This window comes from Streptomyces curacoi (assembly GCF_001513975.1).
Classification (GTDB): domain Bacteria; phylum Actinomycetota; class Actinomycetes; order Streptomycetales; family Streptomycetaceae; genus Streptomyces; species Streptomyces curacoi.
Genome location: NZ_KQ947994.1, coordinates 1 through 56,600, shown reverse-complemented (window position 1 = coordinate 56,600; position 56,600 = coordinate 1). Strand labels below are relative to the sequence as shown.

Genomic DNA, 56,600 nt, shown 5'->3' with positions numbered 1-56,600 from the left:
CGCCATCGCCGCCTCGGGGTCGGATATGCCGGGCCCCGCGTCCGAGACGAGCACGATCACCGCGTCCTCGCCGTTGTGCACGTCGACCGCGAAGGCCGTGCCCTCGGGGGTGTGCCGGAAGACGTTGCCGAGCAGGGCGTCCAGCGCGGCCGCCAGATCCGCCCGGGCCACGGGTATCCGCACCGGCCGGTCGACACCGGCCACCCGCACCTTGCGGCCCTCGTCCTCCGCCAGCGCCGACCAGAACGCCATGCGCTCGCGCACCACCTCGGCCGCGTCGCACCCGGCGCCCGGACCGGCCGCCACCGTCTGCGGCTTGGCCTCCCGTGCCGTACGGATGATCGTGTCGACCTCGCGCTCCAGCTGGGCGACGGCGGCCCGGGTCTGCTCGGCGGCCGGACCGTCCCCGAGCGAGGCCGCGTTCAGCCGCAGCACGGTCAGCGGGGTGCGCAGACGGTGGGACAGATCGGCCGCCAACTCCCGCTCATTCGCCAGGAGTTGTACGACCTGATCGGCCATCGAGTTGAACGCGACCGCCGCCAGCCGCAGTTCGCTGGGCCCCTCCTCGGGCACCCGGGCGCCCAGCTTGCCCTCCCCCAGCTCGTGCGCACCCTCGACCAGGCGCTGCGCGGGCCGCACCATCCGTACGCCCAGCCGGTCGGCGACCGCGACCGACCCGACGACCAGCGCGATGCCGACCCCCGCGAGCACCGCCCACGCCGTGGCGAGGCCGTTGGTGACCTCGGATTCGGGGACGTACACCTCGACGACGGCGATCTCGCCGGAGCTCAGCGCGACCGGCTGGAGCAGCGTGGATCCGCCGGGCACCTCGGTGGTCGAGGCACGGCCCAGCCGTCGCACCGTCGCGATGTCACCGTCGGCGGCGCGCTGCCGGCCGAGGTCGACGGCGGGCACGGCGCCGGACGCCGGTATGTGCACGGCCATACCCGCGTCCGACCCGGCCGAGGCGACGACCCGCTCCAGCTGGTCCCGGTCGGTGGTGATGGACAGCGCCGGGGCGACGGCCGCGGCCTCCCGCTCGGCGTTGGAGAACGCGCGGTCGCGGGCCATCTCCCTGATGACGAGTCCGAGCGGGACCGCGAAGGCGACCACGACCATGGTGGTGACCGCCAGACAGACCTTGACCAGGGCCCACCTCATCGCGGTGGCTCCGGTCCCGGGTCCGCACCGGCGTCCACACCGGCGTCCGTACCGGAGGACAGCGCGGCCGGCGGCTCCAGCTTCACGCCGACACCCCGCAGGGTGTGCAGATAGCGCGGGCTGGCGGCCGTCTCGCCCAACTTGCGGCGCAGCCAGGACAGATGGACGTCGATGGTCTGGTCGTCGCCGTACGACTGCTGCCACACCTCGGCGAGCAGTTCCTTGCGCGGTACGACGACCCCGGGCCGCCCGGCCAGGAAGGCGAGCAGGTCGAACTCGCGGCGGGTGAGGTCCAGGCGGACACCGTCCAGTTCGGCCTGGCGGCGCAGCGGGTCGACGGTCAGGCCGCCGACGCGGAGCACGCTCGACGGGGCGGCCTCCCCGCTGCCCGACCGGGCCCGGCGCAGGACGGCGGCCATCCGGGCCGACAGGTGCTCGACCGAGAACGGCTTGGTCAGATAGTCGTCCGCCCCGGCGTTCAGCAGCCGGACGATCTCCGCCTCGTCGTCCCGGGCGGTGGCGATGATCACGGGCACGTCCGTGATGCCGCGCAGCATCTTCAGGGCCTCGGAGCCGTCCAGGTCGGGCAGTCCGAGGTCCAGGATCACCACGTCGAAGCGGAAATGGGCGACCTCGCGCAGCGCCTCCAGTGCCGTACCGACGCTGCGCACCGTGTGGGCGGCGTCGGTCAGGTGCCGGATGAGCGCCGAGCGTACGAACTGGTCGTCCTCGACCACGAGCACACTTGCCATGCGCCGCACCGTACGCCATGTGAGCGAGCCGGGTCCGGGCCTGTGGACAACTCGTCCGCTGTGGACAATCGCATCAACTGCGGGCAACTCCACCCCTGTGGACAACCGCGCGACACGTCCGGGACGCGTGCGGCAGTATGGCCCGCGATGCGCAGAGGACTCGTACACGTACTGGCCTGGTCGCTCGCCACCGGCGCGGCGGTCACGCTGTCGTGGTGGGGTGTCCACACGGTGATGACGGGCACCGCCTACGACCCGCCGCGCGCCCTGCCCATCACGGCGGCGGACGCGACGACGCAGGAGTCGAAGCCGCTGGCGTCGTCGACGAATCGGCCGACCTCGTCGAAGAGCCCGTCACCCACGCCGAGCCGGACACCGCCGGCCACCGCGCCCCCCGCGAAGACGCCGCCGAAGACCACCAGCCCCTCCCCCACCGCCTCCGGCCGGGTCAAGGGCTACGACACCGACGGCGGCCGGGTGGTCTTCGACATCGGTGAGACGTCCGCCACCCTCGTCTCGGCCACCCCGGGTGCGGGCTGGTCGATGCAGGTGTGGAAGACCGAGACGTGGATCCGGGTGGAGTTCGGCTCGGGCGCAGACCGGGTGTCGGTGTTCTGCACCTGGCACGACGGGCCGCCGCGGGTGGAGATCGGGAACTACTGAGTCGGGGATCCGCGGTACCGGCGCGCGGTCACCGGAACACCGACGGGGGCGGTGCCGGGGAGGCCACCGCCGCGAGGTCCGTCACGGGTACGGCACCACCGGTGAAGTCGGTCAGCGCCTTGCCGTGCTCGACGCGGGCCGGGTGCGGGTCGGAGGCGGCACGGCGGGTCAGTTCGGCGACCGGGAGCGGGTGGTCGGAGGCGACGAGGACGGCGTTGCCGAAGCGTTTGCCGCGCAGCACGGCCGGGTCGGCGACCAGGGCGAGTTCCGCGAAGCGGTCGGCGGCGGTGGCGATCTGGCCGCGCAGATGCGCCAGCGGCGGCCCGTCGGCGAGGTTGGCGGCGTAGACGCCGCCGGGCCCGAGGGTCCTGCGTACGTCGTCGAGGAACTCCGTCGAGGTCAGGTGGGCGGGTGTACGGGCCCCGCTGAACACGTCGGCGATGACGAGGTCGGCCCATGCGTCGGGCACCTTGGCGAGTCCGTCCCGGGCGTCCGCCGACCGCACCCGGATCCGGGCGTTCGGTTCGACCGGAAGTTCCCGCCTGACCAGTTGGACGAGGGCGGCGTCCCGCTCGACGACCTGCTGGGTGGACCGGGGGCGGGTGGCGGCGACGTACCGGGCGAGCGTGAGCGCGCCACCGCCGAGGTGCACGGCGTGGACGGGCCGGCCCGGCGGGGCGACGAGGTCGATGACGTGCCCGAGGCGGCGCTGGTACTCGAAGGAGAGGTGGGCCGGGTCGTCCAGATCGACGTGTGACTGAGGGGCCCCGTCGATGAGGAGCGTCCAGGCCCGGGCGCGGTCCCGGTCGGGTATCAGCTCGGCGAGCCCGCCGTCGACGCGTTCGACGACGGCTTCGACGGCGGCCGGCCGTCGCCGGGCGTTCCTGGACCTTCCCATTGGGTCATTGTCGCAAGCAGGAGGTGGTGCCGCCCGGGCAGCCTCGTCAGCGGCAGTTGTCCGCCGCCTCGATCAACCGCGCCGCCTCCCCCAGCGCCGCCCGCAGCACCGCGGGATCGGTCGCCAGGTCCGCCTCCCCGGGTGGCAGGAGCCAGTCCGAGCCCTCGACGGGCGGCTCGGGGTTCAGGTTCAGGCGCAGCCCCCGGCCGTCGGTCTCGGTGCAGGTGCTGCCCGGCACGTCCCAGGCCGCCGCCGTGCCCGGCGGGACCACGAAGCCCAGCGTGTCGCAGCCGTCGTCGTGCAGTACGGGCCCCACCGACTCCCCGGCCCCCCGCCGCAGGATGTCGACCGCCTCCAGGCCCTGTCGCGCCGGGACCGTGACCACGTCGCAGCCCGCCGGCGGGCCGCCGCACTCTGCTGCCGGCGCGTGCCCGGCCGTTGTCGACGGCGTACGAGGAACGACGCTCTGGCTGGTCTCCATCCCGACCTCCACCACGGAACCCCTTTTGCAGTCCGAAGAGTTCAACGCCTCGCGACGTCAACGGCTACGGCGGAAGTCAGCCGCAAAGGATGGCAGTTCATGGCAGATCCCGTATGAGATATCCGGTTTGTAGCCAAACCCTGCATGACGGCTCCGATACAGCAGGTACGTTCTTGCCCGCCGGAGACAAGGGCATCACACGGACATTCGGTTCAACTCGTCCTCGTTCCGGCATGGTTCGACGGTTCGCACGAGAGGACCCGGCCATGGCGTCGTCAGAGCTGACCTCGTCCCAGCCCCCCAGGCCACCGCGGCCGAATCTCGCGTTCCGGCAGCTGCGCGGACAGCGCTCGCCGGCCGAGTTCGCCGCGGCGGTACGACGGGCCGCCCGCGAGATCGGCGAGCGGGTCAGCTGTGACGCGCGTTACGTCGGGCGGGTCGAGGCCGGTGAGATCCGCTGCCCCAACTACGCGTACGAACGGGTGTTCCTGCATATGTTCCCCGGCCGCACGCTCACCGACCTCGGCTTCGCGCCCCGCTCGTCCGTACGCGGACGCCGGGCGCACACCGACGAGGACGCGCCCCCCGTACACACCACCAGCCCGGCGCACGCCACCCATGAGACGCGGGGGGCGCACGAGCCGTATGACCCGCACAAACCGCAGAACTCGCAGAACCAGCAGGACCAACAGGACCAACAGGACCAACAGGACCAACAGGACCAGCAGAACCAGCAGGACCCGTACGACCTGTACGGCACACAGCAGAATCACGAGATCCACGAGGAGAGCGACGTGCTGCGTCGCGCATTCATGACCGGCGGGGGCGCCACGGTGGCCGCCGCCTCGCTGAGCCCGCTGGGGCTCGCCTTTGACGCCGCGGCCGCGGAGCGTCCCGTCCGACGTGTCGGGGGCCGCGAGGCGGACGCGCTCGAGGAAGCCGTACGCCGCATCCGGCTGCTCGACGACCGGCACGGCGCCGACGGCCTCTACCGGCGCGCCGCCGCCCCGCTGCGCGCCGCCTACGCCCTGCTCGACGCCGGCACCACGCGGCAGACGACCGGCGACCGGATCCACTCGGGCGCGGGGGAACTGGCCATCTCCGTGGGGTGGCTGGCGCACGACTCGGGGCGGTTCGACGACGCGCGCTCGCACTACGCGGAGGCGTTGGCGACGGCCCGGATGGCCGGGGATCCCGCCCTTGAGGCGCACGCCTTCTGCAACACGTCCTTCCTCGCGCGGGACGCGGGCCGGCCGCGTGAGGCGGTGCGGGCGGCGCAGGCCGCGCAACGCGTCGCGCGCCCCCTGGGCTCCGCCCGTCTGATGTCGCTGCTGGCACTGCGCGAGGCGGGCGGCTGGGCGGGGCTCGCCGACCGCACCGGATGCGAGCAGGCCCTCGTCCGCGCCCAGGCCCTCTTCGAGCGGGGCCGCTCGGACGCCGACCCCGAGTGGATGACCTTCTACGGCGAGGCCGAACTGGAGGTCCTGGAGGCACAGTGCTGGTCGACGCTGGGCAACTGGCAGCGGGCGGCGCGGCATGCCGGGCGGGCGGCCGAGCTCCAGGATCCGCACTTCACGCGCAACATCGCGTTGTACACGGCGGAACTGGCGGACGACCTGGCCCGGGGCGGGCGTCCGGACGAGGCGGCGGCTGCGGGGATGCGGGTGCTGGACCTGTTGGACCAGGTGCAGTCGTCGCGGGTGCAGACGATGCTGGCGGGGACGGCGCGGGTGCTGTTGCCGCACCGGCGGGCGAGTGGCGTGTCGGCGTTCCTGGAGCGGCATGCCTCGGCGCCGCGCACCGCGTGAACGGTACGGCGTGAACGAGGTGCCCGGATTCCAGGGGCAGGTCGCGCGGCCCGGCGCGCGCGGGGTGCCCCCCGCGCGCTACCCGGCCAGGTGCCCCAAGTCGTTCCAGCTCTCGATCGCCGGCTCCCCGTAAGCCCACCCCAGCACCGACAGCGACGTCGGGTTCAGCCGGATCCGGGCCGCGAAGTCGAGCGGCAGGCCCAGCCACCGCGCGCCTATGGACCGCAGTATGTGCCCATGCGCGAACACCAGCACATCACGGTCCGCCTCGCGCGCCCACGCCACCACCTCGTCGGCCCGGGCCGTCACCTCGGACAGGGTCTCGCCCTCGGGCACGCCGTCGCGCCAGATGAGCCAGCCGGGACGGACGGCCTGGATGTCGGCCGGTGTCATGCCCTCGTACGCGCCGTAGTCCCACTCCATGAGCGTGTCCCAGGCACGCGCGCGTTCCCCGAAGCCGGCGAGTTCGCACGTCTCACGCGCGCGTGAGAGGGGGCTGGTGCGCACCTCGACGCCGGCCAGCCCGTCGTACGGCGGCCGGTTCAGGCGCTCGCCCAGCAGCTTCGCGCCCCGGCGGCCCTCCTCAAGGAGCGGCACATCGGTCCTGCCCGTGTGCTTGCCGGACAGCGACCACTGCGTCTGTCCGTGCCGGGCCAGCAGGATGCGCGGTGCCATGGAGGGGCCTTTCCGGGAGAAACGAGAGGCGGAACCCGTCCATCATCCCGCACGCTGTTCGGGGGCAACCCGGTGGGCGATCTCTGCGTCTAGAGGGCCGGGGCGCCCGAAGGGGGCGCGCGCATACACCGTAAAGTGGCACGACCGGTCAACCGGGCGCCGTGAACGAGAAGGGGGAGGCGATCGGATGCCGCACGCCGAGACAGCTGGCGTGGAGGCGACGCCCCGGACCCGCCTGCGCTGGTGGACCGAGCTGCCGCTGATCCTGCTGGTCTACGCCTGCTACTCGGCGGGCCGGCTCCTCGCCCGCGGCGATGTCGGCACCGCCGTCGACCACGGCGTGGCGATCCTGGACATCGAGAAGGCGCTGTATCTCAACGCGGAGCACCCTCTCAACCGCCTCTTCACCCGCGAGCCCCTGATCGGCGTCCCGGCCGACTTCTGGTACGCGTCGCTGCACTACCTCGTCACGCCCGCGCTGCTGGTCTGGATCTTCCGGTCCCGCACGGTGCGCTACCGCGCGGCCCGCACCTGGCTGATGACGTCGACCTTCATCGGGCTGATCGGCTTCACCCTGCTGCCCACCTGCCCGCCCCGGCTGCTGGCCGCGGGCTACGGCTTCGTGGACACGATGGCGCACTACAGCTCCTACGGCTGGTGGGGCGGCGAGGCGAGCGCGCCCCGGGGCCTGGGCGGGATGACGAACCAGTACGCGGCCATGCCGAGCCTGCACGTCGGCTGGGCGCTGTGGTGCGGAGTGATGCTGTGGCGGTACGGCGGGACGCGGCTCGCGAAGACCGCGGCCGTCGCCTACCCCCTGATCACCACGATCGTGGTGATGGGCACCGCCAACCACTACTTCCTCGACGCCGTCGCGGGCGCCGCCGTGATGGGTGTCGGGCTGCTGCTGACGCCGTACGTCCTGCGGACCGCGGACCGGGTCCGGGCCAGGTTCGGGGCGGAGGTCGCGCCGGTGGCGACGGCCACCGGCGGCACGGGCACGGCCGCCTCGGGCGGGGCCGTCACCGCGGTCTCCGGCGCCCCCGTCCCGGTGGGCTCCGCCGACGCTTCTTCCTCAATTGTCAGTGGCGGATGCCAGACTTCCGCGGGTGAGCGAATTCCACGGCAGCGCGAATCCCGGTTCGGATCCGGAGCCGAGCCGAGTGCCGCACCCCAGGACGCGGGGGACGGCGCTCCGGCACCGGCTCGCTGAGCTGCGCGGGCCCGACGTACCGGCCAAGGCGCTGGACGCGCGCGCCCTGGCCGCCCTCGCCGCCAACCCGGGCTGCAAGCGGCGCGCGATCCTGGACGGCGCCGGGGTGAACAAGGCGGCGCTGGCGAGCGCGCTGGGCGCGCCTTCGGCCTTCGGGCAGTCGCAGTTCGCCCTCACCCGCGGTAACGCCTTCGAGGCCAAGGTCAAGGCCGACGGTGGCGCGGAGCTGCTGCGCCTGGTGCACGAGAGACTGGACCGCGCCGCCGAACCCCCCGCCCACGCGCGCGTGCCCGAGCTCACCGCGACCGGCCCCGAGGGCCGCACGGCCCGTACGGCGCTGGCGCTGCGCGAGGCCACCGACGCCCGCGGCGAGTGGACGCTGCTCGACCACCCGATGCTCGCGCTGGACGTCGCCGGCTCGCCCGCCTTCCTGGAGCCGGACGCGGTCGTCGTGCACCCGGACGGCAGCTGGACGGTCGTGGAGATCAAGTCCTTCCCGATGCTGGACGGCTCGGCGGACCCGGCGAAGGTCGGCGCGGCCGCCCGGCAGGCGGCGGTGTACGTGCTGGCGCTGGAGCAGGTCGCCGCGCGGCTCGATCCCGCCCCGCGCGTCCGCCACCGGGTCCTGTTGGTGTGCCCCAAGGACTTCTCCAACCTCCCCACCGCCTCGGCCGTCGACGTCCGCAAGCAGCGCGCGGTGACCGCCCGCCAGCTGGCCCGCCTCACCCGCATCGAGGACATCGCCGACACGCTCCCCGCCGGCACCTGCTTCTCGCCCGACCTGCCCGCCGCCGACCTGACGGCCGCCGTCGAGTCCGTCCCGGCGGCCTACGCGCCCGAGTGCCTGTCCGCCTGCGAGCTGGCCTTCCACTGCCGCGCCCGCTCCCGCGCGTCCGGCGCCGTGACGTCGCTGGGCCGCTCGGTGCGGGCCGAGCTGGGCGGGCTGAGCACGGTCGAGGACGTCCTGTCGGCGGCCCGCGGCGAGTCCGGCGACCCGGACGACCCGGCGGTGGCGGCCCTGCGCAGGGCGGCGCGGCTGCGCGCGGAGGCCCTCGGCCAGGACTCCCCGGCCCGCGGCGAAGAGGCGGTGGCGGTCCCGTGTCACTGATCTCCACCCTGGCCCGTCTCGAAGCCGTCAGCACCGGCCGCGCCCAGCCCACCGCGACCGTCCGCCACCGGCACCTGTCCGACCGCCCCCTGGTCTTCGTGCCCCTGACCACCGCCGGTGAGGCGGGCGCCCCGCTCGGCGCGCTGGTCGGCACGGACCGGGACGCCCCGCACCTGCTGGTGGTCCCCCAACCACGCGACCGCGACCTCAGGTTCGCGTTCCTGGCCGAGCTGGCGGACCTCGTCCTGCCGTACGTCGACACCTACGCCGCCGACGTCGAGGCGGCCGAGCGCAACGAGACCGACCCGGAGACCGGCAAGCGGGTCAAGGTCGAGGTGGAGCTGTGCGCAAACGCCCCGCAGGTGATCGTGCCGAGCCGGGCGGGCATCGACTTCGTACGGCTGCTGGGCCGGTCCATGCGCTTCAGGCGTACGGCGGAACAGGACCCGGAGGCGCCCTACCCCGCGCCCCCGCGCGTGCCGCTGCTCGGCCGGTGGCTGACCCACTTCGGCGAGCGGGCCCGGGTGCCCGGCTCCTCGCTGCTGCTGGCCATGACGGACGTACTGGCCCGGCACTGGGCGACCGGCCAGTCCACCCTGGAGGACCAGCACCTGGGCGCGCTGCTCGCCTGGATCGACCCGCCGGACGGTGCGACCGGCGCCGAGGCGGCACTGAGAGCGGAGCTCGCGCGGGACGCGCAGGGCCAGTTGCTCTGCCCCGCGGCCGGTCCCGCCACCGACCCGGCGTTCGACAACAAGCTGCTCGCCCCCGCCATCGAGCGCTACGACCGCGCCCGTACCGCCCTCGCCGCCGCCGAGGACGGCCTGGAGGCCGACGACCGGCTCGGTGACCTCACCGCCGCCGAGCGGGAGATCCGCGCCCTCGTCGAGAGCCGGACCCGGCCGACCTGGGACGCGGTCTGGCGCGGCCTGGACCTGCTGCGGGCGCTGCCCGAGGCCGCGCGGGCCGAGGAGCGCTGGACCCGCGACCGCTGGTCCTTCACCGGCCACCGCGACCGCGTCCTCGCCGGCGAGCCCCCGCAGCCGCGCCGCGACGACGCGGTCACCGCCGCGAACAAGCTCGCCGCACGCGAGCGCGAGCAGGCCCGGCTGGAGGCCCAGGAGGCGCTCGACGACCCGCTGGTGATGGCGGGGCGGCGGCTGGCCGGGGAGGCGTTCGCCGGTGAGGTCACCGAGGTCGTCATGGCGTACAGCGAGGGCAAGCGGCCGAGTCCGCGCCCGCTGGTCACCGTCCGCACGGACGACCGTCCGCAGCTGGGTGAGAGGACCAAGGTGTTCCGGTCGCTGGGCGAGAAGCCCCAGTCGGCGGAGTTCGTGGGGTACGGCGAGGCTCCCGGTGAAGACGGCGCCCTGATCGTGCTGCGGGTGCTCGACAAGATGGGGCGCGGCAAGGAACCGGAGGAAGGGTCGGTGCCCGAGAAGGGCGACCTGGTCTGCTTCACCCTGTTCGAGCACGAGCAGCGGGGCGGGGCGAAGCTGCCCGACCCGGAGCAGACACCCTGGACGCACGGCGGGCCGCCCGGGGAGCAGGTGTCCGAGGCCGCCGACCCGATGACCGAGGAGGACGTGCTGTGACCGCCGCCCTAGACCCCGGTGCGGCGGCCCTAGACCCCGGTGCGGCGGCGGCGCGGGCCACCGACGCGATCCTCGCCGACACCCTGCACGGCACGCGCCGCGGTGTCGTCGTCGACTCCCCGCCCGGCGCCGGCAAGTCCACGCTCGTCGTCCGCGCGGCGCTGGAACTCGCCGAGGCCGGACGGCCGTTGATGGTCGTCGCGCAGACCAACGCCCAGGTCGACGACCTGGTGCTGAGGCTCGCCGAGAAGAGCCCCGAGCTGCCGGTGGGCCGGCTGCACAGCAGCGACGCCGACCCGTACGACAAGGCGCTGGACGACCTGCCGAACGTACGCAAGTCGGCGAAGGCGGCGGAGCTGACCGGTCTCTCGGTGGTCATCTCCACGGCGGCCAAGTGGGCGCACGTCAAGGTCGACGAGCCGTGGCGGCACGCGATCGTCGACGAGGCGTACCAGATGCGCTCGGACTCGCTGCTCGCGGTGGCCGGACTCTTCGAGCGGGCACTGTTCGTCGGCGACCCGGGCCAGCTGGATCCCTTCTCCATCGTCGGCAGCGAGCAGTGGGCGGGCCTGTCGTACGACCCCTCGGCCTCGGCCGTCAGCACCCTCCTCGCCCACAACCCCGATCTGCCCCAGCACCGCCTGCCGGTCTCCTGGCGCCTCCCGGCGTCCGCCGCACCCCTCGTCTCCGCCGCCTTCTACCCGTACACGCCGTTCCGCAGCGGCACGGACCACGGCGACCGTCGCCTCTCCTTCGCGGTCCCGTCGGACGGCTCGGGCCCCGACCGGGTGATCGACGAGGCGGCGGAGTCGGGCTGGGGCCTGCTGGAGCTGCCCGCGCGGCACACCCCGCGCACCGACCCCGAGGCAGTACGGGCGGTGGCGACGGTCGTACGGCGCCTCCTGGACCGGGGCGGCGCGGCGACATCGGAACGCTCACCCGATCCCGCGCCCCTCACCGCCGACCGGATCGCGGTCGGCACGGCCCACCGGGACCAGGCGGCGGCGGTCCGGGCGGCGCTGGCCGAGCTGGGGGTGACAGACGTCACCGTCGACACGGCGAACCGCCTGCAGGGCCGCGAGTACGACGTGACGGTGGTCCTCCACCCCCTCTCCGGCCGCCCCGACGCCACCGCCTTCCACCTGGAGACGGGCCGCCTGTGCGTCCTCGCCTCCCGCCACCGCCACGCGTGCATCGTGGTGTGCCGGGCAGGGGTGAGCGAACTGCTGGACGACTATCCGTCGACAGAGCCGGTGCAGCTGGGGACGGTCGTGAAGTTCCCGGATGGCTGGGAGGCGAACCACGCGGTGCTGGCACGGCTGGCGGAGCACCGGGTGGGATGGCGGCCGTGAGCGGAGCAGCACGCCACGAAATCAGCGGCCCCCCTCACACCCTCATCCACCGGACGGAGTCCGGCCGGCCGCCGGAGGCGGCCAATGAACACAGCCCGGATGGCTGGGAGGCAAATCACGCGGTGCTGGCACGACTCGCCGAGCACCGGGTGGGATGGCGGCCGTGAGCGGAGCAGCACGCCACGAAATCAGCGGCCCCCCTCACACCCTCATCCACCGGACGGAGTCCGGCCGGCCGCCGGAGGCGGCCAATGAACACAGCCCGGATGGCTGGGAGGCAAATCACGCGGTGCTGGCACGGCTGGCGGAGCACCGGGTGGGGTGGCGGCCGTGAGCGGAGCAGCACACCCCAAGGAACACAGCCCCGATGGCCTGCGCCGCACGCCCACTTGCGCGGGCGCGGGACAATGGACGGTGGATCGGTCCACAGGCGGTCGCCGGTGGCCTATGACATCGGTGACGTACGAGGAGGAGAAGACATGGCGGAGCCCACGCCGCGTCGGCACGAACCGCGGCTACGCCCCGCGCCCCTGCTCTTCGAGCCCGCGCAGGTGGCCTCCGACCCTGAGCACTTCTTCGATCTGGAGTCGATCGACGACCCGCGGGCGCTGCTGGCGCGGGCGACCGAGCTGACGCAGGCGTTCCGGGCGGCGACGGACCGTGCCGTGGAGTTCCAGGCCATCGCGGCGGCCCAGCTGGCGGACCCCCGGCGGTTCGACCGGCTGACGCCCGCCGACATCGCCGCGCGGGCCGAGTGGACCGAGGACTACGCCAAGAAGATGGTGGAGTTCGGCAGGGATCTCATGCGGGGCGTCGAGGGGCCGGGGCACGTCGACCCGGTCTGAGCACCCATATGGCATATGCCAGGCGGGCAAGATACCCGCTCCCGCCCTCCCCTGTCCCGACATTCGGCAACTCTGCGAGACCGCTCACTCACACCCGGTAGATCTGTGAGACATGAGCAGCACACGGGACGAACTCATCTCCGGCCCCTTCGACGCGGCCGAGGCCACCACCGCCGTCTCCGGCGTCACCGCCGAGGGAGCCGCGTGGCTCGCCTCGGCAGGAACGTATCCGCGCAGCATGCTCGCCCTCTGGGCGGAACGCCCGCTCGCCCCGGTGGTCCTGCCCTGCGGCTCCGTGTTCGACATCGTCAGCGCCCCCGCGCTCTTCGGCCGCCGGATGCTGGACCGACTGTGGGACGAGGGCCCGGGCTCGGGACCCGTGGCCGTCTTTCGCGGGCGGATGCTGATGTTCGCCGCACCGGGCACCGCCCAGCGACTGCCCTCCCTCCTGCGCTGGGAGGAGGTCGGCCGCACCGACGGCATCCCGCCGCTCCTGTGCCACGGCACCGGCGACGCGGTGACCGTCCCCGCCCCGACGCCCTCGGCGGACCGGACATCTTCAGCCGGCCCCGACGGGACGCGGGCCACCCCCGGCGGGGCCCGCTGGGTGGTCGCCCCGGACACCCGTAATCCCTGGTTGCCGGGCCCGCAGGTGCTGCTCTGGGCGGCCGTGCGGGCGGCTCGCGCGGCCGTTCGGATATCGATTTTTCCCCACGCCGATCAGGGTGCTAAGGTCTACGACGTCAGCAGGCGCCGCTAGCTCAGTTGGTTAGAGCAGCTGACTCTTAATCAGCGGGTCCGGGGTTCGAGTCCCTGGCGGCGCACAGACAGTGAAAGCCCCTCGTGGTAGCGAGGGGCTTTTCGCATGCGCCCCGGCGTAATGCTGCCCACCGGCGCACCGCTCCTCCCTCCCGCGCCCCTCCATCCGGCGCGGGCGCTATCCCATGGCCGCGATCTTCACGGTCCACGCCCCCGCAGGCGTGCGCCCCTCCACCTCCACCCGCACGCCCTCCCCCGGCACCGTGAAGCTCTCCCCCAACCCGACCGGGGCGTCCGCGAGCGGCGGATACACCGACTCCTCCCAGCAGGCCTCGGTGCGCGGGTGGGCGTCGATCACCTCGACCGGCCCGCCCCCGGACTCGGTCCGGCTGCGCACCCGGTACACCAGCACGCCCTGCCGGCAGATCTGCGCGTCGTTGCCCACCGGACCGCGCACCTCGAAGGCGAGGGCGCTCTCGGGGCCGGTGCGGACGACGGCGAGCTTGATGCCGTTGCCCAGCCCGAAGCCCGGTACGGCGCCGAGCGCCCCGAGCGCGCCGGGCGCCCCCGCCGCACCCGTCTCCACCGGGTTGCCCGGCCCCGCCGACAGCGGCTCCAGCGTCAGCCGCGCGGGCCGTGCCCCCTTCCCCTGCACGCACACCACCTGCCGCGACTCCAGCCATCCCAGCTTCCACTTGTGCCAGCCGAACAGATCGGGGGCCATCCCGAACTGGCTGCCCATCAGGTCCCAGTCGCCGACATAGGTGTCCCAGTCGCCCTTGCCGTCCACCGGACGGTGGTACAGGTCCGGCAGGTCGAAGACATGGCCGGTCTCGTGCGCGAGCACCAGCCGGTCCGGCGGATGGTTCTCGAACACCGTGACGACGCGCCGGATCTCCGTGCCGTCGGCCCGCAGCGGGGCGTCCAGGTTGACGACCTTCGTGGCGTCCGAGTCGACGCCGGGCGCGTCCGGGTCGGCGACGAAGTAGACGATGTCGTAGCGCGAGAAGTCGACGTCCCGGTCCGCCACGGCGAGCGCGTCACGCAGATAGGTCGCCCGGTCGGCGGCGCGCCAGTCGCGCTGTATGGCGTACGCCGTCGACGGCCGCGGCATCCGGAGCCAGTGCCGCAGCGGATGCGGGCGCAGGGTGAATCTGCCGTAGGAGGCGCGTTCGAAGAAGCGGGTGGTCGCCGGGAAGTGGTCGGCCGTCAGTTCGGCGGGCGTCGTCTGGGGGGCCGAGTCCGGGAAGGACAGGAACACCATCACCGCGTCGAGTTCACGGGTCGGGCGCGGATAGGCGGCGTTCCAGGTGTCCAGCCCCTCGGAGTGGTGCGCCTCGGTGCGCTCCAGGGCGCAGGCGGCGGCGTCGAACGGCTCGGCGACCGAGGGGCCGGCGATCAGGGAGGTCGCGGCGAGTGCCGACATCGTGGTGAACACCGCGGCGGTGCTGCGCAGTCGGGGCCGGTCCCGCAGCCAACCCATCCCGGGGAGCAGGGGGAACTGACGCGGCACGTGGACCTCCGGGAGCGGTTCGCGGGACACCGCACCCAGCCTCGGTCATATTGTCGTACTACGCCCTGTTTGCCTGGGCCGGACGAGTGAGCGGCCCGAGGGACCGTCAGAACCGACACCCCCGAATCGCTCACGGAACGTCACAACTGGTCGGGGGTTCGAAGAAGCCGTCCACGTGCGGGCAGAAACGATCTGTCGCAAGAGCGGGCCGCGCGGGAACACTGAACAGTAGGTGGAAGGGCCTCGGGCCAGCCTCTATGATCGGCACACTTTCCTGACACTTTCCTGCACGGACACGGCCCGGCGGCCGACCGCCTCCCGGCCGGCCATTCCGATGAGACCCATCCGAAGATCGAGTGCACTGCGGGAGCGAGCGGTGAGCGGAACGTCCGAAGGGCCGACGCCCGCGGCAGACCTCATCGGGCCAGCCGTCACAGAGAGTAACAGTCAGTCATCCCATCGCACCGGGCCGCCGCCCTACTCCTCCGCCTTCTCCGCCGCGCCCCTGGCGATGGCGGTGGTCGACCGTGAGGGCCTCGTCACCGGCGCCAACCCCGCCCTCGCCGAGCTGCTCGGTACGGCCCCCGAGGAGCTGGCCGGGTCCCTCGCCGCCGATCTGGTGGACCTCGCCTCCGACGCCCGTACCTGGCACGCGTATCGCGAGGTGCTGCGCGGCCGTCAGGCGCGGCTGCGCTGCACACGCCGCCTCAAACACCCGGACGGACACTCCCTTTGGGCGCAGGTCACGGTCGCGCCCCTGCCCGGCGAGGAGCGCGGCGGCGTGCTGCTCTCCATCGTCGACATCAGCGCCCACCGCGAACTCCAGGCCCGGCTGTGGCACTTGCAGATGCACGACCCGGTGACCCGGCTGCCCAACCGCACGCTGTTCTTCGAGCGTCTGTCGGCGGCACTGGAGGCGGAGTCGTACGAGGAGAGCGGCACCACCGGCCGAATCGGCCTGTGCTACCTGGACCTTGACGGCTTCAAGGCGATCAACGACACCCTCGGCCACCGGGTCGGCGACGAACTGCTGGCCGCCGTGGCCGAACGGCTCACCTGTTGCGCGGAGGAGGCGGGGTACGGCCGGTCCAGCCCGCCCCTGGTGGCCCGGCTCGGCGGTGACGAGTTCGCCCTGCTGGTCGAGGACTCGACGGGCACCGAGCAACTGGCCGAGCTCGCCGAGTCGGTGCTCGGGGCACTGCGGGCCCCCTTCGACCTCTCCGGCCGGCGCCTGTCGCTGTCGGCGTCGATCGGCGTCGTGGAACGCCATGCGGCCGGCACCACCCCCACCGCCCTGATGCAGGCCGCCGACACCACGCTGTACTGGGCGAAGTCCGACGGCAAGGACCGCTGGACGCTCTTCGACCCCGAGCGTAACGCCCACCTCATGACCCGCCAGGCCCTAGCCTCCACGCTCCGCCCCGCCATCGAGCGCGGTGAGTTCGCCCTGGAGTACCAGCCGCTGGTGAGCATGGAGGACGGCCGGCTGCGTGGCGTCGAGGCGCTCATCCGCTGGAATCATCCTCAGTTCGGCGTACTGGCGCCGAATCGGTTCATCGGACTGGCGGAGGAGGACGGCTCGATCGTGCCGCTGGGCCGCTGGATCCTGGCGACCGCCTGCCGACAGGCACGCGACTGGCAGGCCGCGCACCCCGACGAGCCGCCGATCTTCGTGAGCGTGAACGTGGCCGTGCGCCAGATCTGGGACTCCGACCTGGTGGCGGACGTGGCACGCGTCCTCGACGAGACGGGACTCGCCCCGCATCTGCTCCAGTTGGAGCTGACGGAATCGGCGGTGATGGGCTCGGCGGGAAGACCGCTCCAGGTCCTGCAGGCGCTGAGCGACATGGGCGTCCGCATCGCGATCGACGACTTCGGCACCGGCTACTCGAACCTGGCGTATCTGAGCCGCCTGCCGGTCTCGGTCCTGAAACTGGACGGCTCCTTCGTACGGGGCTTCCAGTACGAGAGCGAGGACAGCGCCTCCATGCCGCCGAACCCGGCCGACGAGGTCGTGGTCGAGGCGATGATCCAACTGGCCCACCGGCTCGGTCTGACGGTCACCGCGGAGTGCGTGGAGACACTGTCGCAGGCCTCGCGGCTGCGGCGGATCGGCTGTGACACCGGCCAGGGGTGGCTGTACTCGCGGCCGGTGCCGCCGGATCGTATCTCCGAGTTGCTGGGGGTGCGGGTGTGAGGACCTTTCAGGCGGTGGGCAACCCGTAGGCGTCCGCGATGAGTTCGTACGAGCGCAGGCGTATGTCCATGCCGGGCGCGTTGCTCGTGATCATCAACTCGTCGGCGCCGGTGCGCTTGTGGAGGTCGTCGAGGCCGGCGCGGACCTCGTCGGGGGTGCCGTGGATGACGTTGGCGTTCCAGGAGTCGGCGAACTCGCGCTCCAGCGGGGTGAATTCGTAGGCCTCGGCCTCTTCGGGGGTGGGGATGAGGCCGGGGCGGCCGGTGCGCAGGCGGATCATGCTGAGGGCGGCGGCCCGGACCTGGCGGCGGGCCTCCTTCTCCTCGTCGGTGGCGAGGGCGGAGACGCCGATCAGGGCGTACGGCCGGTCGAGGACGGCGGACGGCTGGAAGGACTCCCGGTACAGGTCCAGGGCCGGGATGGTGTTCCGCGCCGAGAAGTGGTGCGCGAAGGCGAAGGGCAGACCGAGGACGGCGGCGAGGCGCGCGCTGAAACCGGAGGAGCCGAGCAGCCAGACCGGCGGGCGGTGCGGGGACTGGACGCCGCCGGGGGACGTCGCCTGGACGGGGCCGGGGACGGCGTGGATACGGCGGTAGGGGTGGCCGTCGGGGAAGTCGTCGTCGAGGAAGCGGGTGAGTTCGGCGAGCTGCTCGGGGAAGTCGTCGGCGCCCTCGGTGAGGTGGTCCGTGCGGCGGAGGGCTGCCGCCGTGGCGCCGTCAGTGCCGGGGGCGCGGCCGAGGCCCAGGTCGATGCGGCCGGGGGCCATGGCCTCCAGGGTGCCGAACTGCTCCGCGATGACGAGCGGGGCGTGGTTCGGGAGCATCACGCCGCCGGAGCCCAGGCGGATGCGGGTGGTGTGGGCGGCGAGATGGGCGAGGATCACGGCGGGGGACGAGGAGGCCACGCCGGGCATGGAGTGGTGCTCGGCGATCCAGTAGCGGTGGAAGCGGCGGGACTCTGCGAGGCGGGAGAGGGCGACGCTGGTGCGGAGGGCGTCGGTGGCGGTGCGGCCGGAGCTGACTGTGACCAGGTCCAGTACGGAGAGGGGGACGGGGGCGGTGCCGCGTGTGGTGCCCCGGATCTCGTCTGCCTGGGATTCGTCTGCCGCCACGTGTGCCTCCTGCGGTTCGCGTGCGCTGTGCGTTCCGCTTTAACAGGAGGGTGACTCCGCTTATTCCCTCGCCCCCGCCGCCCCTACCCGTCCCATCCCCCAGGGGCGCTGCCCCTTCGACCCCGGCCCCCCTGGGGGGCTGCGGCCCCCAGACCCCCGCTTCGGCCCTGAACGGGCCTCGTCCTCAAACGCCGGACGGGCTGGATGATGCCGACCGGCGCTGGGTAGTGGCATGGGCTCGTCCTCGAACACCGGACGGGCTGGATGATGCCGACCGGCGCTGGGTAGTGACCGCTGCCGGGTGTAGCGCCCCAGCGGGTGGGTGGGGGCTAGGGATGGCATGGGCTCGTCCTCGAACACTGACGGGCTGGATGATGCCGACCCGCGCTGGGTAGTGGCATGGGCTCGTCCTCGAACGCCGGACGGGCTGGTTGATGACGGCCGGTGTTGAGAGGTTCGAGGCCAGCCTCTTGGCCGACCGAGTCGGGTGGTGGGTGGGCGAAGGCCCGGGGGTCCAGGGGGCGGAGCCCCCTGGCGGGGTGGAAGGGGCGGAGCCCCTGGCAGAGCCACTGGAGGGCGGAGCCCCTGGGCTCTGGCAGTGTCGCCGCTATACCTGCACGATCGGTTCCTTGGTGAAGAGGGAGCCCAGTTCCGGGGCGTTCACCCGGCGGTCCGTCAGCCTGAGGGCCTCCCAGACCGTGACCTGGTTGGCGGTGAGGACCGGCTTGGACAGGTGCTGTTCCAGGGCGGGGAGGTGGGAGGCGGTGTGCAGGGCGGTGTCCGGGAGGAGGATCGCCTCGGCGTCGGGGTGGTCCGCCTCCCTCGCCAGCGTGAACAGCTCCTTCTCGCCCCAGGTCCCGACCTCGGCCGCCGTGATGATCCCGGAGCCGCGTACCGCCACCACCTCCGTGCCGGCCGCCCGGAGGAAGTCCGCGAAGAGCTCCGCCACGTCGTCGGGGTAGGTCGCGCCGATCGCCACCCGCCGCACCCCGAGCTCCCGTACCGCGTGCACGAAGGCGAAGGACGTCGACGAGGCCGGCATGCCCGCCGTGACGGCGAGGGTGCGCACCTGCTCGTGGGCGCCCTCCCAGCCATAGACGAAGCTGCCGCTCGTGCACGCCCACACCACCGCCTCGGCACCCGCCAGCCGCAGCGCCTCCACGCCGGCCGCGAGCCGCTCCGCCGAGCCCATCTCCCGCAGCGCGTCCTCGCGGTGCGCGTCCTCGCCGATGTCGGTGTGCACCAGGTCGATCCGGATGTCGCTGGCGAGCAGCTGCTCGATGCGTGGATAGTCGTCCTCGGCGGAGTGGCCCGGGTAGAGGAATCCCAGTGCGGTCATGTCGGCCCTTCCTGCTGCTGTTCTTCACCCGGCAGATTCGGCAGTACGTCCGGCAGTGCGGAACCGTCCCGCGCCGCCGGATCGATCAGCGCCTGGTACGGCCCCACCGCTCGGGTACCCATTCGGCGCAGCGCAGCCCACATCGTCACCTGGTTGGCCGAGAGCACCGGCATGCGCAGTTCCGCCTCCAGCTGGGGGATGACGTCGTAGGTGGGCAGGTTGGTGCAGCTGATGAACAGGGCGTCGGCCGCACGGCGCACGGCCCTGCGCGCCATGTCCGCCACATCGCGGTACGGCACCTTCCAGATGTGCCGGGTGAGGCCCATGTACGCACACCCCGTGACCAGGACCCCCGCCTCCGCGACATACGCCTCCAGCGCCCGTGTCACCGACACGGTGTACGGCGTCACCAGCGCCACCCGCCGTACGCCCAGGTCGCTCAGCGCCTCCAGCAGCGCCCCGGACGTGGTGACCGCCGGTACCGCCCCCGCATGGGTCATCGCCGCGCACATCGCCCGCTCGCCCGCGATGCCGGCGACGAAGCTGCCGGAGGTGCAGGCGTAGGCGACCACCTCGGGTGAGATCGCGGTCAGGGTGCGCACGCCGTCACTCAGCGTCTCGTGCTCGCTGACCAGGCGGGCCAGATCCAGGCTGACCTCGACGGGGACGTACGGGGTGCGGGTGAGGTGCAGCGACACCTCGTCCGGCACCCAGCGCCACAGCTCCCGGTCCAGCGCGAAGTCGAAGGGGGCGATGACTCCGACGCCGCGCTGGGGGCGGGGTCCGCCGAGGAAGGAGATGTCCATGGCGTCCATGGCAGGCACCGCCCTCACTATGAGAAACAGGTGAGCAACGGACCGTACGTACGCCCGTGTTGACGAAGGTAGGTTCGGGTGCGAGCGTGGTCAAACCTCGCATGTCAGACGGCCATCGCTTCCAGTAGAACTCCGAGAAACCGCCCCCGCACCCTCCGGAGAAACGACCCCGTATGACCGCAGCCACCCCCCGTCCGTCGCCGGCCCCCGGCTCCCCGCCGACCCTCCTGGTCCTCGACGCCGACCCCCTCCCGCGTCTCGGCCGCCTCACCGGCCGCGCCCGTATCGAGCACACGGACGAGGCGGCCCTCGCCGAGCGGCTGCCCCACGCCGACGTGCTGCTGGTGTGGGACTTCACCTCGTCCGCCGTACGCGACGCCTGGCCCGGCGACGGCCCCCGGCCGCGCTGGGTGCACACGGCGAGCGCGGGCGTGGATCATCTGATGTGCCCGGAGCTCACCGCGTCCGACACGGTGGTCACCAACGCGCGCGGCGTCTTCGACCAGCCGATCGCCGAGTACGTCGCCGCGCTGGTGCTGGCCATGGCGAAGGACCTGCCGAGGACCCTGGAGCTGCAGCGCTCCCACGAGTGGCGGCACCGCGAGGGGCAGCGCGTCGCCGGCACGCGCGCGTGCGTGGTCGGCTCCGGTCCCATCGGCCGTACGATCGCCCGCACGCTCAAGGCCCTCGACGTCACCACCGCGCTGGTCGGCCGGGTCCCGCGCACCGGCATCCACGGCCCGGACGACCTCGACCGGCTGCTGTCCCGCGCCGACTGGGTGATCGCCGCCGCGCCGCTCACCGAGCAGACGTACGGCATGTTCGACGCCCGCCGCTTCGGCATGATGCAGCCCTCCGCCCGGTTCATCAACGTCGGGCGCGGGCAGCTGGTGGTGGAGGAGGCGCTGGCCGACGCCCTCGCCAAGCGGTGGATCGCGGGGGCCGCGCTGGATGTCTTCGAGCACGAACCCCTCCCGCCCGACAGCCCGCTGTGGCAGGCGCCGGGCCTGATCGTCTCCCCGCACATGAGCGGGGACACCGTCGGCTGGCGGGATGAACTCGGCTGTCAGTTCGTGGAGTTGTACGAGCGCTGGGAGGCGGGCAGACCGCTGCTGAACGTGGTCGACAAGCAGCGCGGGTACGTACCGGGACGCTGAACTCCCCACGGACGCTCGCGGATTCTCTCGGATTCGAGCCTGGAGGGCGCATGACGGAACTCACCGAACTGACTGCCGTACAACTCCTCGACGGCTACCGCACCGGGGAGTTCAGCCCCGTCGACGCCACCCGCGCGGCCCTGGAGCGGGCCGAGCGGATCCAGCCGGAGGTCAACGCCTTCGTACGCCTCACCGCCGACGAGGCCCTCGCGCGGGCCCGGGAATCGGCCGAGCGCTGGCGGCGCGGCGCACCGGCCGGTCTGCTCGACGGCGTCCCGGTCACGGTGAAGGACATCCTGCTGATGCGCGGCGCACCGACACTGAAGGGCTCGAAGACCATCTCCGAGCAGGGCCGTTGGGACGAGGACGCCCCCTCCGTCGCCCGGCTGCGCGCGCACGGCGCCGTCTTCCTCGGCAAGACGACCACCCCCGAGTTCGGCTGGAAGGGCGTCACCGACTCGCCCCTGTCGGGCGTCACCCGCAACCCGCACGACCCGACCCGTACCGCGGGCGGCTCCAGCGGCGGCGCGGCGGCGGCCGTGGCGCTCGGCGCGGGGCCGCTCGCCCTCGGCACGGACGGCGGCGGCAGTGTCCGTATCCCGGCGGCCTTCTGCGGCATCTTCGGCCTGAAACCGACGTACGGCCGGGTCCCGCTCTACCCCGCCAGTGCCTTCGGGACCTTGGCGCACGTCGGCCCGATGACCCGGGACGCGGCCGACGCGGCCCTGCTCCTCGACGTCATCGGCGCCCCCGACTCCCGCGACTGGTCGGCGCTCCCGGCGCCGCCCGGCTCCTTCCGCACGGCCCTGTCCGGGGGCGTGCACGGCCTGCGGGTCGCCTACTCCCCCTCCCTCGGCGGCCAGGTGGCGGTGCGTCCGGCGGTCGCGGCGGCGGTGCGGCGGGCGGTGGAGCGGCTGGCGGCGCTCGGCGCGTACGTCGAGGAGACCGACCCCGACTTCACCGACCCGGTGGACGCCTTCCACACCCTGTGGTTCACGGGGGCGGCCCGGGTGACCCAGCATCTCGGCCCGCGGCAGCGGGAGTCGCTCGACCCGGGGCTGCGGGAGATCTGCGACGCCGGCGCCCGCGTCAGCGCGCTGGACTATCTGGCCGCGGTCGACGTCCGCATGGATCTCGGCCGCCGCATGGGCCGCTTCCACGACACCTACGACCTCCTGGTCACCCCCACCCTCCCCCTCACCGCGTTCGAGGCGGGCGCGGAGGTGCCGAAGGCCTCCGGTCACCACCGTTGGACGGGCTGGACCCCGTTCACGTACCCCTTCAACCTCACCCAGCAGCCGGCGGCCACCGTCCCCGTCGGCACGGACGGGGACGGTCTGCCGATCGGCCTCCAGCTCGTGGCCGCCCGGCACCGGGACGACCTGGTGCTGCGGGCCGCGCACACGCTCTACGAGGCCCGCATCGCCGGGCTCACACCCTCCGGAAGCTGAGCGACTCCCCCAGCGCGCCCGACCGCCACAGGTCGTTGCAGCCCTGGGCCATCTCCTCCAGCCCCGCCACTACCTGGCCCCAGACGATGCCGGGCACCCAGCCCACGTCGCCGTTCAGGAGCAGGTTGTTGCGCTCGTAGAACAGGGCCAGGTCGACCACCGTCGTGCCGGGGCGGACCTCACGGTCGTAGCCGTAGGACTTCGTGCCCAGTTCCGTGCCGGCGAAGGCGAAATAGCAGAGATCTCCGGGGATGGGGGTGACTGTCGGGTTCTCCAGCGGCGGCTCCGTTTCCGCGAAGGGCGGGAAGAGGGCGTAGATCTCGTTACGGGCGTACTTGGCGTGGTAGACGTCGCCGCTCAGGGGCAGGGCGTCCCAGACGGCCGCGCAGGTCAGCGGGGCGCGATCGTCCAGGAGTTTGGCCGTGCAGTGGATTCCCCGCTTGACCAGCGACACCTCGATGAACCGATCTGTCATGCATTCCAGGGTGCATACATCGCATGGTCTCGGGTAGCCGCGCCGCCATGGCTCCACCACTGGAACATGTCGAACCACATGTCGAACACACATCCAGAACGACGCGCCGGCCGTCCGGCACCACTCGCCGGTCGCTGCTCGCGGGGGTGGCGGCGCTCGGCGCACTGGGCGCGGCGGGCTGCTCGCGGGTGGCCACGGCGTCCACCAAGGACGGCGGCGATCTGCTCGAACGCCTCCGGGCCGCCGGTGTCGTACGGCTCGGGATCGCCGGTGAGATCCCCTTCGGGTACATCGACAAGAACGGCGAACTCACCGGTGAGGCGCCCGAGCTGGCGAAGGTCGTCTTCAAGCGGCTCGGAGTGGACCGGGTGCAGCCCGTGCCCACCGAGTTCGGGTCACTGATACCCGGGCTCAACTCCCAGCAGTTCGATGTCGTCGCCGCCGGGATGTACGTCAATCCAGAGCGCTGTGAGCAGGTCATCTTCTCCGACCCCGACTATCAGATGCTCGATTCCTTCATCGTGCGCAAGGGCAATCCCCTGGGGCTGCACGACTACAAGGACGTCGTGGAGAAGAAGGCCAAGTTCGCCACCGGGACCGGTTATGCCGAGATCCAGTACGCCGTCGAGGCGGGGTACAAGGAGAGCGACATCCTCATCGTGCCGGACCAGGTCGCGGGGCTGAACGCCGTCGAGGCGGGGCGCGTCGACGTCTTCGCCGGTACGGCGCTGACCACCCGTGAGGTCGTCAAGAAGTCGGCCAAGGCCGAGGTCACCGAGCCGTTCAAGCCGGTCGTCGGCGGCAGACCGCACGTCGACGGCGGGGCCTTCGCCTTCCGGCCGACCGAGACGAAGCTGCGGGACGCCTTCAACGTCGAGCTGCGCAAGCTGAAGAAGAGCGGGGAGCTGCTGCGCATCCTCAAGCCCTTCGGCTTCACCGAGGCCGAGATGACCGACCTCACCGCGAAGGAGCTGTGCGGCGGATGACCTCGGGACTCTGGGAACTCGTACTGCAAGGAATCTGGACCACCGTCCAGCTGCTGGTGCTGAGCGCGCTGGTGGCGGCGGCGGTCGCCTTCGGGGTCGGCATGGCCCGCACCCACCGGCTGTGGATCGTCCGCTTCCTCGCGGGCTTCTACACCGAGGTGTTCCGCGGGACCTCGGCCCTGATCATGATCTTCTGGGTGTTCTTCGTGCTGCCGGTCGCCTTCGGCTGGCAGCTGGTCCCGCTGTGGGCCGGCACGCTGGCACTCGGACTGACCTACGGGGCGTACGGCGCCGAGATCGTGCGCGGCGCCCTGAACTCCGTCGACCCCGCGCAGCGCGAGGGCGGGATCGCGCTCAGCTTCACGCCGTGGCAGCGGATGCGGCTGATCCTGCTGCCGCAGGCGGTACCGGAGATGATCCCCTCCTTCACCAACCTGCTGGTGGAGCTGCTGAAGGGCACGGCCCTGGTGTCCGTCATGGGCATGGGCGACCTGGCCTTCAGCGCCAACCTGGTGCGGCTCGCGCTGCAGGAGAGCGCGGAGATCTACACGTACGTCCTGCTGATCTACTTCGTCATCGCCTTCCTGCTCACGCGGGGGATGCGCGGACTGGAACGCAAGCTCAAGACCGGTGTCGGCAAGCCCGTCGGGCGCACCCCCGACCAGGAGCTGCACCGTCCTGAGACGACCGGCGTGGGGGCGGGAGGTGCTCTCGGATGACCTGGGACTGGGGCGCTGTCGCCGACTTCATGCCGCGCTTCTGGGACGGGCTGCTGCTCACCCTGCAGATCCTGGCCCTCGGCTCGCTGATCTCCTTCGCGCTGGGCCTGGTGTGGGCGCTGCTGATGCGCACGCCGTCGCGCTGGGTGCGCTGGCCGGTCGGGGCGGTCACGGAGTTCATCCGCAACACCCCGCTGCTGGTGCAGCTGTTCTTCCTCTTCTATGTGCTGCCCGAGTGGGGCTTCACCTTCTCGGCGCTGGCCACCGGTGTCTTCGCCATCGGGCTGCACTACTCGACGTACACGATGCAGGTCTACCGCGCCGGCATCGAGGCGGTGCCGGCCGGCCAGTGGGAGGCCGCGACGGCGCTGAACCTGCCGGTCACCAGGACCTGGCGGGTGGTGATCCTGCCGCAGGCGATCCGCCGGGTGGTGCCCGCCCTCGGCAACTACGTCATCGCGATGCTCAAGGACACCCCGGTCCTGATGACGATCACGGTCATGGAGATGCTCGGCGCGGCGCGGCTGTTCGCGCAGGAGAACTTCCAGTTCACCGAGCCCCTGACGGTCATCGGTGTGGCCTTCATCCTCATCGCCTATCCGGCCTCCCTTCTCGTACGAGCCCTGGAGCGACGCCTTGTCCGCTGACACCCCGCTGATGAAAGAACCCGACGCGAGCGCCAACCCGCCGGTGGACGGCGCCGAGCTGATCCGCTTCGACAACGTCACCAAGCGCTTCGGATCCAACACCGTGCTCGACCGGCTCGACTTCTCCGTCGCGTCCGGCAAGCACGTGACCCTGATCGGCCCGTCCGGCTCCGGCAAGACGACGATCCTGCGTCTGCTGATGACCCTGCTCAAGCCCGACGAGGGCACGATCACGGTCGCCGGTGAGCAGCTCTTCCCGGCCCCGGAGAAGCAGGTGCGCGAGGTCCGCAAGAAGATCGGCATGGTCTTCCAGCAGTTCAACCTGTTCCCGAACATGACCGTGCTGCGCAACATCACCGAGGCCCCGGTCACCGTGCTCGGCCTGTCCAAGGACGAGGCGGAGGCGCGCGCCCGTGAGCTGCTGGACATGGTGGGCCTCGCCGACAAGTGCGACGCCCGCCCGACCCAGCTGTCCGGCGGCCAGCAGCAGCGGGTGGCGATCGCGCGGGCGCTGGCGATGCGGCCGCAGGTGCTGCTGCTCGACGAGGTGACCTCGGCGCTGGACCCCGAGTTGGTCGCGGGCGTCCTGGACGTGCTGCGGGACATCGCCCGCAGCACCGACATCACGATGCTCTGTGTGACCCACGAGATGAATTTCGCCCGGGATATCTCGGACCAGGTCCTGATGTTCGACTCCGGCCGGGTCATCGAGTCCGGCTCGCCGGAGAAGATCTTCAACGACCCGGAGAACGACCGGACGCGGGAATTTCTCAGCGCCGTGCTGTGACGCCGGGAAGTGAACGAGGTTCAACCTTCGAGGTCCGGGCGCCGTGGCATGACGGTGGCATATGCCAGAGTGCTGTCGCCCTGCTGAGAGGGGTGTGCACAGCGATGGAATCTCGTCAACAACCGCTCACTACAAGCCTCTTGGCGGTTATCGTGAAAGGGATTGGCTGACTGCAACCCGGCCCAATGAGCGACCGCAGGGGGAACCGTGGCGCTGAAACACGAGCCGACCGCGCCGTACCACTCGGCCCAGGACGCCCTGCGCGTCCTGGAGACCGTGGCGCGGCACAGCACCGGAGTCACCGACGCCGAACTCGCCCGGCACACCCGCATCGGCATGGAGCGCCTGACCAGCCTCCTGCGGATGCTGCGCCGCGAGGGCTACGTCGAGCAGGTCGCCGACGGGGCGTACGTCACCGGCGACGCCCTGAACCGCCTGGGTTCCGCGCGGGGCCGCGAGCAGGCCCTGCGCGAGAACCTCCAGCGCACGCTCGACCGGCTGCGCGACTCGGTCGGCGCCGCGGTCTACATCAGCCGGTACGTCGATGGTGAGGTCAGGATCGACCAGTACGCCGCCGGACCGGCGACGCCCGTGGTCCACGAGTGGGTCGACTTCCGCGACTCCGCCCACGCCACCGCGATCGGCAAGAGCCTGCTCGGCCAGCTCGACCACAACGGCCGGCGCGACCATCTCTCCCGCCACAAGATGGCCCGCCTGACCTCGCGCACGATCACCAGCGACAAGGTGCTGCTCTCCCGCCTGGAGTCCCAGCCGCCGACGGTGCCCCACCTCGACCTCCAGGAGTACGCGGTGGGCACGGTGTGCGCGGCGGTCCCGATCACGGCCGGGTCGTCGGTGGGCTGCCTGGCCCTGTCCCTGCCGATCCAGCACGCACACCGGCTGCGCCAGGCGGCGGACACGCTGAACCGGAACGCGGCGCCGGTGCTGCTGTCGCTGGCGATCCAGGTCTGACCACCGCGCCCGGCGGTGGGTCGGAAGCACCCCTGGGGACCAGGTAGTATTTTCTCTGTCGCCAGCCGCGAGAGCGCAAAGACGCGGTCGGCGGGAGTCATGCGCCGCTAGCTCAGTTGGTTAGAGCAGCTGACTCTTAATCAGCGGGTCCGGGGTTCGAGTCCCTGGCGGCGCACCCTTGAAGGGCCTCTCGTGGGAGCGAGAGGCCCTTCGACGTCTTCCCAGGTCAGCCTCCGGTACGCGTCCTCCCCGGGTGGCCTCCACCACACCGGCTCGGCACACCGGAACCCCTCCGCCCTGAGCCTCGCCCGGTGGATCTTGTTCGTGGCCGTGACCGGCAGCTGATCCACGACCCGTACGAACCGGGGCGGCATCTTCGTCCCGAGATCCGGCTGGGCGGACAGGAACCGGGCGAAGCCCTCCGGGTCGAAGGTCCCCGCGATCGTCGCCATGACCTGGTCCCCGGTCACCGGATCCGGCACCGCGTACACGGCGACGGCCACGGTACCCTCGTACCGGGCGAGGATGTTCTCGATCATCGCGGCGGACAGGTTCTCGCCGTCGACCCGGAGCCGGTCGTCGCCGCGCCCCGCGAAGTACAGATAGCCGTCGGCGTCCCGGCAGAACAGATCCCCCGTCCAGTACCAGCCCTCCCGCCGCCGCTCCGCCTCCGCCTCTGGGTTGCGCCAGTACCCCTCGAAGGGGTTCGGCCCCCGGTTGACCAGTTCCCCGATGGCCTCGTCCCCGTTGACCAGCCGCCCGGCCGCGTCGAAGACGGCGGGCGGGCACTCCTCGCGGGTCTGTGGATCGAGTACGACGAGCCCCGGCGCCGCCCGCCCCACGGCTCCCGGCGGTGTCCCCGGCGACCACTGCACGGCGGCCCCGCCCTCGGACGACCCGTACCCCTCCACCAGCCGCACCCCGAACCGCCGCTCGAAGGCGGCGGCGTCCACGGCACCGGCCTCGGTGCCGAAGCCGAGCCGCAGCGCATGGTCCCGGTCGTCGGGGCGCGGCTCGGTGGCGAGGATGTACTGGATCGCGCGGCCCACATAGGTGAAGTACGTCGCCCGGTACCGCCGCACGTCCGCCAGGAACCCCGACGCCGAGAACCGCCGCCGCAGCGCCACACCCGCGCCCGCCGCGAGCGCGGGTGCCCAGTCGGCGATCACCGCGTTGCCGTGGAACATCGGCATGCACAGGTAGTGCACGTCGTCGGGGCGGACACCGAACTGGCCGGCCAGGGCGCGCCCGGCCGCCGCCAGCCGCCCCTGGGTGCAGATCGCGGCCTTGGGGGCGCCGGTCGAGCCGGAGGTGAAGTAGAGCAGGAGCCGGTCGTGCGGGGTGGCGCGGGAGCCGTCCGGCACCGCGTCCGCGAACGGGGCGAGCAGGGCGTCGTACTCCGGTGTGCCGGTCACCAGCAGCCGCACGCCGGGCAGGTCGAGGCCGTCGAGCAGCGGCAGGTGGGCCCGCTCGGTGACGAGGATCCGGCACTCGGTGTGCAGGATGTCGCGGGCGAGTTCCGGGCCCCGGCGGGTGGGGTTGATCCCGGCGACGGCGGCTCGCGCGAGGGCCGCGGCACTCAACCACATCGGGTACTCGGGGGTGTTGTCGAGCAGGACACCGATGTGCGGCTCGGCGCCGGGCGGCAGCAGGTCGGCCAGCAGGGCCGCCCGGACGGCGGCCCCGGCCGCCACCTCGTGCTGCGTCAGCACCCGCCCCTCGAACCACAGCCCCGGCCGGTGGTCACCCCACCGGGCGCGTACGAGCTCGGCGACCGTACCTGGTGCGGACTCCGTGGACTCCATGAGCGCGCACGGTAGTTGACGCGCCGTCAGATGTGGAGCGCTACGGCTGCGGGAAGTCCTGCGCGGCGACGAACATCGCGTGGGCGACCAGCATGAAGACGATGCAGATGAGGATGAACACGCCGAAGAACACCACCATGCACCCGGTGCCCACCGCGAGTTTCCCGCGCGCCGGGGCCTTGGCCGTCGCCTGCTGGGGGCGGTCCGCCACGTAGTGCACGGTGACGATGTCACCCTCGACGGTCGTCCCCGGCCCGCCCGCCTCGTCGAAGCGGACGACACGGCCGTCGCGCGCCATGAACTCGTAGACGTGGTGCAGGGTCGTGCGCACCGGGGAGTCGCCGCCGCCGCTCGTCGTCGTGTACGCCCGCAGACAGCGCGCCTCGGCCGTCAGGCCGCTGTTCCAGGCGCGGCTGAGCTGCCGGGAGCGGCGGAGCACCGTGACCGCGGCCAGGGAGACGATCGCGATCATGACGGTGGGCACGAGGTAGAAGAAGACTTCCATGAGACAGGTCCCCCGATGTCCGTGCCCGGCCTGAGTGGCCGGTGTGACCGGGAACGTACCCGGCGCACCCGGGGGCCTGTCTCAAGGGAACCTCAGAATCAGAACGTGACGTCCGAGCAGGCGTAGAACGCGTTGCCCGTGTCCGCGATCGTCCACACCGCGAGGATGACGTGGTGACCGCTCAGCCCGGACGGCAGGGTGCCGCTGTGGGAGAGCGTCGCCGGCGGGCGCTGACCGCCGTACGGGACCGTCAGGAACGGGGTGAGGTTGAGGTCGGAGCGCGCCAGGTTGTGGTTCTGGTTCCAGCCCGGCTTGGTGACGTAGTACTTGAAGTCGGTCGTGGCGTGCATGGCCGTGAACTGCCAGCGGAAGGTGTAACGCTGACCACCCGACACCCGGGTGGTCGGCCAGGCGCCGCCGGACGGTGTCCTCGGCGCGCTGAGCTGGCTGAACTGGCCGAGGCCCGCGTTGCATATCTGCCCGTCGGCCGGGCCGGCGGCCGGGAAGCCCTTCGGGCCCTCGACGCTCTGCGGCTCCCACTGGATCGGGCCGCAGTTGGTCACGGTGCCGTTCTGGCAGAGCTTCTGCCGGCTTATGGGGAGGTCGGTGTAGCCGTGGCCGCTGGCACCCTGGGCGGAGAGCACGAGGGTCCCGGCCGTGGTGAGTCCGAGTGCGGCGGCGTACCACTTGGTCCTTCTGCGCATGCTGCTGCTCCTGGGAACGTGGGGGAGGTTCAGTGAGCTTGCAGGTCTAGACCAAGTCTCAGATTATTGCCGTTAGTTGAACATGTCCATACCAATCACAGACTCTGTTCCCCGCGCCCGGAGCAGAACGCCACCGTCAAGTCCTTGACCAGTGCCTTGCGTTCGTAGTCGTCGAGCTCGACCAGCCCCCGCATGGTCAGCCGCGTCACCGTGTCCTCCACCGAGTCGACGACCGAGGTGAGGACAGCCGCCCGGTGCTGCGCGTCCAGCGCGGCGACACGGCGGCGGTGCATGACGGCGGCCACCTCCGGGGCGTACTCCACCCGCACCGGCCGCACCGAGAACACCTCAAGGCCGACGGCCTCCGCGTCCCGCACCACCAGCCGGGTCAGCGTCTCCTCGGCCACCTCGGCAGACCCCTGCCGGCCGCCCGGCAGCTCCACCGGCACCCGGGCCAGCGCCGCCTCGACGCACTCGCGCAGATACCTCTCGTGGTCCGCCACCCCGAGCAGCGCCCGCGCGGTGTCCCGCACCCGCCACACCACCAGCACGACCACCCGCAGCGCCACCCCGTCGCCGTCGGCCGCCGGCATCGGCTCGCTGCGCCAGTGCCGCAGCCGTACGTCGACCCGGCGGCGCAGCAGCAGCGGGTTGACCCACAGCAGGCCGGTGCGCCGTACCGTCCCCCGGTAGCGGCCGAACATCCCGAGCACCCAGGCTCCCCCGGTCCGCCCGCGCGCCAGCCCGCCGAGGCCGAACAGCCCCAGCGCCCCGGCCCCCGTGTACGCCGCCCACTGCACGGGCCCCAGCCCCGCCCCCGCGGACGCCGGCAACCCCAGCGCCGCCATCACCGGCGACGGCAGCACCCCCGCCCACCACGAGGTGGCCAGGCACCCGGCCGCCCCGCAGGCACCGGCCCACAGACCCGCCGCCCCGGGCAGCACCCGCGCCGACCGCTCCGCCAGGCCGGGGTCGACCTCCGGCGCGGGCGGAGGCTGCGGCTGCACCGGGCGACGCAGCCGCGGCTGCTCACCGGTGCCCTGCCGGCGCGCCACGACCGCCGGCCTCAGCGGCACGGACACCGGGCCCGACTCGTCGCGGAACAGCAGATGGACGGGGATCTCGGTGGTTGCCTCGTTCTGGATCAGCCGCCCGGGCCGGGCCGGCCCCTCGGCCGAGCCCGTGAGCCCCTCGGGCTCGGGCGTGTGGGAAGTCGTCGTGGTCACGCGTGCCTCCAGCCTCCGCGCCAGATGCGTCACAGCAGGTGGGTCATGAGAAGAGCCGCCGCCAGGTCTCCGGCCCCGGATAGCCGTCCGCCGCGCCGCCCCGCCAGCCCTGGGCACGCTGGAAGGCCTCGACGGCACGCCGGTCCGCCTCGCCCCAGCGCGGCCCCGGCCCGGTCCGGTAGTGCTTGCCGAACCCTTTCTTCACCAGTTGCCTGCCGAGCCGGGTGACGTACTCGTTGTGGGCGCCCGGCCGGAACATCGCCCGCCCCGGATAGCCGGGCACGCCGTGCGACGACGGCGAGGCGGGCGTGCCCGACTCGGACGCCCCAGCCCGGATGTCGTTGCCCTTGCCGGTCACCAGCAGCGCCCACGTCTGCGGCCCCGGCAGCCCGTCCGCGTTCCGGCCCCGCCAGCCCTGCGCCAGCTGGAAGGCCCGCGTGGCCCTGCGGTCCGCGTCCGACCAGCGCGGGCCGGGGCCGACGCGGTAGTACCGGCCGGCGCCGCGCTCGACGAGCATGCGGCCCAGCCGGGCGACGTGCTTGTTGTTGGCGCCCGGACCGAAATACGCCCGGCCCGGATACCGAGCCCCGTCCTTCGGCCCCTCCGGCTTGGCGGTGTCGGGCTGCCCGGCACCCTGCTGCTCGCCGTCCGGCCGCCCTCCCCCTGACTGCCCGGTGTCCGGTTTCCCACCCGTCGCGCCGCCCGCCAGCCCCTTGTAGCGGTAGGCGAGGTAGCGGTCGGAGTGGCTCCAGTAGGCGTACGGGGTGGCCTGCCGGCGGGCGTGCGGGGGAGCCTCCTCGTAGGCGATGTAGTAGGTGTGCGTGTAGTCCGTCCAGCCGCCGAAAATGACGACGTGCGACCCTCGCTGGGGGTCCGCCGGATTGTGGAACAGCAGAATGTCGCCGGGTTGCAGCTCATCCCTGGAAATCCGGACGCCGTACTGGTCCAGGCTGCCGGTCCATTCGTTTCCGGGCAGGTTCCAGGCCATCGACACGAAGCCGGAGCAGTCCTGCCGGTATCCGTCCGACCAGTACTTGTACATGCTGTACGGCACCTTCGCGGCGACCCATTCCTTCGCCCGCCTGATGATCTCCGCACGGGTGCTCGCGGGCGCCTTGAGCACGCCGCCCGGCTCGACCGGCCGCCCGCCCGGGCCGTACAGCGGAGCCTTGTCTCCCTGGGGGGTTCCGGGCTCGTCACCTGCGGGAACGTTCGGCCGAGGGGAGCTGTGGGGGGCGGCGAGAGCCGGGGCGGTGTGGCCGACGGCGAGGGTCGTGGAGGCGGCTGCGGCGAGGATCAGAGCCCGGTGGGCGGCCGGGTGGCGGCCGGTCGTGGAATGCGGCAGGACACGTCTCCAGTGAACGCATCCGGGGCAGTCGCAGTCACTCGCCGGATCGAATTCCTCGAATACCGGAGTCCGAGTCTCCATGCGATTCCCCTCACACTCCAGACGAAAATCTCCGCGGCCATGCACTCCGCCAGTTTCACAACTGTCTTCCGCACTCGCATGTTGACGGTCCGAATGGTTTACGGCCCCCCTCACGGGCACCGGGCCGCCCCGGCCCGTGGTCAGGAGCACCTCCGGAGGTCATGTAGAGTTAACGCCGTCAGCACGCGCCGCTAGCTCAGTTGGTTAGAGCAGCTGACTCTTAATCAGCGGGTCCGGGGTTCGAGTCCCTGGCGGCGCACAGACGGCGAAGGCCTCTCGCAACCGCGGGGGGTCTTCGCTTTTGGGGCGGGTTCTCCCCGGTTCTCCTCGGTTCTCCCCGGTTCTCCTCGGTTCTCCCCGGTTCTCCCGGGCTCTCCTCGGGTTCTGCAGAGGCCTGGAGGAGCGGCTGGGGGTCCGGGGGTTATCCCCCGGGGGATGCAGCATCAGCGGGTCCGGGGTTCGAGTCCCTGGCGGCGCACAGACAGTGAAGGCCTCTCGCAACAGCGGGGGGCCTTCGCTTTTGGGGCGGGTTCTCCCCGGTTCTCCCTGATTCTCCTCGGGTTCTGCAGAGGCCTGGAGGAGCGGCTGGGGGTCCGGGGGTCACCCCCCGGGGGATGCAGCATCAGCGGGTCCGGGGTTCGAGTCCCTGGCGGCGCACAGACAGTGAAGGCCTCTCGCAACAGCGGGGGGCCTTCGCTTTTGGGGCGGGTTCTCCCCGGTTCTCCCGGATTCTCCTCGGGTTCTCCAGGGCTCTCCTCGGGTTCTCCAGAGGCCTGGAGGAGCGGCTGGGGGTCCGGGGGTCACCCCCCGGGGGATGCAGCATCAACGGGTCCGGGGTTCGAGTCCCTGGCGGCGCACAGACAGTGAAGGCCTCTCGCAACCGCGGGGGGTCTTCGCTTTTGTTCGGCCCGGAAGCCCCTCGTGCAAGCGAGGGGCTTCCGGTGTGTTTGGCCGGATACCCTCTGGCCATGGCAGCGCGTGACCTCCAGGAGCGGATCAAGAAGCTCATCATCGATCGCCGGCTGGCCTCCGGGGCCCCGCTGCCGACGGAGCCCGAGCTGATGGCCCACCTGGGCGCCAGCCGGAACTCCGTGCGCGAGGCGCTCAAGGGGCTCCAGGCGATGGGCATCGTGGAGATCCGGCACGGGTTCGGGACGTACGTCGGGTCGATGTCCCTGGCGCCGATGATCGAGGGCCTCGCCTTCCGCACGGTCGCCGGGCACTACCGGGGCGAGGACACCCTGCTCCAGCTGCTGCAGCTGCGGGAGGCCGTGGAGACGGGGCTGGTGTCGCGGCTCGCGGGGCGGATTCCGGAGGCCGACCTCGTTGAACTGGACGCGCTCGTCGACCGTATGGAAGAGCAGGCGGCGCGGGGCGGCGACGGTATCGCCGAGACCGACCGGGCGTTTCACGCCACTCTCTACCGAGGGTTGGACAACGCGCTGCTGGGCGAGGTCATGGAGGCGTTCTGGGACGCCTTCCACCGTGTTCACACCGATCTCGGCGGCGCTCCGCAGGATCCGCTGGTCACCTGTCGGCAGCACCGGGAGATCGTGGACGCGGTGCGGTCGGGCGAGGCGAGACGGGCGGAGGAGGCCATAAGAGAGCACTTCGGCAACATCCGCGCACGCGTGTCCACAACGGGTACACAACACCCCCACAGGTGCCACAATGAGCGCGTATGACCGGTAAACACCTCGTTTCGCATCTTGCGATCATGCGGAACGGCGTAGAACCCTGGTGATTGGTTTTTCAAGATGCTGCGGATTCGCGGCAGTTGGGGGGCAAGGAGCCGGTTGCCGGTTTTTGCCGGGGAGTAGGGGGCCCCGTTCATGGCCGCATGCCGAGGGGGGCATGATGCAACCGGAAGGTCGCTGTTCCATGTCTAAGGTGGAGAAGATGTGGTGACTGCGGCCCACCACTGATACGCCTGTGACGGTCGAGGGGGACCGGAGCAGCCGTAAATGGAACCGACATACACGCGGTGACCTGCGTGTGGGGGGATGACTCATGACGTCGACGCCGACGGGCGCCCGGCAGAATTTCGACCCGTCTCAGACAACCCAGCTCAGGGTGCCTTCGCATACTCGGACGGGCGCGTTCCGCCGGATCAAGAAGACGCTGCCGAAGTACGACTACGAGCACTACAGCCGGCTGGCCGGTCCCCTCACCCAGCCCGACCCGAACAAGCCGTACCGGGTCCAGTACCGCTCGCTGATCTCGCAGGAGCCGCACCGCATCAGGGTCGCGCTCATGCTGGCCGCGGCCCCGGTGCTCTCCCTGGTCCTGCTGTTCTGGCTGCTCCAGCCCGAGCACTGGACCGAACGGGACTATCCCGCCTTCGACTTCCTGCCGGCGCTCGACATAGTCATGCTCGTCTCGATCGGTCTGATCGAGTTCTTCCGCTGCATGAACGTGCTGTCCAACGCGCACGCCACACTGGTCGCCCGCGACCCGATCCCGGTGGTGCCGGAGACCGGCACGAGAGTGGCCTTCCTCACCTCCTTCGTGCCCGGCAAGGAGCCGCTGGAGATGGTGACGAAGACCCTGGAGGCGGCCGTCAAGCTGCGCCACCGGGGCCTTCTGCACGTCTGGCTGCTCGACGAGGGCGACGACCCGGAGGTCAAGGAGGTCTGCAAGCGGCTCGGCGTGCACCACTTCTCCCGCAAGGGCATCGCGAAGTGGAACCAGGCCAAGGGCCCGCACCGCGCCAAGACCAAGCACGGCAACTACAACGCCTGGCTCGACGCCCACGGCGACGACTACGACTTCTTCGCCTCGGTCGACACCGACCACGTGCCGCTGCCCAACTACCTGGAGCGGATGCTCGGCTTCTTCCGCGACCCGAACGTCGGCTTCGTCATCGGCCCGCAGGTCTACGGCAACTACGACAACTTCGTCACCAAGGCCGCCGAGTCCCAGCAGTTCCTCTTCCACGCCCTCATCCAGCGCGCGGGCAACCGCTACGGCGCGCCGATGTTCGTGGGTACGTCGAACGCCGTACGCATCAAGGCGCTCAAGCAGATCGGCGGCCTGTACGACTCGATCACCGAGGACATGGCGACCGGCTTCGAGATCCACCGCCACAAGAACCCGGCGACGGGCAAGAAGTGGCGCTCCGTGTACACGCCGGACGTGCTCGCCGTCGGTGAGGGCCCGAGCGCCTGGACCGACTTCTTCACCCAGCAGATGCGCTGGTCGCGAGGGACGTACGAGACGATCCTCAAGCAGTACTGGAAGGGCTGGTACTCGCTGCCGCCGAGCAAGCTCTTCAACTACACGATGATGATCATCTTCTACCCGATGTCCGCCCTCAACTGGATCCTGGCCGCGCTGAGCTGTGCGCTGTTCCTGGGCCTGGGCGCCTCGGGTGTGAACATCGACCCGACGATCTGGCTGATGCTCTACGGCAACGCGTCCGCCCTGCAGATCGGCCTGTACGTCTGGAACCGCCGCCACAACGTCTCGCCGCACGAGCCGGAGGGCTCCGGCGGTGTGGCCGGCATGGTGATGTCCGCGCTGTCGGCGCCGCTGTACGCGAAGGCGCTCATCGACTCCGTGCTGCGCCGCAAGAGCAAGTTCGTGGTCACGCCCAAGGGCGACTCGGCCAGCCCCGACCGGTGGTTCGGGACCTTCCGGTACCACTGGTACTTCATCGTGATCTTCGGGGCATCGATCGCCGCCGGGTTCGTGTACGGACACTCGCACCCCGCGATGATCACCTGGGCGACGTTCGCCATGCTGATCACCGCGACGCCGATCTTCGCCTGGCGCTACATGCTGCGTCAGGAGAGGAAGAAGCCCGCCGCGCCGGTGCCCGCGCAGACCGGACCGCACAGCGCTGTGGCGCCGGCGGGGCCGGAGGGCCAGGCCGGGCCGGTCGGGCCGTACCAGCCGCAGCCGATGCCCGCCCAGCACGCCCCGCACGCACACGCGCCCCACGCCCAGCACAAGCCGAGTTGGGCCGCCTCGAACGGCGGCACCGACCAGACCATGCAGATCGCCCTTGGTGGACTTGGGGGACGTAAGGAATGAACGACCGTGCAGGCCGCCGCCGCGCCCGTCGACTCGCGATAGGTACGGCGGTGGTGCTCGCGCTGGCCGGAATGAACGGGCCGTGGCTGTATCGCGTCGGCACCGAGAAATACCACCAGTACCAAATCAACAGACCCGAGTACAAAGCCGAGAACGGCAAGTGGGAGATAGTCGAGTTCCCCGAGGAATACCGCCTGAACACCATTCACGCGGCCCTGTTGCACACCGGCAAGGTGCTGCTGATCGCGGGTTCGGGCAACAATCAGGACAACTTCGACGCGAAGAAGTACGACACCCGGATCTGGGACCCGGTCAAGGGCACGATCAAGAAGGTGCCGACACCGAACGACCTGTTCTGCACCGGCCACACCCAGCTGGCCAACGGCAATCTGCTGATCGCGGGCGGGACGAAGCGCTACGAAAAGCTGCAGGGTGACGTCACCAAGGCCGGCGGCCTGATGATCGTCCACAACGAGAACCCGGACAAGCCGATCACGCTGCCCGCGGGCACCAAGTTCACCGGCAAGGAGAACGGCAAGACCTTCGTCTCCAAGGACCCGGTGCTGGTGCCGCGCGCGAAGAAGGTCTTCGACAAGGCGACCGGCAAGTTCCTGCGCAACGACCCCGGCCTCGGCCGGATCTACGTCGAGGCGCAGAAGAAGGGCGCCAAGTACGAGACCGGCACCCAGGACAACTACCGCGTCCAGGGCCTGAGCGGCGCCGACGCCCGCAACACGTACGGCATCGCGCAGAAGCTCGCCCTCGACAAGAAGGACTTCCAGGGCATCCGGGACACCTACGAGTTCGACCCGGTCGCCGAGAAGTACATCAAGGTCGACCCGATGCACGAGGCCCGCTGGTACCCGACGCTCACCACCCTGGGCGACGGCAAGATCCTCAGCGTCTCCGGCCTCGACGACATCGGCCAGCTGGTCCCGGGCAAGAACGAGGTCTACGACCCGAAGACCAAGAAGTGGACCTACACGGCGAAGGTGCGGCAGTTCCCGACGTACCCGGCGCTGTTCCCGCTGGAGAACGGCAAGATCTTCTACTCGGGCTCGAACGCGGGCTACGGCCCGGACGACGTGGGCCGCGACCCGGGCATCTGGGACGTGGCGACCAACAAGTTCACCAAGCTGCCCGGGCTGAGCGACGCCAAGCTGATGGAGACCTCGGGCACGGTGCTGCTGCCGCCGGCGCAGGACGAGAAGTACATGGTGATCGGCGGCGGCGGTGTCGGCGAGTCCAAGCTGTCCAGCAAGAAGACCCGGATCATCGACCTCGACGCGGACAGCCCGAAGTTCGTGGACGGGCCGTCGCTGGAGAAGGGCACGCGCTATCCGCAGTCCTCGGTCCTGCCGGACGACACCGTGCTGGTGTCCGGCGGCTCCGAGGACTACCGGGGCCGCGGCGACTCCAACATCCTCCAGGCGCGGATCTACCACCCGGACACGAACACCCTCGACCGGGTCGCCGACCCGCTGGTGGGCCGCAACTACCACTCGGGCTCGATCCTTCTGCCCGACGGCCGGGTGATGTTCTTCGGCTCCGACTCGCTGTTCGCCGACAAGGCCAATACCAAGCCGGGCAAGTTCGAGCAGCGGATCGAGATCTACACGCCGCCGTACCTCTACCGGGACGCGCAGCCGTCGCTGTCCGGCGGTCCGCAGACCATCCAGCGCGGCGGGACGGGCACGTTCACCTCGCAGCACGCCTCGTCCATCGAGAACGTACGGCTGATCCGGCCGAGCGCGTCCACGCACGTCACGGATGTCGACCAGCGGTCGGTGGCGCTGGACTTCAAGGCGTCCGGCGACAAGATCACGGTGACCGTGCCGAAGAACCGGAACCTGGTTCCGTCGGGCTGGTACATGCTCTTCGTGACCGACGACCAGGGCACGCCGAGCAAGGCGCAGTGGGTCAAGGTCCCGTAGCGCACACGCACTTGGGGGCGCCCTCCGTCACGGAGGGCGCCCCCAGGCGTTCCCGGCCTTGCTGGCGGCCTTGCTTGCGGCCTTACCGCGGTCTTACTTGCTGGCCTTCGCGAGGTTCAGGGCGTACTCCGCCCACCACTCGCCCGCCTTCGGCCCGCCCTTGCACTCGCCGTCCGACTCACCCGGGCGCTTGACCCACACATACGCGTCGACCAGCGGGTCCGCCGTCTTGGTCGTCGGCCTCTCCCCCAGCGCGCGGCCCGGCGGGTTGCACCAGCGCTCGTTCGGGTCGCCCTCGGTGTAGGGGCCGTTGCCGTTGCGGCTGGTGTCGATCACGAACGGCTTGTTGCCCACCTTGGCGGAGAGCTCCTTGCCGTACGCGATGGAGTCCTTGGTCGTGTAGAAGTTGGAGACGTTGACCGAGAAGCCGTCGGCCTGGTCGATGCCCGCCCGCTTCAGCGGTTCGAAGATCTGGTCGGGGTGACCCCAGCCGGCGTTGCCGGCGTCCAGATAGACCTTGGTGTTCTTCAGGGACTTGAGCTTGGTGACGGCGCCCTTGAGGAGGTCGTAGCGCTCCTCGTGGAACTCGCCGGGCGTGCAGCCGTCCACCATGTGCAGTACGGCGTCCGGCTCCAGGATCACCGTCGCGGGGCGGTCGCCGATGCCCTTGGCGACGCTGTCGACGAACGCCCGGTAGGCGTTGCCGTCGGCGGCACCGCCTCCCGAGAACTGGCCGCAGTCGCGGTGCGGGATGTTGTAGAGGACGAGCAGCGCCGTACGGTCCGCCTTGTCGGCGGCCTCGGTGAAGCCGCGCGCCTGCTGCTCCGGGCTCTCCGGACTGATCCACTCCCCCGTCGGCTGCTCCGCTATTCTGCGGATCGCCTCGGCGTCCTTCTTCTTGCCGGCCTTCGCGTAGTCCACGAGCTGCTGGGCGGCGTTCCCGTCCGGATTCACCCAGAACGGGTCAGTGTCCTTGGGCTGTTGACTGATCCCGGCGTCGGCGTTGCCCTCCGGTTCCTCACCGTCCCCGGAGGAGGAACAGCCCGCGATCAGCAATGCCGCTCCCAGCATCATCGCGGACGTCCGTGCGCGAGCGCCCCTCCAGGCCCCCCTCTTCAGGTACATCCAACTCCCCCCTGGGTGCACTGTTCCAAGGCTCAATCCTGACATACCTGCCCTGGGGCACACGAGGTCGCCGAGTCTTGTCGGAGACCTGTTACAGCCACGGTCACCGCTGGTGCCGGCAGGGGCGTGCGGGTCTCGGCCGGCACCCGTTCCGAAGCCCTTGCCCCTCTTACAGCCCCGTGCCCGTGAGATACGCCGACACGATCACGTTCGCCGTGTAGCTGCGGGTCGCCCGGTCGAAGGTGCCGCCGCAGGTGATCAGGCGCAGTTCGGCCCGCTGCGGGCGGTGGGCGCCGTAGGCCTGCCGGGCGTCGAAGCGGTCCCGGGCGACGACCCGGACGTCCTCCACGGTGAACTCGGCGACCCGGCCGTCGTCGCGGAGCACCCGCACCGTCGCGCCCGGCTGCAGCGCGCTGATCCGGTAGAAGACGGCGGGCCGGGTCTCGGTGTCGACATGCCCCACCATCAGCGCGGCCCCGGCGGCCCCCGGCTTCACGCCGGCCGCGTACCAGCCGACGACGCCGGCCCGGTCGTAGGGCGGCGGATCGATCGCGCCCTTCGGATCGAGCCCCCGGGCGACGACCGGTGCCTGCACGCCGAGGGCGGGGATGTCGAGGCGCTGTGGCAGCGCGTCCCCCAACGGCCGTGCGGCGGGCGGCAGTTCCACCCCCGCGGGCCGTCCGACCGCCGCGACGTCACCCGACACGGGCCCGGATATGCCCTGCCGTACGTCGGTGACCTCCCGCCCCCACATCCACAGCCCGAGCAGCAGCACGGCCCAGGCCGCGCCGATGAGGAGACGGCCACCGTAGCGGGAGCGTTCGTGCTCGGACATGGTCAGCGCTGCCGGCGGCTCCGGCGGGCGCTCCGGAGCGCTACGGCGGTGGCGGCGACGCCCGCGAGGACCAGCCCGGTCACGGTGTGCGCCGTGCCGGGACCGGCCGCACGGGCGTCCACCACGGCGAGCTCCGCGGCGCCACCGCCGCCGGCCTGGACGGGGGCCACCGGCGAGGCGGGGGCGGCGGGCTGCCGCGCCGAGGGCGCCGTGGACGGCGACCCGGGCGCCACGACGGTGAGGGCGCCGGTGCGGGTGGCGTCACCGCAGCTGACCTTCACGTCGTACGTCCCCGCGGTGAGTGTGGAGCGGACGCGGCTCTCGCCGGCGAGCGTGCCGTCGGTGCCGGTGAGCCGTACGTCGGTGACGAAGGCCGCCGAGACGGCCGTACCGGTCCTGCTGCCTGCGCAGTCGCCGACCCGCAGGGCGACGTCGGCGCCCGGGGCGGGGGCCGTGGGGGTCATCGAGATGCCACCTCCGTCCGCCGCGTACGCCGTCGGGGTGAGGGTTGCGGCCACGACCGCGGCGCCCGCACAGAGAGTGACTTTCAGTTGACCCATCGCGAACCTCCAGATATCCCGAGGTTCCGCCTCGGACCGCGGCCCCGCATCCGCAGCGGGGCCGAACTGCTCCGAACGGGTCGTGTTCCGGGCCGACCGGGTTTCGGATCGGGCCGCAGGCTGGGGGTTCGGCGGATCGGGCCGCGGGCCCGGTGCTCAGATCCGGTCGACGAGGTCCGCGATGGAGTCCACGACCTTCGACGGCCGGTAGGGGAAGTTCTCGACCTGCTCGGGCCGGGTCAGTCCGGTGAGCACCAGGAAGGTCTGCATCCCGGCCTCCATGCCCGCCAGCACGTCGGTGTCCATACGGTCGCCGATCATGGCGCTGGTCTCGGAGTGGGCGCCGATGGCGTTCAGGCCCGTGCGCATCATCAGCGGGTTGGGCTTGCCCGCGAAGTACGGCTGCTTGCCGGTCGCCTTGGTGATCAGCGCCGCCACCGCGCCGGTCGCCGGCAGCGGACCCTCGGTCGACGGTCCCGTCTCGTCGGGGTTGGTGCAGATGAAACGGGCGCCGTCGTTGATGAGCCGGACCGCCTTGGTCATGGCCTCGAAGGAGTAGGTGCGGGTCTCGCCGAGGACGACGTAGTCCGGCTCGTGGTCGGTGAGGATGTAGCCGATGTCGTGCAGCGCGGTGGTCAGGCCCGCCTCGCCTATGACGTACGCCGTGCCGCCCGGCCGCTGGTCGTCGAGGAACTGGGCGGTGGCCAGCGCCGAGGTCCAGATGTTCTCGATCGGCACCTCCAGGCCCATGCGGTTCAGGCGGGCGTGCAGGTCGCGCGGGGTGTAGATCGAGTTGTTGGTCAGGACGAGGAAGGGCTTGCCGGACTCACGCAGCTTCTTGAGGAAGGCATCGGCGCCGGGGATCGGAATGCCCTCGTGGATGAGCACACCATCCATGTCGGTGAGCCATGACTCGATGGGCTTGCGGTCTGCCATGTGCGCGATCTCCTGCCGCCGTGCGTGGTGCGTGCGCCCCAGCCTAAGCACAGGCCCGATCTTCAGGGAACGGTCGTGCGACCTCAGCGCCGCCTCCGGGCGAACAACAGCCCCGCGCCGGTCAGCAGGAGGGCCGCCGTGGCGGCGAGGGTCATGGCGGTCGGGGCGGAGAGGCCGGTACGGGCGAGCTCGTCGGCGAGGGTGAGCCGGTTCGCTGCGGTGCCGGGGGTCGCCGAGGCGTGGGGGGCGGCCGAGGCGGCGCCTGCGGCCGGGTCCGTCGGATCGGGGGCGTCGGTCGGATCGGGCGCGTCGGCCGGGTCGGTCGGGTCGGCCGGGTCGGCGTCGATGGTGAAGCGGTAGTCGTTGGACTGGCCGACCCAGTCGCCGTCGTCGTCGTGGCGTTGGACGACCGCAGCGTTGGCGGTGACCTCATTGGGTACGGCGTCCGAGGTGATGGCGAGCCGGACCTTCACGGTGAGGGTCTTTCCGGGGCCCACGGTGAAGCCGGGGAAGCCGTCGAAGGCGCCGACGAGTTCGTCCTCGTCGGTGGTCTCGAAGCGGACGGGGTGGGGGCGGGTGCTGTCCCGGCCGCCGTAGAACTCCAGGCGGGGCTGGGACGGCTCAAGCGCGCGTTCGGCGTCGACGAGGACGACCACGGGGTGGATGCCGGTGCAGGTGCGGCCGGTCGTGTTGGTGACGTCCAGATACCAGGTGCCGTATCCGCCGCCTGCCGTATAGGAGGCGGGGCCGCCATGGAGGCGGGTGGTGAGGGGGAAGGTCCCGCCGTCGGTGGCGCAGCTGGGCAGCGCGGCGGGGGGCTCGGCATGCACCGGGGGTGCCGCGGCGAGAAGGGCGGCTGCTGCGAGGCAGAGGGAAGCGGGCGTGTGCAGTCGCATGAACACATGACCATGCCGGTTGGGGGCGCCTTCCGGGCGCCGCCATTCCGTGGGGTCCCCGCAATTCCCCTCGATCAGCCCACGCGATACGGCCATCCGTACCGCCCCACCCCCGTCAGCGCCCGTCAGCGCCCGTCGGCGCCCGTCGGCGCCCGTCGGCGCCCGTTAACGCCCGTCGGCGCCCCTCACCCCTCAGCCCGCCCGAACAGCGGTGCCAGCAGCAGCTGGGCCGCCCCCTCGGCGACCCCGCGCTCCCCGCCGGAGGCGAGCCGTACCGGCACCGCCTCTGCGCCCGCGCGCCGGGCGCGTTCGTCGAGGACGGCCGTGACTCCGCGTACGAAGGTCTCGGGGGCGGCGGCGACCGTGCGGCCGCCCAGCAGCAGGAGGTCGACGTCGAGCAGCGCGACCAGGTTGCCGGCCGCGACACCGAGCACCCGGGCCGCCTCCGCCGGCTCGCCCCGTGCCACGGCGGCCAGGCACAGCGCCTCGACGCAGCCGCGGTTGCCGCAGCCGCAGGGCGGGCCGTCCAGCTGGACGACCTGGTGCCCGAACTCCCCGGCGCCCGTACGGGTCCCCCGGTGCACCGCGCCCCCGATCACGAGCCCTCCGCCGAGCCCCGCGCCGAAGTGCAGATAGGCGAAGGACGTGAAGGGCGCGGCCTCGTCCCCGACGGCGAGCCCGAGGGCGGCGGCGTTGGTGTCCTTGTCGACCACCACCGGCAGCGAGAGCCGTCGCGCGAGGACGTCCCGCAGCGGGAAGCCGTTCCACTCCGGGAGCCCGGTGACCCGGTGCAGCACCCCGCGCCGATGGTCGAGGGGCCCGGGCAGCGCCACGCCGACCCCGAGCAGGGCACCCGGACGGCCGCCGCCGGCCACCAGCGCCCCCACCTCGCGCACCGCCCGCTCGACGACCGTCTCCGCGCCGGCCCCGAGATCCAGCGGGGTGCCGCGCTGCGCGACCACGGCGCCGGTCAGATCACAGAGCACGGCCGTCAGCTCGTCCCGGTCCAGATGCACGCCCACCGCGTGCCCCGCCTCGGGCACCAGCCGCAGCACCGTACGCGGCTTGCCGCCCGTCGACGCCCGGCGTCCCGCCTCCGCCACGAGGCCCTCCTCCCGCAGCCGGGCGGTGATCTTGCTGACCGCCTGCGGGGTGAGGCCGGTGCGCTCGGCGAGTTCGAGCCGGCTGATGCCCTCGGTGCCGGCCGTGCGCAGCAGGTCCAGCACGAGCGCGGTGTTGTGGCTGCGCAGGGCGCCCAGGTTCACGCCGCCGAGCGCGCCGGCCGCGGCGCTCGCCACGCCCCGCCCGCAACCGCCCGCCGTCCTGCTCAAGCCACCGTCCACGCCATCCGTCACCCGCCCATTCTCTCCCGCGCTTGCACTTTGGCAACAGCGTTGCGAAAGTAGGTCGCATGACTGGTACTCCCGGTACGACTGGTACCCCCCTGCGCGTGGGCCTCATCGGCTACGGCCTCGCGGGCTCCGTCTTCCACGCCCCGCTGATCGCCACCACCGAGGGGCTCGCCCTGGACACGGTGGTCACGTCGAACCCGGAGCGGCAGGAGCAGGCCCGCGCCGAGCACCCGGGCGTACGCGTCACCGCCACCTCCGACGAACTGCTCGCCCGCGCCGCCGACCTCGACCTGGTCGTCATCGCCTCCCCGAACAAGACGCACGTCCCGCTGGCGACCGCCGCCCTGAAGGCGGGCCTGCCGGTCGTGGTCGACAAGCCGATCGCCGGCACGGCGGCCGAGGCGCGGGAGCTGGCGGCGCTGGCCGAGGAGCGCGGCCTGCTCCTCTCCGTCTTCCAGAACCGCCGCTGGGACAACGACTTCCTGACCCTCCGGGGGCTCCTGGCCGAGGGCGAGCTGGGCGACGTATGGCGCTTCGAGTCCCGTTTCGAACGCTGGCGGCCACAGCCGAAGGGCGGTTGGCGGGAGTCCGGCGACCCGGCAGAGATCGGAGGTCTCCTGTACGACCTCGGCAGTCATGTCGTCGACCAGGCACTGGTCCTCTTCGGCCCGGTCACGCGGGTGTACGCCGAGTCGGACATCCGCCGCCCCGGCGCCGAGGCGGACGACGACACCTTCATCGCCCTCACGCACGCCGACGGCGTCCGCTCCCACCTGTACGTCTCCGCGACGACCGCCCAGCTCGGCCCCCGGTTCCGGGTGCTCGGCTCGCAGGCGGGCTATGTGAAGTACGGCCTGGACCCACAGGAGGCGGCCCTGCGCGAGGGCGCACGCCCCGGGCCCGGCTGGGGCACGGAACCGGAGTCCCTGTGGGGCCGCGTCGGCGCCGGGGAGTCCCCCCTCACCGGCGGCGGCCGTGTCGAACCGACCCTTCCGGGCGACTACCCGGCCTACTATGCGGCCGTGGCAAAGGCTCTGCTGGACGGCGGCCCCAACCCGGTGACCGCCCTGGAGGCGGCCGCCGCCCTCGACGTACTGGAGGCGGCCCGCCGTTCGGCCCGTGACGGAGTGGCGGTGACGCTGTGACCCCCAACACCGGGATCACCCCGAAGTTCCATCCGGAGATCACTCCGCCCCTGGAGGAACTGGAGGCGCAGGAACGCCGCCTGGTCTTCCGCCGGTTCACCCACGACGACGCCTGGGCCCTCGGCTCTCTGCTCGTCGAGATGGCCCGGGAGCGCCAGGCCCCCGTCGCCATCGACATCCACCGCGCCGGCCAGCAGCTCTTCCACGCGGCCCTGCCCGGCTCCACCCCCGACAACGACGCCTGGATCGCCCGCAAGCGCCGGGTGGTGGAGCGCTACGGCGCCTCGTCCTACGTCGTCGGGGCCCGGTTCCGCGCCAAGGGCACCTCCTTCGAGGAGTCCTCCCGCCTCGACCCCGACACCTACGCCGCCCACGGCGGCTCGTTCCCGATCAACGTCGAGGGCGTCGGGATCATCGGAGCGGTGACGGTGAGCGGGCTGCCGCAGTGGGAGGACCACAGGTTCGTGGTGGAGGCGGTGGGGGAGTTCCTGAGCAAGGAGTAGGGGCAACGCCCCTGTCCTTCTGGGGCGCGGGCAACTGCGCGACTGGCCTTCTGGGGCGCGGGGAACTGCGCGACTGTCCTTCTGGGGCGCGGGGAACTGCGCGACCAGCCACGTCCTACCCGCGGCTGACGAACCACCCGCAGTTCCCCGGTTCTCCCAGCGGAGCGCTTACGCGTCCTTGAACTCCTGCCGCTGCCGGCCAAGCCCCTCGATCTCCAGCTCGACCACGTCCCCGGCCCGCAGGAACGGCTTCGGCTCGGGCTGCCCCAGGGCGACCCCGGCCGGCGTGCCGGTGTTGATGACGTCACCGGGGTACAGGGTCATGAACTGGCTGACGTACCGGACGACCTCCGCCACCGGGAAGATCTGCTCGGCGGTGGTCCCGTCCTGCTTCAGCTCGCCGTTGACCCAGAGCTTCAGCGCGAGCCGCTGCGGGTCGGGCACCTCGTCCGCCGTGACCAGCCAGGGCCCCAGCGGATTGAAGGTCTCGCAGTTCTTGCCCTTGTCCCAGGTCCCGCCGCGCTCGATCTGGAACTCCCGCTCGGACACGTCGTGCGCCACCGCGTACCCGGCGACATACGCGAGCGCCTCCTCGGCCGACTCCAGATAACGCGCCGTGCGTCCGATGACGACCGCGAGCTCGACCTCCCAGTCGGTCTTCGTCGACTTACGAGGGACCAGCACCGTGTCGTACGGACCGACGACCGTGTCCGCGGCCTTGAAGAAGATGACCGGCTCGGCGGGCGGCTCGGCACCGGTCTCGCGGGCGTGGTCGTGGTAGTTCAGCCCGATGCACACGATCTTGCCGATCCGCGCGAGCGGTGGCCCGACACGCAGTCCGGTGGCATCCAGCACGGGCAGTTCCCCGGCGTCGGCGGCCGCACGGATCCGCCCCAGCGCCGCATCATCGGCAAGCAGCGCCCCGTCGATGTCCGGCACGACACCGGAGAGGTCCCGCAAAACTCCCTCGGCGTCGAGCAGCGCAGGCGTCTCCGCTCCCGCCGTACCGACTCGCAGCAGCTTCATGATCACAGTCTCCCTCGATCGCGGGCGCCCGCCGACGTGTGCAGCCATCGGAGGACTGGTCGATCCTCCAAGGTCCGGTGCCAGTCCGCAATACCCGGTTCACGTACTGGACCGTAGGGGCCGGAACCCGGGCCGCAGGTCGGAGGTGTCGGCACTGGGGTCAGCGACAGAGCGCGGCGAGGTCAGTGACAGGGCACGGCGAGATCAGCGGTAGAGCACGGCCCGCTCCACCGCGCTCCACGTCGTGCTGGTCACCACGTACAGCGCGGCGGCCAGCGGCACCACCGCCACCGTGAAGAGCGTGAAGAAGGACATGAATGGCATGACCTTGCTCATCGCCCCCATCCCCGGCACCGGCGTACCGTCCGCCACCGGCACCACCGGATTGGCGGCCATCATCAGCTTCGTACGGCGGTAGTTGAACGCGGCGACGCAGGCGACGACCACGAACAGCCCGGCGTACACGAGCCCCGCGCCGCCGAACACCCCGCCGTCCCCCAGCGCGTCCGCCCAGTGGCCGCCGAGCGGCGCGGCCAACAGCTGGTGGGTGAGGAGTTCGTTCGCCTGCCCGCCGATGGTCGTGTTCGAGAACAGGTGGTAGAGCAGGAAGAACGCGGGCAGCTGGCACAGGCTGGGCAGACACCCGGACAGCGGGGACACCTTTTCCTCGGCGTGCAGTTCCAGCACGGCCTTCTGCAGTTTCTCGGGGTTCTTCGCGTGCTTCTTCCGCAGCTCGGCGATCTTCGGCTGGAGTTCGGTACGGGCCTTCTGCCCGCGCGCCGCCGCCCGGGACAGCGGATGCACGAGCAGCCGTACGAACGCGGTGAACAGGACGATCGCGGCGGCGGCCGCGGAGGCGCCGAACAGCGGGTCGAGCAGGTCGGCGAGTCGCTGAACAAGGTCGGCGAAAACGGACATGGGTGAGCCCTCCGAGGGTCTCGTCGTGCCGGAGCGATGAGGGAAATGCCGGGAATCGGCATGGCGGCATGACGACCCGCGCGAGGTCACACGGCTCGGAACGGGGTGTCTCCGATGGCGGTGCGTGCCCTACGCGACGGTCGCCGGGAGGGCGTGCCCGGGTGCCCTGGGCCGTGGCCGGCCCGAGGCGTCGGGGTCGCGTTGGGGCAGGAAGGCCGTACGGCGGGCCCGGTCACGGATGGCCGTACGCACCCGGGTGGGCGCAACCGCGGGCGCGGCCCGCGAGGCCAGGAGGGAGCAGACGGCGAACGCGGAACTCGCGGCGGCGGTCGCGGCGAGGGCGACGGTCGCGGAGAGGCTCGTGGTGTCGAGCAGGGCGACCTGGAGGAAGAGCAGCAGCAGCGTGGCGGCGGGACGCGGATTCGCCCAGTTACGGATCACCGGCGCCCCTCCCTCGCGTATCCGACACGGCTCGTCCTGATGTTCGTTATTTCGCTATTCGTTATACAGGATCCGTCATTCGGCCGGACAGGCCCGGCGACCCGGCGACCCGGCGACCCGGTGGCCCGGCGACGGCCCTAGCGGGGCCGCATGGAGACGAGCTTGCCCCAGACCACCAGCCGGTACTTCGACGTGTACTCCGGCGTGCAGGTGGTGAGGGTGAGGTAGTAACCGGGTTCGGTATAGCCGTGGCCCGGCCTGACGGTGGAGCGCGGGACCGGCCCGATGACGCTCCCGTCATGCGCGGCGGTCTGCGGCAGGGTCCGGTCGACGGCGTACGTGTACATGGCGCTCCGCGTCTCGACCCGGATGGTGTCCTCGGGGGCGAGCCGGTTGAGGTACCGGAAGGGCTCGCCGTGGGTGTTGCGGTGCCCGGCAAGGGCGAAGTTGCCGGGCCGGCCCGGCTGTTGGGTGCCGGGATAGTGGCCGACGTAGCCCTTGTCGAGGACGCCGCCCTCGCTGACGCCCTCGGCGACGGGGACGCGGAGGTGGAGGCGGGGGATGGTGAGGATGGCGTAGGCCTGGGACCAGTCGGGGGCGGGTGAGCGGTCGTCGGCGGACGGGCGCCCCGCGGCGGCCGGGCGCTCGGGCGGGCCGGTGGAGGCGGGCGCGGGCGGGGGCGTCGCCGCCGGTACGGCCGTACGGGAGTCGCCGCCCGCCCCGTCCCACTCCCGCTCCAGCGCCCGGACCGCCCGCTCGGCTCCCTCCCTGGCCTCCCGGTTGCTCCACCACAGCTGATGCACGACCAGCAGCAGAAGCACGACCCCGGCGGTGACGAGCACCTCCCCGCCGCCCCACAGCACCCGCCGCCGCAGGGCACGCCGCCGCAGACCGCCGTGCTGCACGACACGAACCCGCACCATCCGTCAGCCTCCTCCACCGGGGCCGCCCGCACGATAGAGGCCGGGGCACGAGGTCTCCAGAGCCGTGCACGCCCGCGTCCGCGTCACGTACGTGTCCGACCCTCCGAACACTTCCTCCCACCACCCCTCCCCCTTCCACCTCCCCTTCCTCCACAGGTTTGAGAAAGGGCTGTCAGAACTCTCGACAACCTCACATGCCACACCCGATGCTTCGTGTCGGCATGAACGGGTCAGGCCACGACGCCGGTTCGACGACGACCGGCCGTTGAACGAAGCGGAGAAGTCATGATCCGACGCAGAACTCTGCTGGCGGCGACAGGCGGCGCACTCTTCGGCAGCGCCCTGGCGACGGGCACCGCACACGCGGACGCGACCATCGCCGTCAACCCCGGCACCTCGTACGGCACCTGGGAGGGCTGGGGCACCTCCCTCGCCTGGTGGGCCAACGTCTTCGGCGCCCGGGACGACTTCGCCGACCTCTTCTTCACCACCAAGTCGGTGACCTACAACGGCACGGCACTGCCCGGCCTGGGCCTCAACATCGCCCGCTACAACCTCGGCGCATGCAGCTGGAACAGCGTGGACGGCGAGTCGATGGTCGAGTCGCCCAACATCCCCGCCTTCAAGCAGATCGAGGGCTTCTGGCAGAACTGGAACAACGAGGACCCCACGTCCTCGGCCTGGGACTGGACGGCGGACGCGAACCAGCGCGCGATGCTGGTCAAGGCGACCCAGCGGGGCGCGACGACGGAGCTGTTCGCCAACTCCCCGATGTGGTGGATGTGCAGCAACCACAACCCGTCCGGCGCGGCGAACGGCGGCAACAACCTCCAGACCTGGAACTACCGCCAGCATGCGTCCCATCTGGCCGCGACGGCGTTGTACGCCAGGAGCAACTGGGGCGTGAACTTCGCGACCGTCGACCCCTTCAACGAGCCGGCCTCCACCTGGTGGACCGCCACCGGCACCCAGGAGGGCTGCCACATGGACCCGGCGGTCCAGGCGGCCGTACTCCCCTACATGCGCAGCGAGCTGGACAAGCGGGGCCTGACGGGCATCCGCATCGCGGCGTCGGACGAGACGAACTACGACACGGCCCGCTCCACCTGGTCGTCCTTCAACTCCTCCACCAAGGCGCTGGTCAGCCAGGTCAACGTGCACGGCTACCAGGGCTCGGGCGGCCGACGCGACCTCCTCTACACGGACGTGGTCACCACCTCCGGCAAGAAGCTGTGGAACTCGGAGACGGGCGACAGCGACGGCACCGGCCTCACCATGGCCTCCAACCTCTGCTACGACTTCCGCTGGCTGCACCCGACCGCCTGGTGCTACTGGCAGGTCATGGACCCGACGGCGGGCTGGGCGATGATCGCGTACGACGCGAACACGCTCCAGCCGACGACCGTCCAGACCAAGTACTACGTAATGGCGCAGTTCAGCCGCCACATCCGCCCGGGCATGCGGATCCTCGACACGGGCGTGAGCTACGCGGCGGCGGCCTACGACGCGGCGGCGCGCCGCCTGGTGATCGTCGCGGTGAACACGAGCACGTCCGCCCAGACCCTCACCTTCAACCTGTCCCGCTTCACGACGGTGAGCGGCGGCTCCGGCGGCCTTGTGCCGCGCTGGAACACGGTGACGACGGGCGGGGACCGGTACCGGGCGTACTCGAACACGTTCCTGAGCGGGAAGTCGGTGGCGGTGCCGTTCGCGGCGAAGTCGGTGCAGACGTTGCAGATCGACGGGGTGGTGATCTGAGCCGGCGGCGGTGACGCGACGGCGGTCCTCCGCAACGTGACGCAACCGGAGGTGTCTCCGGTACGTCCTGTGCCACGTGGCGGATGCGGATGCGGATGCGGATGCGGTCGTGGAACCGGAAGAAGACGATCGCGGGCACCAGAGCCCGGACACCGAGCCCCGTAGCGGGCGCCGGCGCGGCCTGCTGGTGCCCGCCCTGGTGAACCTGGCCCTCGGCGTGCCCGCGATCATCCCGCTCTACCTGACGTACTGGCTGCTGACCGAGTACCTGCCCATGGACTGCCGGGACATCAGGGACATGGCCAGGCCGGACGTGCAGAACTGCAACTTCCACACGCTCGATCACGCGGGCCCGGTGATGTTCGCGCTGGCGCTGACGGGAGCGTTGCTGCTGATGCTGGTGGTGATGGTCGACGTCCTGCGCCCACGCACCCGACCCGACGACGGCCCGGGCAGGTGGCTGGCGACTGCGGCACTGATCCCGGTGCCGTTCGCGACGCTGCTGTACCTGGCCCAGGCATAAGAGCTCCCGGCCCTCCCCCTGCCCTCCCCTTCATCCGTCCTCCGTTCTCACCTCCGTCAGTCATGGGCAGTACGGTGTCCCCCATGCGCCCCGACACGCCTGCCGAAAACGTCGACCACACCGCCGAGGCGGCACGCCTGGAGCGAACCGCCGGCCTCTACCCCGAGGACGCCGAGGCCCTGCTCCTGCGCGCCGCGGCCCACCTGGAACTGGCCGGCGACCGCCCCGCCGCCACCGCGCTCTACGACCGCCTGCTCTCCTCGTCCGTAGGCCTGGAGAACCCGTACCTGGTACGCGCCCTCAAGGCGTCGAACCTCTGGGAGTACGGCCACGAGGCGGAGGCCAGGGCGATCATCGAGGGCGTCCGGACAGCGTCACCGAGAGACCCGGCGCCATGGGTGATCGTCGCGGAGGCCCTGGAGGCCCACGACGAGCTGGAGCAGGCGCAGGAGACCTTCACGGAGGGAGCCCGGCTCCTCCTGACGGACGTACCGGAACCGCCGTACGCCACACACCCGCTCCTCATCGGCCGCCACAGGGTACGGCGGATGCTGGGCGTGCCCCACGACGAGTGGGACACCCTCGCGGACACCCTCCACTCGATGCCGGTCTCCTTGGACGAGCTCCACGACCCCAAGCGCGTCTGGTCCCTGGGCTCGGACAACCCGGCGGAACTGGCGGCGGAGATCTCCCGCCTCCGAGCAGAACTCGGCGCCTACCGCGAGGCACTGTCCCGCCCCTTCCCGGTGGCGGTCCTGCACTGGACGGCGGACGAACTGGCGGAACTGGTGGCCGCGTACCCGTCCCTCGCGGTGGAGTACCCCTCCCATGAGGAGCACCTGGCGACCATAGAGGCCTCCCTGCGCGAGCTGTCGTCCTCCGGCACCCCGAACCTGGGCATCGTCACGGGGACGGTCCCTTCGTACGAGGCCTTCGCGGCTTCGGAGGGGGCATCACCGGAGGACCCGACCCTGCTACCGCAGTATGCGACGACACTGGCGGCCCGGGGGCGGGCTGTGGCTTGGCCGCCGCAGCGGGGGGTGGTTTGTTGGTGTGGGTCGGGGCGGCTTTATGGAGACTGCCACGGAGTGGAGCCACAAGGCTGACGCCCCCACGGCCCAGATGAACGACGTGCAGGGCTCGCTGTCGCGCAGGACATGAAAGCGAGGGAGTCCACAGACTGGTTGTGACACTGATCTGGACTCCCTCGCAGCGGTGCAGGCCCTCCCTGCCCGGACTGCACTCACTGAACGCCTACGACCATTGCCCCTTATCCGAGTGTGCCACCTGCTACAAAAGAGCCATTGCTGTGTGGGGATTGGGGAACAGCGTGGCTCAGCCGATGGATCTGTCGCAGCCTGTCGCGGGTGTTTACGAGGAACTCGTCACCCAACGCATGCATGAGCAGATGGAGCAGTTGAACGCGGCGGGTTGGAAAGCCATCGATGACGAGGTCAGCGAAGAATCATCCCCGCATGTACTAGCCCGACATATCAGTCAGGCCGCAAGTCGGCGACTGAGTCAGCTGCCGCATGACAAGCGCGTCGCCGTCGCGAACCAGATCATCGCGTCTCTGGCGTCCGACCCTGCCGGTCTCGGAAGCAGCGATGCTGTAGAGCTCATCGCCGATGGACCGCGCCAACTCCTCGCTCTGGCCGAGAACGAGGCGCCCGGCGTCTACACGATACGCCCGCTCACACCACTATCGGAGACCGCGCTCATCACCAACTCCCCCGAGGATCCGAGCCTCGGCAGCGAGCTGCGCGCTGAGCTAGCAACAGCTGACCGCATCGATCTGCTCTGCGCCTTCGTGAAGTGGTACGGCCTGCGGGTGCTCGAGAACTCCCTCCGTGCCGCCGCGGAACGCGGCGTCCCCATCCGAGTGATCACAACCACCTATATCGGCGCTACCGACCGCCATGCACTCGACCGACTCGTCCGCGACTTCGGCGCTGAGGTGAAGGTCAACTACGAGATCCGCTCAACGCGCCTGCATGCAAAGGCCTGGCTATTCCGTCGCAAGAGCGGCTTCGATACAGCGTACGTCGGCAGCTCCAACCTCTCGAAGGCCGCACTACTCGATGGCCTGGAGTGGAACGTGCGCCTATCGTCAGTGGCCACTCCGGCAGTGCTCAACAAGTTTCAGGCGACCTTCGACGCGTACTGGAACGACATCGCTTTTGAGTCCTACGATCCAGGTCGCGACGCCCGCAAGTTGGACGACGCGCTGCGCATGGCGGGCGGGTCACCGTCTAACCAAGACTCCAAGATCAGCCTCTCGGGTCTTGAAGTTCGGCCGCACCCTCACCAGGCCGACATGCTGGAGCGCCTGCGCGTCGCACGTGAGGTGCACGGCCACCAGCACAACCTGCTTGTTGCCGCGACCGGTACAGGCAAGACCGTCATGGCTGCCCTTGACTACCGCAATCTGCATAAGGAGTGGGGCGGCAAGCAGTACCCTCGGCTTCTCTTCGTGGCACATCGCAAAGAGATCCTGAAGCAGTCGCTGCGCAAGTACCGCGAAGTGCTCGATGACGCGTCCTTCGGCGAAGCGCTCTTCAGCGGCGAGCTACCCCGCGGCTGGAAGCACGTCTTCGCCAGCGTCCAGTCACTCACCGACCAACGCCTCGACCAGTTCGCCCCAGAACACTTCGAGATCATCGTCATCGACGAGTTCCATCACGCCACGGCTACGACGTATCGCCGCGTTCTCAACCACTTCAGACCGAAGCAACTCCTTGGCCTGACCGCCACGCCCGAACGTGCCGACGGTCTCAACGTCCAGGACACCTTCTTTGAGGGACGGATAGCCGCCGAGATGCGGCTATGGGAGGCTCTCGACAACAACCTCCTCTGTCCGTTCCACTACTTCGGTGTGCCCGACGGCACCGACCTCACCCGCCTCAACTGGCGTGCTGGGACATACGACCAAAGCCAACTCGGTGACTTGCTCTCTGCCGACCACGCTCGGGCCCGTATCGTCATCAAGCAGGTCCGGGACAAGGTGTCTGACCCGATGAGCATGCGGGCGCTCGGATTCTGCGTCAGCAGAAAGCATGCTCACTTCATGGCTAAGTGCTTCCAAGATGCGGGCTTCAAAGCTGAGGCCCTGGACAGCGCCTCGAGGCCTGAAGTCCGTGACCATGTTCTATCTCAGCTCAAGGCCGGAGAAATCCAAGTCATCTTCTCCGTAGATCTCCTCAACGAGGGCTTGGACATCCCCGACGTCGATACGTTGCTCCTCCTGCGCCCAACGAGCAGTGCGACCGTCTTCCTCCAGCAACTCGGGCGAGGACTGCGGCGCACCCCGGACAAGCCCGTGCTCACTGTGCTCGACTTCATCGGCCAGCATCGTGCCGAGTTCCGCTTCGAGGAGCAGTTCCGCGCGATGACCAACTTGTCGCGTAACCGTCTTCTTGAGCACGCTGAGCACGACTTCCCCATGCTGCCGTCCGGCTGCCAGATCATCCTTGAGGGAAAGTCCAAGGATCTAGTGCTGGACAACATCCGCACCCAGCTCAAGGCGACTGTTCAAACCCTTGCCAAGGAAGTTCGAGTCTTCAACACCCCGCTCCTCGCGGACTATCTCCGCGAAAGCCGTCGCGAAATCAGAGAGTTGTACAAGTCAAGCAACTCGTGGACGACGGTGCTACGCCGAGCCGGCCTGGCCGAGCTGCCTGCCCAGCCAGGCGAGGACGATCTGTTGAAGCGCGTGCACGCATTTCTGCATGTCGATGACCGTGAACGTGCTGATGCATACACCCGCTTGTTGAGCGATGACGCGCCGAGGTACGAGTCGCTGAGTCCAAGAGACCAAACCTACGCGCGCATGCTGTTCTTCAACCTCTGGGACAAGGCTGGTGGGTTCAACTCATACGCGCGGGGGCTTGAATCACTTCGTGAGCAGCGAGCACTCCGTAGCGAACTGCGTCAGGTACTCGACCACGTGATGGGGCAAGCCGACCACTTGCCCATTTCTTTGGAGGGCCCGCACGCACACATCCCCTTGAAGATCCACAGCGCGTACAACCGCTCGGAGATACTTGCCGCGCTTGGCGTCGCTCGCCTCGGCGGTCAGATGCCCGGGTCCTTTGCACAGGGTGTCTTGTGGGATGAGTCGAACCAAACGGACGCACTGCTGATCACTCTTGAGAAGAACGAGAAGGACTTCTCCCCCACCGTCCGGTACAAGGACTACGCGTTGACGCCCTCTCTCTTCCACTGGGAGTCACAGAGCACAACCGCAGACACCTCGCCCACGGGCTTGCGCTACCAGCAACACGCCCAACGGGGAAGCCACGTGCTGCTGTTCATGCGACGCTACAAAGACACCGACATCGGCAAGGCCCAACCTTGGATGCTGCTCGGCCCGGCTACCTATGTCCAGCACGAGGGCAGCAAGCCCATGGCTATCACCTGGCGACTGCATTATGAGCTGCCTGCGGATGTGTGGTCATACTCGGCCATCGCTGCGGGCTAGCACCTCGATCTTCAAGCAACCTGGCAGATCTCAACCTCGAAGTGCGACTGCCCCCGCTCGAG

General features: G+C 71.0%; 50 protein-coding genes and 3 tRNA genes (1 of these 53 running past the window's edge). 28 read left to right on the top strand and 25 right to left on the bottom strand.

What is annotated here, in order from left to right; genetic code table 11:
- Together AQI70_RS31705 and AQI70_RS31700 are read right to left on the bottom strand one after the other, a co-directional pair.
- Window positions 1-1,161: the 5' portion of a sensor histidine kinase gene (locus AQI70_RS31705; RefSeq protein ID WP_062155905.1), read on the bottom strand. 243 nt of this gene lie to the left of the window's left edge; the window shows 1,161 of its 1,404 coding nt (coding positions 1-1,161); its start codon is at window positions 1,159-1,161; its stop codon lies beyond the left edge, outside the window.
- Window positions 1,158-1,913: a response regulator transcription factor gene (locus AQI70_RS31700; protein ID WP_062155904.1), complete on the bottom strand. Its 756-nt coding sequence runs from the start codon at window positions 1,911-1,913 to the stop codon at window positions 1,158-1,160. The genes AQI70_RS31705 and AQI70_RS31700 overlap by 4 nt, the downstream gene beginning before the upstream one ends.
- Window positions 1,914-2,060: 147 nt before the next feature.
- On the opposite strand from AQI70_RS31700, the gene AQI70_RS31695 reads away from it, so the two are divergent.
- The gene (locus tag AQI70_RS31695; protein WP_062155903.1) at window positions 2,061-2,576 is read left to right on the top strand and encodes a hypothetical protein; all 516 of its coding nucleotides are present in this window, start codon (window positions 2,061-2,063) and stop codon (window positions 2,574-2,576) included.
- 28 nt (window positions 2,577-2,604) lie between these two features.
- On the opposite strand, the gene AQI70_RS31690 is transcribed toward AQI70_RS31695, so the two are convergent.
- Together AQI70_RS31690 and AQI70_RS31685 are read right to left on the bottom strand one after the other, a co-directional pair.
- Window positions 2,605-3,474: a spermidine synthase gene (locus AQI70_RS31690; protein ID WP_062155902.1), complete on the bottom strand. Its 870-nt coding sequence runs from the start codon at window positions 3,472-3,474 to the stop codon at window positions 2,605-2,607.
- A 46-nt stretch (window positions 3,475-3,520) separates the two neighbouring features.
- On the bottom strand, window positions 3,521-3,955 hold the full coding sequence (locus AQI70_RS31685) for a hypothetical protein (protein ID WP_208607485.1): 435 nt from the start codon (window positions 3,953-3,955) through the stop codon (window positions 3,521-3,523).
- 266 nt (window positions 3,956-4,221) lie between these two features.
- Between AQI70_RS31685 and AQI70_RS31680 the strand changes: the two genes are divergently transcribed.
- On the top strand, window positions 4,222-5,763 hold the full coding sequence (locus AQI70_RS31680) for an NsdA family TPR-like regulatory protein (RefSeq protein WP_062155900.1): 1,542 nt from the start codon (window positions 4,222-4,224) through the stop codon (window positions 5,761-5,763).
- A gap of 78 nt (window positions 5,764-5,841) precedes the next feature.
- On the opposite strand, the gene AQI70_RS31675 is transcribed toward AQI70_RS31680, so the two are convergent.
- The gene (locus tag AQI70_RS31675) at window positions 5,842-6,438 is read right to left on the bottom strand and encodes a histidine phosphatase family protein (RefSeq protein WP_062155899.1); all 597 of its coding nucleotides are present in this window, start codon (window positions 6,436-6,438) and stop codon (window positions 5,842-5,844) included.
- Between the two features lie 187 nt (window positions 6,439-6,625).
- Between AQI70_RS31675 and AQI70_RS31670 the strand changes: the two genes are divergently transcribed.
- From AQI70_RS31670 to AQI70_RS31640, 7 genes are all read left to right on the top strand, one after another.
- Window positions 6,626-7,651 (top strand): phosphatase PAP2 family protein, encoded by a 1,026-nt coding sequence (locus tag AQI70_RS31670; protein ID WP_062155898.1) that lies wholly within the window; start codon window positions 6,626-6,628, stop codon window positions 7,649-7,651.
- Window positions 7,602-8,759, top strand: coding sequence for a hypothetical protein (locus AQI70_RS31665; RefSeq protein ID WP_062155897.1), 1,158 nt, complete (start codon window positions 7,602-7,604; stop codon window positions 8,757-8,759). The genes AQI70_RS31670 and AQI70_RS31665 overlap by 50 nt, the downstream gene beginning before the upstream one ends.
- Window positions 8,750-10,354: a hypothetical protein gene (locus tag AQI70_RS31660; protein WP_062155896.1), complete on the top strand. Its 1,605-nt coding sequence runs from the start codon at window positions 8,750-8,752 to the stop codon at window positions 10,352-10,354. Before AQI70_RS31665 ends, AQI70_RS31660 begins: the two co-directional genes overlap by 10 nt.
- On the top strand, window positions 10,351-11,706 hold the full coding sequence (locus AQI70_RS31655) for an AAA domain-containing protein (RefSeq protein ID WP_062155895.1): 1,356 nt from the start codon (window positions 10,351-10,353) through the stop codon (window positions 11,704-11,706). Before AQI70_RS31660 ends, AQI70_RS31655 begins: the two co-directional genes overlap by 4 nt.
- A gap of 479 nt (window positions 11,707-12,185) precedes the next feature.
- Window positions 12,186-12,551, top strand: coding sequence for a hypothetical protein (locus AQI70_RS31650; RefSeq protein WP_062155894.1), 366 nt, complete (start codon window positions 12,186-12,188; stop codon window positions 12,549-12,551).
- Window positions 12,552-12,663: 112 nt separating this feature from the next.
- The gene (locus AQI70_RS31645) at window positions 12,664-13,311 is read left to right on the top strand and encodes a bifunctional DNA primase/polymerase (protein ID WP_062155893.1); all 648 of its coding nucleotides are present in this window, start codon (window positions 12,664-12,666) and stop codon (window positions 13,309-13,311) included.
- A tRNA-Lys gene (locus AQI70_RS31640) sits at window positions 13,302-13,375 on the top strand. The genes AQI70_RS31645 and AQI70_RS31640 overlap by 10 nt, the downstream gene beginning before the upstream one ends.
- A gap of 113 nt (window positions 13,376-13,488) precedes the next feature.
- Here the strand turns inward: AQI70_RS31640 and AQI70_RS31635 are convergent.
- Window positions 13,489-14,853 carry a M6 family metalloprotease domain-containing protein gene (locus AQI70_RS31635; RefSeq protein ID WP_062155892.1) on the bottom strand — a complete coding sequence of 455 codons (1,365 nt, stop codon included), beginning with the start codon at window positions 14,851-14,853 and terminating at the stop codon, window positions 13,489-13,491.
- A gap of 346 nt (window positions 14,854-15,199) precedes the next feature.
- Between AQI70_RS31635 and AQI70_RS31630 the strand changes: the two genes are divergently transcribed.
- The gene (locus tag AQI70_RS31630) at window positions 15,200-17,020 is read left to right on the top strand and encodes a putative bifunctional diguanylate cyclase/phosphodiesterase (protein WP_062155891.1); all 1,821 of its coding nucleotides are present in this window, start codon (window positions 15,200-15,202) and stop codon (window positions 17,018-17,020) included.
- A 7-nt stretch (window positions 17,021-17,027) separates the two neighbouring features.
- Here AQI70_RS31630 and AQI70_RS31625 read toward each other — a convergent pair whose 3' ends face one another.
- From AQI70_RS31625 to AQI70_RS31615, 3 genes are all read right to left on the bottom strand, one after another.
- Entirely contained in the window at window positions 17,028-18,131 is a 1,104-nt protein-coding gene (locus AQI70_RS31625) for an LLM class flavin-dependent oxidoreductase (protein WP_062155890.1), read from the bottom strand.
- A gap of 607 nt (window positions 18,132-18,738) precedes the next feature.
- Window positions 18,739-19,470: a maleate cis-trans isomerase family protein gene (locus AQI70_RS31620; protein WP_062155889.1), complete on the bottom strand. Its 732-nt coding sequence runs from the start codon at window positions 19,468-19,470 to the stop codon at window positions 18,739-18,741.
- Complete coding sequence (locus AQI70_RS31615) at window positions 19,467-20,276, bottom strand: maleate cis-trans isomerase family protein (RefSeq protein WP_062156043.1); 810 nt, start codon at window positions 20,274-20,276, stop codon at window positions 19,467-19,469. Before AQI70_RS31615 ends, AQI70_RS31620 begins: the two co-directional genes overlap by 4 nt.
- A gap of 182 nt (window positions 20,277-20,458) precedes the next feature.
- Between AQI70_RS31615 and AQI70_RS31610 the strand changes: the two genes are divergently transcribed.
- Window positions 20,459-21,442, top strand: a complete 984-nt coding sequence (locus AQI70_RS31610; RefSeq protein WP_062155888.1) for a D-2-hydroxyacid dehydrogenase — start codon at window positions 20,459-20,461, stop codon at window positions 21,440-21,442.
- 50 nt (window positions 21,443-21,492) lie between these two features.
- Complete coding sequence (locus AQI70_RS31605) at window positions 21,493-22,893, top strand: amidase (protein ID WP_062155887.1); 1,401 nt, start codon at window positions 21,493-21,495, stop codon at window positions 22,891-22,893.
- Here AQI70_RS31605 and AQI70_RS31600 read toward each other — a convergent pair.
- Complete coding sequence (locus AQI70_RS31600; RefSeq protein ID WP_062155886.1) at window positions 22,874-23,368, bottom strand: DUF3830 family protein; 495 nt, start codon at window positions 23,366-23,368, stop codon at window positions 22,874-22,876. The two genes, AQI70_RS31605 and AQI70_RS31600, sit on opposite strands and share 20 nt — an antisense overlap.
- 47 nt (window positions 23,369-23,415) lie before the next feature.
- On the opposite strand from AQI70_RS31600, the gene ehuB reads away from it, so the two are divergent.
- The 6 genes from ehuB (at window position 23,416) to AQI70_RS31570 (ending at window position 27,654) form a co-directional block, all read left to right on the top strand.
- A complete protein-coding gene (gene ehuB, locus AQI70_RS31595) occupies window positions 23,416-24,354 on the top strand; it encodes an ectoine/hydroxyectoine ABC transporter substrate-binding protein EhuB (protein ID WP_062155885.1) in 939 nt (312 codons plus the stop codon).
- Complete coding sequence (gene ehuC / locus AQI70_RS31590) at window positions 24,351-25,073, top strand: ectoine/hydroxyectoine ABC transporter permease subunit EhuC (protein WP_062155884.1); 723 nt, start codon at window positions 24,351-24,353, stop codon at window positions 25,071-25,073. Before ehuB ends, ehuC begins: the two co-directional genes overlap by 4 nt.
- The gene (ehuD, locus tag AQI70_RS31585) at window positions 25,070-25,720 is read left to right on the top strand and encodes an ectoine/hydroxyectoine ABC transporter permease subunit EhuD (protein WP_062155883.1); all 651 of its coding nucleotides are present in this window, start codon (window positions 25,070-25,072) and stop codon (window positions 25,718-25,720) included. The genes ehuC and ehuD overlap by 4 nt, the downstream gene beginning before the upstream one ends.
- Window positions 25,721-25,730: 10 nt before the next feature.
- Entirely contained in the window at window positions 25,731-26,507 is a 777-nt protein-coding gene (gene ehuA, locus AQI70_RS31580) for an ectoine/hydroxyectoine ABC transporter ATP-binding protein EhuA (protein WP_062155882.1), read from the top strand.
- Window positions 26,508-26,714: 207 nt separating this feature from the next.
- The gene (locus AQI70_RS31575) at window positions 26,715-27,479 is read left to right on the top strand and encodes an IclR family transcriptional regulator (RefSeq protein WP_062155881.1); all 765 of its coding nucleotides are present in this window, start codon (window positions 26,715-26,717) and stop codon (window positions 27,477-27,479) included.
- A gap of 101 nt (window positions 27,480-27,580) precedes the next feature.
- Window positions 27,581-27,654 (top strand) — tRNA-Lys (locus tag AQI70_RS31570).
- Here AQI70_RS31570 and AQI70_RS31565 read toward each other — a convergent pair.
- The 5 genes from AQI70_RS31565 to AQI70_RS31545 all read right to left on the bottom strand — a co-directional run bounded on the left by AQI70_RS31565 (window position 27,620) and on the right by AQI70_RS31545 (window position 33,148).
- On the bottom strand, window positions 27,620-29,284 hold the full coding sequence (locus AQI70_RS31565; RefSeq protein WP_079051554.1) for an AMP-binding protein: 1,665 nt from the start codon (window positions 29,282-29,284) through the stop codon (window positions 27,620-27,622). The two genes, AQI70_RS31570 and AQI70_RS31565, sit on opposite strands and share 35 nt — an antisense overlap.
- 40 nt (window positions 29,285-29,324) lie before the next feature.
- Window positions 29,325-29,789 (bottom strand): DUF3592 domain-containing protein, encoded by a 465-nt coding sequence (locus AQI70_RS31560; RefSeq protein WP_062155880.1) that lies wholly within the window; start codon window positions 29,787-29,789, stop codon window positions 29,325-29,327.
- A gap of 98 nt (window positions 29,790-29,887) precedes the next feature.
- Complete coding sequence (locus AQI70_RS31555) at window positions 29,888-30,493, bottom strand: lytic polysaccharide monooxygenase auxiliary activity family 9 protein (RefSeq protein WP_062155879.1); 606 nt, start codon at window positions 30,491-30,493, stop codon at window positions 29,888-29,890.
- A 95-nt stretch (window positions 30,494-30,588) separates the two neighbouring features.
- A complete protein-coding gene (locus AQI70_RS31550; RefSeq protein WP_062156042.1) occupies window positions 30,589-31,719 on the bottom strand; it encodes an SPFH domain-containing protein in 1,131 nt (376 codons plus the stop codon).
- 43 nt (window positions 31,720-31,762) lie between these two features.
- The gene (locus AQI70_RS31545) at window positions 31,763-33,148 is read right to left on the bottom strand and encodes a peptidoglycan-binding protein (protein WP_062155878.1); all 1,386 of its coding nucleotides are present in this window, start codon (window positions 33,146-33,148) and stop codon (window positions 31,763-31,765) included.
- A gap of 185 nt (window positions 33,149-33,333) precedes the next feature.
- On the opposite strand from AQI70_RS31545, the gene AQI70_RS31540 reads away from it, so the two are divergent.
- The 4 genes from AQI70_RS31540 (at window position 33,334) to glxA (ending at window position 39,117) form a co-directional block, all read left to right on the top strand.
- A tRNA-Lys gene (locus tag AQI70_RS31540) sits at window positions 33,334-33,407 on the top strand.
- 709 nt (window positions 33,408-34,116) lie between these two features.
- Complete coding sequence (locus AQI70_RS31535) at window positions 34,117-34,833, top strand: FadR/GntR family transcriptional regulator (protein WP_004000985.1); 717 nt, start codon at window positions 34,117-34,119, stop codon at window positions 34,831-34,833.
- A gap of 325 nt (window positions 34,834-35,158) precedes the next feature.
- Window positions 35,159-37,183, top strand: a complete 2,025-nt coding sequence (locus AQI70_RS31530; protein WP_062155877.1) for a glycosyltransferase family 2 protein — start codon at window positions 35,159-35,161, stop codon at window positions 37,181-37,183.
- Window positions 37,180-39,117, top strand: coding sequence for a radical copper oxidase GlxA (gene glxA / locus AQI70_RS31525; RefSeq protein WP_062155876.1), 1,938 nt, complete (start codon window positions 37,180-37,182; stop codon window positions 39,115-39,117). Before AQI70_RS31530 ends, glxA begins: the two co-directional genes overlap by 4 nt.
- A gap of 93 nt (window positions 39,118-39,210) precedes the next feature.
- Here glxA and AQI70_RS31520 read toward each other — a convergent pair whose 3' ends face one another.
- From AQI70_RS31520 to AQI70_RS31495, 6 genes are all read right to left on the bottom strand, one after another.
- Window positions 39,211-40,242: a glycoside hydrolase family 6 protein gene (locus AQI70_RS31520; protein WP_062155875.1), complete on the bottom strand. Its 1,032-nt coding sequence runs from the start codon at window positions 40,240-40,242 to the stop codon at window positions 39,211-39,213.
- A 169-nt stretch (window positions 40,243-40,411) separates the two neighbouring features.
- Window positions 40,412-41,077 carry a class F sortase gene (locus AQI70_RS31515; RefSeq protein ID WP_062155874.1) on the bottom strand — a complete coding sequence of 222 codons (666 nt, stop codon included), beginning with the start codon at window positions 41,075-41,077 and terminating at the stop codon, window positions 40,412-40,414.
- A 2-nt stretch (window positions 41,078-41,079) separates the two neighbouring features.
- Window positions 41,080-41,637, bottom strand: a complete 558-nt coding sequence (locus tag AQI70_RS31510; RefSeq protein WP_062155873.1) for a hypothetical protein — start codon at window positions 41,635-41,637, stop codon at window positions 41,080-41,082.
- A gap of 156 nt (window positions 41,638-41,793) precedes the next feature.
- Window positions 41,794-42,573, bottom strand: coding sequence for an HAD-IIA family hydrolase (locus tag AQI70_RS31505; RefSeq protein WP_062155872.1), 780 nt, complete (start codon window positions 42,571-42,573; stop codon window positions 41,794-41,796).
- 83 nt (window positions 42,574-42,656) lie between these two features.
- A complete protein-coding gene (locus AQI70_RS31500) occupies window positions 42,657-43,469 on the bottom strand; it encodes a hypothetical protein (protein WP_167358927.1) in 813 nt (270 codons plus the stop codon).
- A gap of 185 nt (window positions 43,470-43,654) precedes the next feature.
- A complete protein-coding gene (locus AQI70_RS31495; protein WP_079051571.1) occupies window positions 43,655-44,800 on the bottom strand; it encodes an ROK family transcriptional regulator in 1,146 nt (381 codons plus the stop codon).
- 80 nt (window positions 44,801-44,880) lie between these two features.
- On the opposite strand from AQI70_RS31495, the gene AQI70_RS31490 reads away from it, so the two are divergent.
- Window positions 44,881-45,966 (top strand): Gfo/Idh/MocA family protein, encoded by a 1,086-nt coding sequence (locus AQI70_RS31490; protein WP_062155869.1) that lies wholly within the window; start codon window positions 44,881-44,883, stop codon window positions 45,964-45,966.
- Window positions 45,963-46,469 carry a heme-degrading domain-containing protein gene (locus tag AQI70_RS31485; RefSeq protein WP_062155868.1) on the top strand — a complete coding sequence of 169 codons (507 nt, stop codon included), beginning with the start codon at window positions 45,963-45,965 and terminating at the stop codon, window positions 46,467-46,469. The genes AQI70_RS31490 and AQI70_RS31485 overlap by 4 nt, the downstream gene beginning before the upstream one ends.
- 168 nt (window positions 46,470-46,637) lie before the next feature.
- Here the strand turns inward: AQI70_RS31485 and AQI70_RS31480 are convergent, their stop codons facing one another.
- From AQI70_RS31480 to AQI70_RS31465, 4 genes are all read right to left on the bottom strand, one after another.
- Window positions 46,638-47,495, bottom strand: a complete 858-nt coding sequence (locus AQI70_RS31480; RefSeq protein WP_062156041.1) for a fumarylacetoacetate hydrolase family protein — start codon at window positions 47,493-47,495, stop codon at window positions 46,638-46,640.
- 204 nt (window positions 47,496-47,699) lie between these two features.
- The gene (locus AQI70_RS31475) at window positions 47,700-48,413 is read right to left on the bottom strand and encodes a YidC/Oxa1 family membrane protein insertase (protein WP_062155867.1); all 714 of its coding nucleotides are present in this window, start codon (window positions 48,411-48,413) and stop codon (window positions 47,700-47,702) included.
- A 129-nt stretch (window positions 48,414-48,542) separates the two neighbouring features.
- The gene (locus tag AQI70_RS31470) at window positions 48,543-48,854 is read right to left on the bottom strand and encodes a DUF6412 domain-containing protein (RefSeq protein WP_062155866.1); all 312 of its coding nucleotides are present in this window, start codon (window positions 48,852-48,854) and stop codon (window positions 48,543-48,545) included.
- Between the two features lie 137 nt (window positions 48,855-48,991).
- Complete coding sequence (locus tag AQI70_RS31465; RefSeq protein ID WP_062155865.1) at window positions 48,992-49,777, bottom strand: class E sortase; 786 nt, start codon at window positions 49,775-49,777, stop codon at window positions 48,992-48,994.
- 285 nt (window positions 49,778-50,062) lie between these two features.
- Here AQI70_RS31465 and AQI70_RS31460 point away from each other — a divergent pair, with 285 nt between their 5' ends.
- The 4 genes from AQI70_RS31460 to AQI70_RS31445 all read left to right on the top strand — a co-directional run bounded on the left by AQI70_RS31460 (window position 50,063) and on the right by AQI70_RS31445 (window position 56,538).
- Window positions 50,063-51,535, top strand: coding sequence for a glycoside hydrolase (locus AQI70_RS31460; RefSeq protein ID WP_062155864.1), 1,473 nt, complete (start codon window positions 50,063-50,065; stop codon window positions 51,533-51,535).
- Window positions 51,536-51,644: 109 nt separating this feature from the next.
- Entirely contained in the window at window positions 51,645-52,058 is a 414-nt protein-coding gene (locus tag AQI70_RS31455) for a hypothetical protein (RefSeq protein WP_208607482.1), read from the top strand.
- An 83-nt stretch (window positions 52,059-52,141) separates the two neighbouring features.
- Complete coding sequence (locus AQI70_RS31450; protein WP_062155863.1) at window positions 52,142-53,164, top strand: SEC-C domain-containing protein; 1,023 nt, start codon at window positions 52,142-52,144, stop codon at window positions 53,162-53,164.
- A 236-nt stretch (window positions 53,165-53,400) separates the two neighbouring features.
- A complete protein-coding gene (locus AQI70_RS31445; RefSeq protein WP_062156040.1) occupies window positions 53,401-56,538 on the top strand; it encodes a DEAD/DEAH box helicase in 3,138 nt (1,045 codons plus the stop codon).
- Window positions 56,539-56,600: the final 62 nt, after the last annotated feature.

Excerpts from the sequence above, each read along its gene's own strand:
- AQI70_RS31700 (WP_062155904.1), bottom strand. The coding sequence starts at position 1,913 with ATGGCAAGTGTGCTCGTGGTCGAGGACGACCAGTTCGTACGCTCGGCG.
- AQI70_RS31480 (WP_062156041.1), bottom strand. The coding sequence starts at position 47,495 with ATGAAGCTGCTGCGAGTCGGTACGGCGGGAGCGGAGACGCCTGCGCTG.
- AQI70_RS31680 (WP_062155900.1), top strand. The coding sequence starts at position 4,222 with ATGGCGTCGTCAGAGCTGACCTCGTCCCAGCCCCCCAGGCCACCGCGG.
- ehuD (WP_062155883.1), top strand. The coding sequence starts at position 25,070 with ATGACCTGGGACTGGGGCGCTGTCGCCGACTTCATGCCGCGCTTCTGG.
- AQI70_RS31490 (WP_062155869.1), top strand. The coding sequence starts at position 44,881 with ATGACTGGTACTCCCGGTACGACTGGTACCCCCCTGCGCGTGGGCCTC.
- AQI70_RS31515 (WP_062155874.1), bottom strand. The coding sequence starts at position 41,077 with ATGTCCGAGCACGAACGCTCCCGCTACGGTGGCCGTCTCCTCATCGGC.
- AQI70_RS31460 (WP_062155864.1), top strand. The coding sequence starts at position 50,063 with ATGATCCGACGCAGAACTCTGCTGGCGGCGACAGGCGGCGCACTCTTC.
- AQI70_RS31500 (WP_167358927.1), bottom strand. The coding sequence starts at position 43,469 with ATGCGACTGCACACGCCCGCTTCCCTCTGCCTCGCAGCAGCCGCCCTT.
- AQI70_RS31520 (WP_062155875.1), bottom strand. The coding sequence starts at position 40,242 with ATGTACCTGAAGAGGGGGGCCTGGAGGGGCGCTCGCGCACGGACGTCC.
- AQI70_RS31565 (WP_079051554.1), bottom strand. The coding sequence starts at position 29,284 with ATGGAGTCCACGGAGTCCGCACCAGGTACGGTCGCCGAGCTCGTACGC.
- ehuC (WP_062155884.1), top strand. The coding sequence starts at position 24,351 with ATGACCTCGGGACTCTGGGAACTCGTACTGCAAGGAATCTGGACCACC.
- glxA (WP_062155876.1), top strand. The coding sequence starts at position 37,180 with ATGAACGACCGTGCAGGCCGCCGCCGCGCCCGTCGACTCGCGATAGGT.
- AQI70_RS31685 (WP_208607485.1), bottom strand. The coding sequence starts at position 3,955 with ATGGAGACCAGCCAGAGCGTCGTTCCTCGTACGCCGTCGACAACGGCC.
- ehuA (WP_062155882.1), top strand. The coding sequence starts at position 25,731 with ATGAAAGAACCCGACGCGAGCGCCAACCCGCCGGTGGACGGCGCCGAG.
- AQI70_RS31535 (WP_004000985.1), top strand. The coding sequence starts at position 34,117 with ATGGCAGCGCGTGACCTCCAGGAGCGGATCAAGAAGCTCATCATCGAT.
- AQI70_RS31510 (WP_062155873.1), bottom strand. The coding sequence starts at position 41,637 with ATGGGTCAACTGAAAGTCACTCTCTGTGCGGGCGCCGCGGTCGTGGCC.
- AQI70_RS31670 (WP_062155898.1), top strand. The coding sequence starts at position 6,626 with ATGCCGCACGCCGAGACAGCTGGCGTGGAGGCGACGCCCCGGACCCGC.
- AQI70_RS31690 (WP_062155902.1), bottom strand. The coding sequence starts at position 3,474 with ATGGGAAGGTCCAGGAACGCCCGGCGACGGCCGGCCGCCGTCGAAGCC.
- AQI70_RS31445 (WP_062156040.1), top strand. The coding sequence starts at position 53,401 with ATGGATCTGTCGCAGCCTGTCGCGGGTGTTTACGAGGAACTCGTCACC.
- AQI70_RS31620 (WP_062155889.1), bottom strand. The coding sequence starts at position 19,470 with ATGACCGCACTGGGATTCCTCTACCCGGGCCACTCCGCCGAGGACGAC.
- AQI70_RS31615 (WP_062156043.1), bottom strand. The coding sequence starts at position 20,276 with ATGGACATCTCCTTCCTCGGCGGACCCCGCCCCCAGCGCGGCGTCGGA.
- AQI70_RS31450 (WP_062155863.1), top strand. The coding sequence starts at position 52,142 with ATGCGCCCCGACACGCCTGCCGAAAACGTCGACCACACCGCCGAGGCG.
- AQI70_RS31645 (WP_062155893.1), top strand. The coding sequence starts at position 12,664 with ATGAGCAGCACACGGGACGAACTCATCTCCGGCCCCTTCGACGCGGCC.
- AQI70_RS31505 (WP_062155872.1), bottom strand. The coding sequence starts at position 42,573 with ATGGCAGACCGCAAGCCCATCGAGTCATGGCTCACCGACATGGATGGT.
- AQI70_RS31560 (WP_062155880.1), bottom strand. The coding sequence starts at position 29,789 with ATGGAAGTCTTCTTCTACCTCGTGCCCACCGTCATGATCGCGATCGTC.
- AQI70_RS31555 (WP_062155879.1), bottom strand. The coding sequence starts at position 30,493 with ATGCGCAGAAGGACCAAGTGGTACGCCGCCGCACTCGGACTCACCACG.
- ehuB (WP_062155885.1), top strand. The coding sequence starts at position 23,416 with ATGGCTCCACCACTGGAACATGTCGAACCACATGTCGAACACACATCC.
- AQI70_RS31600 (WP_062155886.1), bottom strand. The coding sequence starts at position 23,368 with ATGACAGATCGGTTCATCGAGGTGTCGCTGGTCAAGCGGGGAATCCAC.
- AQI70_RS31675 (WP_062155899.1), bottom strand. The coding sequence starts at position 6,438 with ATGGCACCGCGCATCCTGCTGGCCCGGCACGGACAGACGCAGTGGTCG.
- AQI70_RS31545 (WP_062155878.1), bottom strand. The coding sequence starts at position 33,148 with ATGGAGACTCGGACTCCGGTATTCGAGGAATTCGATCCGGCGAGTGAC.
- AQI70_RS31465 (WP_062155865.1), bottom strand. The coding sequence starts at position 49,777 with ATGGTGCGGGTTCGTGTCGTGCAGCACGGCGGTCTGCGGCGGCGTGCC.
- AQI70_RS31475 (WP_062155867.1), bottom strand. The coding sequence starts at position 48,413 with ATGTCCGTTTTCGCCGACCTTGTTCAGCGACTCGCCGACCTGCTCGAC.
- AQI70_RS31695 (WP_062155903.1), top strand. The coding sequence starts at position 2,061 with ATGCGCAGAGGACTCGTACACGTACTGGCCTGGTCGCTCGCCACCGGC.
- AQI70_RS31650 (WP_062155894.1), top strand. The coding sequence starts at position 12,186 with ATGGCGGAGCCCACGCCGCGTCGGCACGAACCGCGGCTACGCCCCGCG.
- AQI70_RS31605 (WP_062155887.1), top strand. The coding sequence starts at position 21,493 with ATGACGGAACTCACCGAACTGACTGCCGTACAACTCCTCGACGGCTAC.
- AQI70_RS31610 (WP_062155888.1), top strand. The coding sequence starts at position 20,459 with ATGACCGCAGCCACCCCCCGTCCGTCGCCGGCCCCCGGCTCCCCGCCG.
- AQI70_RS31530 (WP_062155877.1), top strand. The coding sequence starts at position 35,159 with ATGACGTCGACGCCGACGGGCGCCCGGCAGAATTTCGACCCGTCTCAG.